Annotated in this window: 56 protein-coding genes and 1 tRNA gene (1 of these 57 running past the window's edge); 27 read left to right on the top strand and 30 right to left on the bottom strand. The window is 62.9% G+C overall.

The features are described 5' to 3' along the window. The 3 genes in view from NKJ09_RS12930 to NKJ09_RS12920 are tightly spaced (at most 1 nt apart) and all read left to right on the top strand, a layout consistent with a single transcriptional unit that may run on beyond the window. A protein-coding gene (locus NKJ09_RS12930) for an ABC transporter permease subunit (protein WP_352762835.1) crosses the window boundary here: on the top strand, positions 1-591 show its 3' portion. Its footprint begins 333 nt before the window's first position; 591 of the gene's 924 nt are visible here — the last part of the coding sequence; its start codon lies off the left edge, out of view; its stop codon occupies positions 589-591. Further along, the gene (locus NKJ09_RS12925; RefSeq protein ID WP_023718439.1) at positions 584-1,702 is read left to right on the top strand and encodes an ABC transporter permease; all 1,119 of its coding nucleotides are present in this window, start codon (positions 584-586) and stop codon (positions 1,700-1,702) included. The genes NKJ09_RS12930 and NKJ09_RS12925 overlap by 8 nt, the downstream gene beginning before the upstream one ends. A 1-nt stretch (position 1,703) precedes the next feature. After that, positions 1,704-3,323 (top strand): ABC transporter ATP-binding protein, encoded by a 1,620-nt coding sequence (locus tag NKJ09_RS12920; RefSeq protein WP_023718438.1) that lies wholly within the window; start codon positions 1,704-1,706, stop codon positions 3,321-3,323. 70 nt (positions 3,324-3,393) lie between these two features. Here NKJ09_RS12920 and NKJ09_RS12915 read toward each other — a convergent pair. Next, positions 3,394-3,470 (bottom strand) — tRNA-Pro (locus tag NKJ09_RS12915). 205 nt (positions 3,471-3,675) lie between these two features. On the opposite strand from NKJ09_RS12915, the gene NKJ09_RS12910 reads away from it, so the two are divergent. Together NKJ09_RS12910 and NKJ09_RS12905 are read left to right on the top strand one after the other, a co-directional pair. Next, complete coding sequence (locus NKJ09_RS12910) at positions 3,676-5,190, top strand: phosphomannomutase/phosphoglucomutase (protein WP_502895881.1); 1,515 nt, start codon at positions 3,676-3,678, stop codon at positions 5,188-5,190. A gap of 15 nt (positions 5,191-5,205) precedes the next feature. Continuing rightward, positions 5,206-7,476 carry an AGE family epimerase/isomerase gene (locus NKJ09_RS12905; RefSeq protein ID WP_023718436.1) on the top strand — a complete coding sequence of 757 codons (2,271 nt, stop codon included), beginning with the start codon at positions 5,206-5,208 and terminating at the stop codon, positions 7,474-7,476. Here the strand turns inward: NKJ09_RS12905 and betB are convergent. From betB to NKJ09_RS12875, 6 genes are read right to left on the bottom strand one after another with little or no spacing between them, the layout of a single operon-like run. Then, the gene (betB, locus tag NKJ09_RS12900; RefSeq protein WP_023718435.1) at positions 7,440-8,903 is read right to left on the bottom strand and encodes a betaine-aldehyde dehydrogenase; all 1,464 of its coding nucleotides are present in this window, start codon (positions 8,901-8,903) and stop codon (positions 7,440-7,442) included. The genes NKJ09_RS12905 and betB overlap by 37 nt on opposite strands. 57 nt (positions 8,904-8,960) lie before the next feature. Beyond that, positions 8,961-10,613: a choline dehydrogenase gene (gene betA / locus NKJ09_RS12895; RefSeq protein WP_023718434.1), complete on the bottom strand. Its 1,653-nt coding sequence runs from the start codon at positions 10,611-10,613 to the stop codon at positions 8,961-8,963. A gap of 3 nt (positions 10,614-10,616) precedes the next feature. After that, positions 10,617-11,624: a threonine/serine dehydratase family protein gene (locus tag NKJ09_RS12890; RefSeq protein ID WP_023718433.1), complete on the bottom strand. Its 1,008-nt coding sequence runs from the start codon at positions 11,622-11,624 to the stop codon at positions 10,617-10,619. Then, positions 11,624-13,153 (bottom strand): choline-sulfatase, encoded by a 1,530-nt coding sequence (gene betC, locus NKJ09_RS12885; protein ID WP_352494813.1) that lies wholly within the window; start codon positions 13,151-13,153, stop codon positions 11,624-11,626. Before betC ends, NKJ09_RS12890 begins: the two co-directional genes overlap by 1 nt. Next, a complete protein-coding gene (gene betI, locus NKJ09_RS12880) occupies positions 13,150-13,740 on the bottom strand; it encodes a choline-binding transcriptional repressor BetI (RefSeq protein WP_023718431.1) in 591 nt (196 codons plus the stop codon). Before betI ends, betC begins: the two co-directional genes overlap by 4 nt. Positions 13,741-13,783: 43 nt before the next feature. Continuing rightward, positions 13,784-13,963, bottom strand: coding sequence for a hypothetical protein (locus tag NKJ09_RS12875; protein ID WP_352483650.1), 180 nt, complete (start codon positions 13,961-13,963; stop codon positions 13,784-13,786). Here NKJ09_RS12875 and NKJ09_RS12870 point away from each other — a divergent pair. Next, complete coding sequence (locus NKJ09_RS12870; RefSeq protein WP_352483649.1) at positions 13,962-15,128, top strand: acetyl-CoA acetyltransferase; 1,167 nt, start codon at positions 13,962-13,964, stop codon at positions 15,126-15,128. The two genes, NKJ09_RS12875 and NKJ09_RS12870, sit on opposite strands and share 2 nt — an antisense overlap. A 130-nt stretch (positions 15,129-15,258) precedes the next feature. Next, entirely contained in the window at positions 15,259-16,263 is a 1,005-nt protein-coding gene (locus NKJ09_RS12865) for an asparaginase (protein ID WP_352494814.1), read from the top strand. On the opposite strand, the gene NKJ09_RS12860 is transcribed toward NKJ09_RS12865, so the two are convergent. After that, complete coding sequence (locus NKJ09_RS12860; RefSeq protein WP_352494815.1) at positions 16,256-17,632, bottom strand: TIGR03808 family TAT-translocated repetitive protein; 1,377 nt, start codon at positions 17,630-17,632, stop codon at positions 16,256-16,258. The genes NKJ09_RS12865 and NKJ09_RS12860 overlap by 8 nt on opposite strands. Before the next feature lie 122 nt (positions 17,633-17,754). On the opposite strand from NKJ09_RS12860, the gene NKJ09_RS12855 reads away from it, so the two are divergent. Continuing rightward, positions 17,755-18,228: a GreA/GreB family elongation factor gene (locus NKJ09_RS12855; protein ID WP_352494816.1), complete on the top strand. Its 474-nt coding sequence runs from the start codon at positions 17,755-17,757 to the stop codon at positions 18,226-18,228. Here the strand turns inward: NKJ09_RS12855 and NKJ09_RS12850 are convergent. From NKJ09_RS12850 to NKJ09_RS12835, 4 genes are all read right to left on the bottom strand, one after another. After that, a complete protein-coding gene (locus NKJ09_RS12850; protein WP_023718426.1) occupies positions 18,225-18,614 on the bottom strand; it encodes a type II toxin-antitoxin system death-on-curing family toxin in 390 nt (129 codons plus the stop codon). The two genes, NKJ09_RS12855 and NKJ09_RS12850, sit on opposite strands and share 4 nt — an antisense overlap. Further along, on the bottom strand, positions 18,611-18,832 hold the full coding sequence (locus NKJ09_RS12845) for an AbrB/MazE/SpoVT family DNA-binding domain-containing protein (protein ID WP_023718425.1): 222 nt from the start codon (positions 18,830-18,832) through the stop codon (positions 18,611-18,613). The genes NKJ09_RS12850 and NKJ09_RS12845 overlap by 4 nt, the downstream gene beginning before the upstream one ends. 73 nt (positions 18,833-18,905) lie before the next feature. Further along, the gene (scpA, locus tag NKJ09_RS12840; RefSeq protein WP_352494817.1) at positions 18,906-21,029 is read right to left on the bottom strand and encodes a methylmalonyl-CoA mutase; all 2,124 of its coding nucleotides are present in this window, start codon (positions 21,027-21,029) and stop codon (positions 18,906-18,908) included. Further along, positions 21,026-22,468: a methylmalonyl-CoA mutase subunit beta gene (locus tag NKJ09_RS12835; protein ID WP_352762828.1), complete on the bottom strand. Its 1,443-nt coding sequence runs from the start codon at positions 22,466-22,468 to the stop codon at positions 21,026-21,028. The genes scpA and NKJ09_RS12835 overlap by 4 nt, the downstream gene beginning before the upstream one ends. A 276-nt stretch (positions 22,469-22,744) precedes the next feature. Here NKJ09_RS12835 and NKJ09_RS12830 point away from each other — a divergent pair, with 276 nt between their 5' ends. Beyond that, entirely contained in the window at positions 22,745-24,277 is a 1,533-nt protein-coding gene (locus tag NKJ09_RS12830; RefSeq protein ID WP_352494818.1) for a helicase HerA-like C-terminal domain-containing protein, read from the top strand. A 608-nt stretch (positions 24,278-24,885) separates the two neighbouring features. On the opposite strand, the gene NKJ09_RS12825 is transcribed toward NKJ09_RS12830, so the two are convergent. Continuing rightward, positions 24,886-25,467 carry a dienelactone hydrolase family protein gene (locus tag NKJ09_RS12825; RefSeq protein ID WP_023718420.1) on the bottom strand — a complete coding sequence of 194 codons (582 nt, stop codon included), beginning with the start codon at positions 25,465-25,467 and terminating at the stop codon, positions 24,886-24,888. Positions 25,468-26,021: 554 nt separating this feature from the next. Here NKJ09_RS12825 and NKJ09_RS12820 point away from each other — a divergent pair. Then, entirely contained in the window at positions 26,022-26,828 is an 807-nt protein-coding gene (locus NKJ09_RS12820) for an alpha/beta fold hydrolase (protein WP_023718418.1), read from the top strand. A 432-nt stretch (positions 26,829-27,260) separates the two neighbouring features. Here NKJ09_RS12820 and NKJ09_RS12815 read toward each other — a convergent pair whose 3' ends face one another. Then, positions 27,261-28,085 (bottom strand): L,D-transpeptidase, encoded by an 825-nt coding sequence (locus NKJ09_RS12815; RefSeq protein WP_352494819.1) that lies wholly within the window; start codon positions 28,083-28,085, stop codon positions 27,261-27,263. A gap of 174 nt (positions 28,086-28,259) precedes the next feature. Further along, positions 28,260-28,922, bottom strand: a complete 663-nt coding sequence (locus NKJ09_RS12810; RefSeq protein ID WP_023718415.1) for a haloacid dehalogenase type II — start codon at positions 28,920-28,922, stop codon at positions 28,260-28,262. Between the two features lie 151 nt (positions 28,923-29,073). On the opposite strand from NKJ09_RS12810, the gene NKJ09_RS12805 reads away from it, so the two are divergent. From NKJ09_RS12805 to NKJ09_RS12790, 4 genes are all read left to right on the top strand, one after another. After that, entirely contained in the window at positions 29,074-29,952 is an 879-nt protein-coding gene (locus tag NKJ09_RS12805; protein WP_023718414.1) for a branched-chain amino acid aminotransferase, read from the top strand. A 108-nt stretch (positions 29,953-30,060) separates the two neighbouring features. Next, positions 30,061-30,657, top strand: coding sequence for a superoxide dismutase (locus tag NKJ09_RS12800; RefSeq protein WP_023718413.1), 597 nt, complete (start codon positions 30,061-30,063; stop codon positions 30,655-30,657). A 174-nt stretch (positions 30,658-30,831) separates the two neighbouring features. After that, entirely contained in the window at positions 30,832-31,275 is a 444-nt protein-coding gene (locus tag NKJ09_RS12795) for a c-type cytochrome (RefSeq protein WP_023718412.1), read from the top strand. A 9-nt stretch (positions 31,276-31,284) separates the two neighbouring features. Beyond that, positions 31,285-32,235 (top strand): cytochrome c, encoded by a 951-nt coding sequence (locus tag NKJ09_RS12790; protein WP_352494820.1) that lies wholly within the window; start codon positions 31,285-31,287, stop codon positions 32,233-32,235. Between the two features lie 12 nt (positions 32,236-32,247). On the opposite strand, the gene NKJ09_RS12785 is transcribed toward NKJ09_RS12790, so the two are convergent. The 3 genes from NKJ09_RS12785 to NKJ09_RS12775 all read right to left on the bottom strand — a co-directional run bounded on the left by NKJ09_RS12785 (position 32,248) and on the right by NKJ09_RS12775 (position 35,591). Continuing rightward, on the bottom strand, positions 32,248-32,631 hold the full coding sequence (locus NKJ09_RS12785) for an SET domain-containing protein (RefSeq protein ID WP_023718410.1): 384 nt from the start codon (positions 32,629-32,631) through the stop codon (positions 32,248-32,250). A gap of 142 nt (positions 32,632-32,773) precedes the next feature. After that, a complete protein-coding gene (locus NKJ09_RS12780; protein ID WP_352483644.1) occupies positions 32,774-33,400 on the bottom strand; it encodes a LysE family translocator in 627 nt (208 codons plus the stop codon). A gap of 79 nt (positions 33,401-33,479) precedes the next feature. Further along, positions 33,480-35,591 (bottom strand): S9 family peptidase, encoded by a 2,112-nt coding sequence (locus tag NKJ09_RS12775; protein WP_352483643.1) that lies wholly within the window; start codon positions 35,589-35,591, stop codon positions 33,480-33,482. Positions 35,592-35,706: 115 nt separating this feature from the next. Here NKJ09_RS12775 and NKJ09_RS12770 point away from each other — a divergent pair, with 115 nt between their 5' ends. Both NKJ09_RS12770 and NKJ09_RS12765 read left to right on the top strand, forming a co-directional pair. Next, a complete protein-coding gene (locus tag NKJ09_RS12770; RefSeq protein WP_023718408.1) occupies positions 35,707-36,078 on the top strand; it encodes an SH3 domain-containing protein in 372 nt (123 codons plus the stop codon). 413 nt (positions 36,079-36,491) lie between these two features. Next, the gene (locus tag NKJ09_RS12765) at positions 36,492-36,917 is read left to right on the top strand and encodes a Ros/MucR family transcriptional regulator (RefSeq protein WP_023677844.1); all 426 of its coding nucleotides are present in this window, start codon (positions 36,492-36,494) and stop codon (positions 36,915-36,917) included. Positions 36,918-37,030: 113 nt separating this feature from the next. On the opposite strand, the gene NKJ09_RS12760 is transcribed toward NKJ09_RS12765, so the two are convergent. After that, positions 37,031-37,459 (bottom strand): SufE family protein, encoded by a 429-nt coding sequence (locus NKJ09_RS12760; protein ID WP_023718407.1) that lies wholly within the window; start codon positions 37,457-37,459, stop codon positions 37,031-37,033. A 113-nt stretch (positions 37,460-37,572) separates the two neighbouring features. Continuing rightward, the gene (locus tag NKJ09_RS12755) at positions 37,573-37,941 is read right to left on the bottom strand and encodes a DUF5330 domain-containing protein (RefSeq protein WP_352494881.1); all 369 of its coding nucleotides are present in this window, start codon (positions 37,939-37,941) and stop codon (positions 37,573-37,575) included. A gap of 518 nt (positions 37,942-38,459) precedes the next feature. Between NKJ09_RS12755 and NKJ09_RS12750 the strand changes: the two genes are divergently transcribed. From NKJ09_RS12750 to NKJ09_RS12740, 3 genes are all read left to right on the top strand, one after another. Beyond that, entirely contained in the window at positions 38,460-40,205 is a 1,746-nt protein-coding gene (locus tag NKJ09_RS12750) for an ATP-binding protein (RefSeq protein ID WP_352494882.1), read from the top strand. Next, positions 40,180-40,947 carry a peptidoglycan-binding domain-containing protein gene (locus NKJ09_RS12745; protein ID WP_023718404.1) on the top strand — a complete coding sequence of 256 codons (768 nt, stop codon included), beginning with the start codon at positions 40,180-40,182 and terminating at the stop codon, positions 40,945-40,947. The genes NKJ09_RS12750 and NKJ09_RS12745 overlap by 26 nt, the downstream gene beginning before the upstream one ends. Positions 40,948-41,041: 94 nt before the next feature. After that, positions 41,042-41,389, top strand: coding sequence for a DUF1491 family protein (locus NKJ09_RS12740; RefSeq protein WP_023718403.1), 348 nt, complete (start codon positions 41,042-41,044; stop codon positions 41,387-41,389). A gap of 4 nt (positions 41,390-41,393) precedes the next feature. On the opposite strand, the gene NKJ09_RS12735 is transcribed toward NKJ09_RS12740, so the two are convergent. Further along, the gene (locus tag NKJ09_RS12735; RefSeq protein WP_023718402.1) at positions 41,394-42,404 is read right to left on the bottom strand and encodes a DUF2336 domain-containing protein; all 1,011 of its coding nucleotides are present in this window, start codon (positions 42,402-42,404) and stop codon (positions 41,394-41,396) included. Between the two features lie 187 nt (positions 42,405-42,591). Between NKJ09_RS12735 and NKJ09_RS12730 the strand changes: the two genes are divergently transcribed. Beyond that, the gene (locus NKJ09_RS12730; RefSeq protein ID WP_031193791.1) at positions 42,592-42,783 is read left to right on the top strand and encodes a hypothetical protein; all 192 of its coding nucleotides are present in this window, start codon (positions 42,592-42,594) and stop codon (positions 42,781-42,783) included. A 14-nt stretch (positions 42,784-42,797) separates the two neighbouring features. Here NKJ09_RS12730 and NKJ09_RS12725 read toward each other — a convergent pair whose 3' ends face one another. The 7 genes from NKJ09_RS12725 to NKJ09_RS12695 all read right to left on the bottom strand — a co-directional run bounded on the left by NKJ09_RS12725 (position 42,798) and on the right by NKJ09_RS12695 (position 49,103). After that, entirely contained in the window at positions 42,798-43,346 is a 549-nt protein-coding gene (locus tag NKJ09_RS12725; RefSeq protein ID WP_023718401.1) for a DUF1254 domain-containing protein, read from the bottom strand. Further along, the gene (locus tag NKJ09_RS12720) at positions 43,339-43,923 is read right to left on the bottom strand and encodes a DUF1214 domain-containing protein (protein WP_023718400.1); all 585 of its coding nucleotides are present in this window, start codon (positions 43,921-43,923) and stop codon (positions 43,339-43,341) included. Before NKJ09_RS12720 ends, NKJ09_RS12725 begins: the two co-directional genes overlap by 8 nt. A 97-nt stretch (positions 43,924-44,020) precedes the next feature. Further along, on the bottom strand, positions 44,021-46,180 hold the full coding sequence (locus NKJ09_RS12715) for a transglycosylase domain-containing protein (protein ID WP_023718399.1): 2,160 nt from the start codon (positions 46,178-46,180) through the stop codon (positions 44,021-44,023). Positions 46,181-46,357: 177 nt separating this feature from the next. Beyond that, entirely contained in the window at positions 46,358-46,795 is a 438-nt protein-coding gene (locus NKJ09_RS12710; protein ID WP_023718398.1) for an NAD(P)H-binding protein, read from the bottom strand. Positions 46,796-46,798: 3 nt separating this feature from the next. Next, positions 46,799-46,960 carry a hypothetical protein gene (locus tag NKJ09_RS12705; RefSeq protein ID WP_023718397.1) on the bottom strand — a complete coding sequence of 54 codons (162 nt, stop codon included), beginning with the start codon at positions 46,958-46,960 and terminating at the stop codon, positions 46,799-46,801. Positions 46,961-47,042: 82 nt separating this feature from the next. Next, positions 47,043-48,662, bottom strand: a complete 1,620-nt coding sequence (gene groL / locus NKJ09_RS12700) for a chaperonin GroEL (protein ID WP_352481903.1) — start codon at positions 48,660-48,662, stop codon at positions 47,043-47,045. 102 nt (positions 48,663-48,764) lie between these two features. Further along, the gene (locus tag NKJ09_RS12695) at positions 48,765-49,103 is read right to left on the bottom strand and encodes a co-chaperone GroES (protein ID WP_023718396.1); all 339 of its coding nucleotides are present in this window, start codon (positions 49,101-49,103) and stop codon (positions 48,765-48,767) included. A gap of 243 nt (positions 49,104-49,346) precedes the next feature. On the opposite strand from NKJ09_RS12695, the gene NKJ09_RS12690 reads away from it, so the two are divergent. Together NKJ09_RS12690 and NKJ09_RS12685 are read left to right on the top strand one after the other, a co-directional pair. Next, entirely contained in the window at positions 49,347-49,619 is a 273-nt protein-coding gene (locus NKJ09_RS12690) for a hypothetical protein (RefSeq protein ID WP_023718395.1), read from the top strand. Continuing rightward, positions 49,616-49,882, top strand: coding sequence for a DUF1488 family protein (locus NKJ09_RS12685; RefSeq protein ID WP_023718394.1), 267 nt, complete (start codon positions 49,616-49,618; stop codon positions 49,880-49,882). Before NKJ09_RS12690 ends, NKJ09_RS12685 begins: the two co-directional genes overlap by 4 nt. Here the strand turns inward: NKJ09_RS12685 and NKJ09_RS12680 are convergent. Both NKJ09_RS12680 and NKJ09_RS12675 read right to left on the bottom strand, forming a co-directional pair. Continuing rightward, on the bottom strand, positions 49,879-50,103 hold the full coding sequence (locus tag NKJ09_RS12680) for a hypothetical protein (protein WP_031193831.1): 225 nt from the start codon (positions 50,101-50,103) through the stop codon (positions 49,879-49,881). The two genes, NKJ09_RS12685 and NKJ09_RS12680, sit on opposite strands and share 4 nt — an antisense overlap. A gap of 44 nt (positions 50,104-50,147) precedes the next feature. Next, a complete protein-coding gene (locus NKJ09_RS12675; protein ID WP_352494821.1) occupies positions 50,148-50,363 on the bottom strand; it encodes a hypothetical protein in 216 nt (71 codons plus the stop codon). A gap of 266 nt (positions 50,364-50,629) precedes the next feature. Between NKJ09_RS12675 and NKJ09_RS12670 the strand changes: the two genes are divergently transcribed. From NKJ09_RS12670 to NKJ09_RS12650, 5 genes are all read left to right on the top strand, one after another. Further along, entirely contained in the window at positions 50,630-51,040 is a 411-nt protein-coding gene (locus NKJ09_RS12670; protein ID WP_023718393.1) for a DUF3168 domain-containing protein, read from the top strand. A gap of 425 nt (positions 51,041-51,465) precedes the next feature. Beyond that, entirely contained in the window at positions 51,466-51,765 is a 300-nt protein-coding gene (locus tag NKJ09_RS12665) for a hypothetical protein (RefSeq protein WP_023718391.1), read from the top strand. 64 nt (positions 51,766-51,829) lie between these two features. Then, entirely contained in the window at positions 51,830-52,495 is a 666-nt protein-coding gene (locus NKJ09_RS12660; RefSeq protein ID WP_352494822.1) for a response regulator transcription factor, read from the top strand. Positions 52,496-52,505: 10 nt separating this feature from the next. Beyond that, positions 52,506-53,918 (top strand): ATP-binding protein, encoded by a 1,413-nt coding sequence (locus NKJ09_RS12655; protein ID WP_352494883.1) that lies wholly within the window; start codon positions 52,506-52,508, stop codon positions 53,916-53,918. Between the two features lie 109 nt (positions 53,919-54,027). Beyond that, positions 54,028-54,462, top strand: coding sequence for an RT0821/Lpp0805 family surface protein (locus NKJ09_RS12650; RefSeq protein ID WP_023718388.1), 435 nt, complete (start codon positions 54,028-54,030; stop codon positions 54,460-54,462). The last annotated feature ends 9 nt before the right edge of the window (positions 54,463-54,471 follow it).

Raw genomic sequence — 54,471 nt, 5'->3', positions numbered from 1 at the left:
GGCAGCGTGCTCGGCACTGTTGCCGCGCTCAACCAGAACAAGCTTGCCGACTATTCGGTGATCGCGTTGGCGACCGCCGGCAGCACCATTCCGACCTTCGTCATCGCTCCGGTGATCCAGCTTGTATTCGGATTGACCTGGAAGCTGCTGCCGATCGGCGGCTGGGGCGATGGAGCCGTCATCAATAAGGTCGGCCCGGTGCTGACGCTCGCTCTGCCGCAGATCGCCGTCGTCGCTCGATTGATGCGCGGCTCGATGATCGAATCGCTGCACTCGCATCACATCCGCACCGCCCGCGCGCTTGGGTTGTCGAACTGGTCGGTCGTCGTCAAGCATGCGCTGCGCGGCGCCATCCTGCCGATCGTCTCCTTCACCGGTCCGGCGGCCGCAGCCCTTCTCACCGGCTCGATCATCGTCGAGACCATCTTCTCTATCCCGGGCATCGGCCGCCATTTTGTCGTTGCCGCACTCAATCGCGACTACACACTGGTGATGGGGACGGTGGTGGTCATCGCGCTCTTCACCATTGTCTTCAACCTGATCGTCGACGTCCTCTATGGTGTCGTTGATCCGAGGGTGCGCTATGACTGATATCGCAGTTGCAGCACCGGTCGTCGGCCGATCCCTGTGGGGGGATGCGTGGGCGCGCCTCAAGGCCAACCGCGCGGCCATGTTCAGCCTCTATTATCTTGCCTTCATCGCCGTCATCAGCGTGTTTGGACCCTCTTTCGTGCCGCACCAATACACCACCATCTATGGCGACTACGTCCGCACGCCGCCGAGCTTCTCCGCCTATCCAAAGGCCGACATGATCGAAGGCGCTCTCGACGAGGCGATCAGGCGTATGCGCGTCGACATCAAGGAGTGGCGGCAGGAGGGCAGCCGTGTGTTCGTTACCGTCAGATCGTCCAAGCCGATCGACGACCGCAACATTCGCTACCTTGATCGTTCCGATACCTTCGATGACACAAAGATCGAGAGCAAATCGCCGGACGGTCTCGAAATGGTGATGAGTGCATCGATCAAGCAGCAATATTTCCTGTTCGGCACCGACAATACCGGCCGCGATCTCCTGTCGCGAACGCTGATGGCCGGGCGCATATCGCTGGCCATCGGCCTGCTTGCCGGCATTGTGGCGGTGGTGATCGGCGTGCTCTATGGCGCCACCGCCGGCTTTGCCGGCGGCAGGGTCGACGAGGTGATGATGCGTATCGTCGACGTGCTTTATTCTTTGCCGTTCATCTTCTTCGTCATCATGCTGGTGGTGTTCTTCGGCAGGAACTTCGTGCTGATGTTCCTGGCCGTCGGCGCCGTGCTGTGGCTCGACATGGCGCGCATCGTGCGCGGACAGGCGCTATCGATCCGCCGGCAGGAATATGTCCAGGCGGCGGAGGCGATGGGCGTCGGGCAGCGCGGCATTCTGCTGCGCCATGTGATCCCCAATTTGCTCGGGCCGGTGGTGATCTACATGACGCTGCTGGTGCCGCAGGTCATCATCCTGGAGAGTTTTTTGTCGTTCCTCGGGCTCGGCGTCCAGGAGCCGATGACCAGCTGGGGCGTGCTGATTTCGGTCGGCGCCCAGAATATCGGCTCGGCCAACTGGCTGCTTTTGTTCCCGGCCTTCTTTCTCGTCTCGACATTGTTCGCGCTGAATTTCGTCGGCGATGGGCTGCGCGACGCGCTCGACCCGAGGGATCGTTGAGATGGCTGCTTCCGAAACCATTCTCAGCGTCAAGGATCTTCGCGTCCGCTTCCGCACGCTCGACGGCGTGGTGGAGGCGGTGAAGGGCATCAATATCCATGTTAAATCAGGCGAGACGGTAGCCGTCGTCGGCGAATCCGGCTCCGGCAAGAGCCAGACGATGATGGCGGCGATGAGCCTGCTGGCCTCGAACGGCGAAGCCACCGGGAGCGTCGACTACCGCGGCCGCAATCTTTTGACCCTGAGCAAGCCCGAGCTCAACAAGATCCGCGGCCGCAAGATCAGCATGATCTTCCAGGAGCCGATGACTTCGCTCGACCCGCTCTATTCGATCGGTAGCCAGTTGATCGAACCGATCCGCAAGCATCGCGGGCTTGGCGCCGCCGAGGCGCGCGAAGAGGCGCTCAAGCTGCTGCGGCTGGTCCATATTCCAGATCCGGAGCGGCGGATGAAATCCTATCCGCACGAGATGTCGGGCGGTCAGCGCCAGCGCGTCATGATTGCCATGGCGCTGGCCAATGACCCCGACATATTGATCGCCGACGAGCCGACGACGGCGCTCGACGTGACCATCCAGGCGCAGATCCTCATGCTGCTCGCCGAACTGCAGCGCAAGCTCGGCATGGCGATCGTCTTCATCACCCACGATCTCGGAATCGTCAGGCGCTTTGCCGACCGGGTCTATGTGATGCGCTATGGCGAGGTCGTCGAGGAGGGCGAGGCGGAAGCAATCTTCGTCAACCCGCAGCACGCCTACACCAAGATGTTGCTTGCCGCCGAGCCGACCGGCACCAAGGCCCCGCCGCCTCCGAATGCCCCCGTCCTGCTCGAAGGCAGGAACGTCGAAGTGACCTTCAAGATCGGCGGCGGCTTTCTTGGTGGAGAACCGCTGATATTGCGCGCTGTCGATAGCATTTCGATCCGGCTGAAGCGCAACCAGACCATCGGCATCGTCGGCGAATCCGGTTCGGGAAAGTCGACGCTCGGCCGCGCCTTGCTGCGGCTCCTGCCCAGCGACGGCATCATCCGGCTTGGCGACCGCGACATCTCCCACGCCGACCGCCAGGCGATGCGGCCGCTGCGGCGCGAATTGCAGCTGGTCTTCCAGGACCCGTTCGGCTCGCTGTCGCCGCGCATGACCGTCGGCCAGATCATCACCGAAGGGCTCCTGGTCCACGAGCCCAATCTGTCGGGCAGGCAGCGCGATCTCCGCGCCGTCGATGCCTTGCTCGAAGTCGGGCTCGACCCGAACACGCGCAACCGCTATCCGCACGAATTCTCCGGTGGTCAGCGGCAGCGCATCGCCATTGCGCGCGCCATGATACTGAAGCCGAAAGTGGTGGTGCTGGACGAGCCGACCTCGGCGCTGGACCGCTCCGTGCAGAAGCAGATCGTCGAATTGCTGCGCAAGCTGCAGGCCGACCACGAACTGTCCTATCTGTTCATCAGCCACGATCTCGCGGTCGTGCGCGCCATGGCCGACTACATCATCGTCATGAAGCAGGGCAAGATCGTCGAGGAGGGGCCGTCCGAGGCGATCTTCAGCAATCCGCAGGCAACCTATACGCAGACACTGATGGCCGCGGCCATCGATGTGACGCGATTTCGCCTGAGCGCATAGCGCGATTGGTCAGAACTGCGGCGGAAGGTGGTTGTTTCGGGAACAAGAACAGCTAAGCCGCTGTTTTTTCTGGTCGGAGTGGCAGGATTTGAACCTGCGACCCCATCGTCCCGAACGATGTGCGCTACCAGGCTGCGCTACACTCCGTGACCAGACCGCGGGCTTATAGCCGCCGCATTTGGTTACTGCAAGCGCCAATGGCAGCGCTTCCGTCGCATTTCTTTCGCTTTAGCCGCTACGTCATACAGGTTTCAGTTTCCTGTCGCACAAACACGGCTTAAAGGGGCTTCTAGGTAACCGTCCACTTGCCTCGAAGCATCTGATTCAGCCGCCTGGAGTTGCAGCCTTGTCGATGAAGATCGTTAGCGATGTCAAACCAAACACTTTTGAGTTCGAAACCTCGGCGTTGATCAAGCCATCCGGGTTTCGCGAATATGATGCGCGCTGGTGGTTTGGCCATCCCGGTTCGAACGAGCCGCCGGAGCTCAATCTGATCGGCGTCCAGGCGCTCGGCATGGGGCTCGGCACGCTGATCCGCCGTCTGGGTGCCGGACCCGACATCGTCACCGGTCACGATTTCCGCTCTTATTCGCTTGCCATCAAGCTGGCGCTGGTTTCCGGGCTGATGGCCGCCGGCGCGCGGGTCAAGGATGTCGGGCTGGCCTTGTCGCCGATGGCCTATTTCGCCCAATTCGCGCTCGACACGCCGTCCGTCGCCATGGTCACCGCCTCGCATAACGAGAATGGCTGGACCGGCGTCAAGATGGGCGCGGCGCGCCCGCTGACTTTTGGTACGGAGGAGATGAGCGCGCTGAAGGCGATCGTGCTCTCAGGCGATTTCGACCTTGTCGGTGGCGGCTCCTATGACTTCGTTGCGGATTTCCGCAAAACCTACCTCGACGATCTGACAGCGGGAAAGCGTATCTCGAGGAAGCTCAAGGTGGTGGCCGCCTGCGGCAACGGCACCGCCGGGGCTTTCGCTCCCGAGGCACTGAAAAGGATCGGCTGCGAGGTGATTCCGCTCGACGTCGCGCTCGATCATACGTTTCCGAATTACAATCCCAACCCCGAAGACATGAAGATGCTGCACGCCATTCGCGACAAGGTGCTGGAAACTGGCGCCGATGTTGGGCTCGGCTTCGACGGCGACGGCGACCGCTGCGGCGTGGTCGACAATGAAGGCAACGAGATCTTCGCCGACAAGGTCGGCGTCATGCTTGCGCGCGACATCTCACACCTCTATCCCGGCTCGACTTTCGTCGTCGACGTCAAGTCGACCGGATTGTTCATGACCGACAAGGTGTTGCGGGAAAATGGCGCGGTCACCGACTATTGGAAAACCGGTCATTCCTACATCAAACGGCGCGTCGCCGAGCTCGGCGCTGTCGCCGGTTTTGAGAAATCGGGCCACTTCTTCTTCAATCCGCCGATTGGCCGCGGTTATGACGATGGCCTGGTCACGGCCATTGCTATATGCCAGATGCTGGATCGCAGCCCGCAAAGCAGCATGGCCGACCTCTACCGCGATCTGCCGCTGACGTTCGGCACGCCGACCATGTCGCCACACTGCGCCGACGAGCTCAAATACGGCGTCGTCGAGCGGGTCGTAGGCGATGTTCGCAAGATGAAGGACGAGGGCGCAGTCTTCGCCGGCCAGAAGATCGCCGAGCTGATCACCGTCAACGGCGTCAGGGTCGTGGCGGAGGATGGTACTTGGGGGCTGGTGCGGGCATCATCGAACAAGCCGGAGCTTGTGGTGGTGGTCGAAAGCCCGGTATCGTCCGAGCGGCGTCGCCAGATGTTCGAAGCCGTCGACGCGGTGCTGCGCCGCAGCCCGGAAGTCGGCGCCTACAATCAGACCTTTTGAGCGGGACTTATTTTCATGACCGAACGGATCGTCAGTTTTGTGATGAGCGGCGGCATCGGCTCGCGGCTGTGGCCGCTGTCGCGCGAGGACAATCCCAAGCAGTTCCATGATTTCTCCGGCGACGGCTCGATGCTGGCCAAGACGCTACGCCGGCTGACTGCGCGGCCGGAAGGCGAAACGCCGGTTTTCCTGATTGCCTCGGAAAGGCACGCCGACCGCGTTCATGCCGACATTGCCGGCCACGAGCTTTCCGGCGGCGGCCCGCTGTTCGAGCCGACCGGACGCAACACTGCCGCGGCCGTCGCTTTGGCAAGCCTGCGCACTTTGTCCGAATTCGGCGACAGCCTGGTGCTGGTGGTGCCGTCCGACCATGAGATCGCGACCGCGCAGCAATTCTGGCGGAGCGTCGAGGCCGGCACGGCGGCGGCGCGCGAAGGCAGGCTGGTGGTGTTCGGCATCAAGCCCACCCAACCGGAGACCGGGTATGGCTACATCGAGGTGGCCGGCGAGCGCGATGGCATCTGCGATGTCTCGCGTTTCGTCGAAAAACCCGATCTCGCCACCGCGCAGAGCTATCTTGAGGCCGGCAATTTCTACTGGAACACCGGCATCTTCCTGTTTCGCGCCAGTGCCATGCGCGACGCGTTCATGGCTTTCCAGCCAGACATCTGGAGCGCCACAGAGGCTGCCTACCAGGCTGCGACATCGGATCTTTCCGGCCTCTACATGCCTCTGGAGCTCTATGCCGCCATCCCTTCGACATCGATCGACTATGCGATCATGGAGCGCGCCAGCGGCATCGCCATGGTGCCGGCCGGCTTTCGCTGGAACGATCTCGGTTCCTGGCAATCGCTGCTCGATGTCGGGCCGTCCGACAAGCAGGGCAACGTCATTGTCGGCGACGTCGTCGCCATCGATTGCGAGAACTCCTATATCCGCAGCGACGGCCGCCTGCTGTCGGCCATTGGCCTGAAGGACGTCGCCATCGTCTCGACCGCCGACGCCACTTTCGTCGCGCCGGTCAGCCACAGCCAGAACGTCAAGAAGATCGTCGAGCAGCTCGAAAAGAGCGGCCGCCTGGAGACCAGGTTCACGCCCGCCGACGATCGCGTCATCGAAAGCGGCGCCTGGCAACGCCGCGTGCACCATTGGCTGTTCGAGGAGACGGTGCCGCTGTGGTCGACGATCGGCGTCGATGAGCGCCATGGCGGGTTCCATGAGGCGCTCGGTTTCGACGCCACCCCGCTGATGAAACCCAAGCGCATGCGCACGCAGGCCAGGCAGATCTATGCCTTCGCCGTCGCCAAGGCGCGCGGCTGGAACGGCCCGGCCGATCGGCTGATTAGCCACGGCCTCGAATTCATGGCCAGGAACGGCCGCACCGATAATGGCGGCTGGGTGCGCACGCTCAACGTCGACGGCACCGTCGCCGATGCCGCCGAGGATGCCTATGACCATTCCTGCGTGCTTCTGGCGCTGGCGCATGCCCATATGTGCGGCAATCCGGATGCATTGCGGCTTGGCGAGGAGACCTTTGCGTTCATCGACGCGCATCTCGAGGACGAACGCCTGACCGGCTTCCGCGAGACCTCGAGCGGCGAGGGCGAACGCCGCTCCAACCCGCACATGCATCTGCTCGAGGCGTTTTTGGCCTGGCATCAGGCGACCGGCGAGCGCGCCTATCTTCGCCGCGCCGCGCGCATCGTCGATCTGTTCCGCAGCCATTTCTTCGACCCGGAAAGCTGGACGCTGGGTGAGTATTTCGACAATGAATGGCGGCCAGCCCCTGGCGAGAAAGGCACGTGGACCGAACCGGGCCATCATTTCGAATGGGCCTCGCTGCTGGTCGACTTCGCGGGCCGCAGCGGCCAAAGCGGCTTGACCGGCCTCGCCAGGAAACTCTACGCGTCGGCGATTGCCAATGGCCTGAACCGCGCCACAGGCCTCGCCTACGGCGCCGTCTCGCGGCAAGGGCTGCCGCTCGACCGCGTCTCGCGCAGTTGGCCGCAGGCCGAAGCAATCAAGGCAGCGATCGCGCTGGACGGCTCGGGCGGTCCCGACCTGAAGCCGGAAATCGAGGCGCGTGTCGGCCGGCTGTTCCGCTGGCACATCAATCCGGCACCGCTCGGCCTGTGGATCGACCGCATCGACGAGCGTGGCCGCTCGCTGGCAAGCGAGGTGCCGGCCAGCATCTTCTACCATCTGGTCTGTGCGCTGACGCAGTATCTGGACGGTACGGCCCGCAAGGATCAGTACGGGCTGGCGACATCACCGGTCTCGACGTAGACCGACTTTAGCTGCGAATAGAGTGCCAATGCCGCGAGCGAATTCTCGCGGCCGATGCCGGACTGCTTGAAGCCGCCGAACGGGATTTCGACCGGCGTCAGATTGTAGGCGTTGATCCAGCAGGTGCCGGCCTGCAATTCGGCGATGACACGGTGGGCGCGCGCCAGGTCGCGCGTGAACACGCCTGCAGCGAGGCCGAATTCGGTGTCGTTGGCGCGCTCGATCACCTCGTCCTCGCTGTCGAACTTCAGCACGCTCATGACAGGCCCGAAAATCTCCTCGCGGGCGATGCGCATCGTGTCGGTGACACCGGTGAACACCGTCGGCTCGACGAAGAAGCCGCCCTGAAAACCCTGCAGCGAAGGCACATTGCCGCCGCAGGCGAGCACCGCACCATCCTGCTTGCCGGCCTCGATGTATGAGACGACCTTGTCGTGCTGCGCCTTCGAGACCAGCGGCCCCATCTGCGTGTCCTGGTCGAGCGGGTCACCGATGCGGATTTTCTTGGTCCGCTCGGTCAGCCTTTCGACGAAACGGTCATGGATGCTGCGCTGCACGAAGACCCGTGTGCCGTTGGAGCAGATCTGACCGGTCGAATAGAAATTGCCGAGCATCGCGCCGCCGATGGCGTTTTCGAGGTTGGCGTCTTCGAAGACGATCAGCGGCGACTTGCCGCCGAGCTCCATCGTCGCGTGCTTCATCTTCGAGCCGGCGAGCGACAGCACCTTGCGGCCGGTCGGCACTGAGCCGGTCACCGAGACTTTGGCGACGACCTCATGGCCGACAAGGCCGGCGCCGACATCGCCAAAACCTTGCACGACATTGAACAGCCCGTCGGGCAGCCCGGCCTCGGTGTAGATTTCGGCGAGCGCCAGCGCTGAAAGCGGCGTGTTTTCCGACGGTTTGAACACCATCGCATTGCCCATGGCGAGGGCGGGTGCGGATTTCCAGCCGGCGATCTGGATCGGGTAGTTCCACGCGCCGATGCCGACGCAGACGCCGAGCGCCTCGCGCCTGGTATAGGCAAAGGGACCGCCGAGATCGACGGCCTCGCCATTAAAGGCGGCGACCGCGCCGCCGAAATATTCGAGGCAATCCGCCGCCGAAGGGGCGTCCGCAACCAGCGTCTCCTGGATCGGCTTGCCGGTGTCGAGCGTCTCGATACGCGCCAAATCGGCATTGCGGGCGCGCAAAATGTCGGCGGCACGGCGCAGTATGCGGCCGCGCTCGACCGGCTTCAGCCGTGCCCAGGCCGGCTGTGCCGCACGCGCGGCTTCGATCGCGAGTTCAAGCACGTTCGGCGTCGCCGAGCGCAGCATGGCAATGGTCTCGCCGGTCGCCGGATAGATGACCGGCAGCGGCGCGCCGCGCTCGTCGTCGATATAGCGGCCGTTGACATAATGCGATGCCGTTGGCTGGGCGCGCATGACTGTTCTCCAATCGTCTTTCGCGGCAGGCGGAATGTGCGTCCGCCGGATCATGGCCTATCTGTCCGACGCCTGCCAGCGCGGATTGATCCATGGTTCCTGGTTGGACGGCGCCAGCGGCGAGCGCCCGAGAACGTGGTCGGCGGCCTTCTCGCCAGTCATGATCGACGGCGCGTTGAGATTGCCATTGGTGACGCGCGGGAAGATCGAGGAATCGGCGACCCGCAGCCCTTCGACGCCGATGACGCGGCATTCCGGATCGACGACGCTCATCGCATCGTCGGCACGGCCCATCTTGCAGGTGCCGCAAGGGTGATAGGCGCTTTCGGCGTGGTCGCGGATGAAGGCGTCGAGCTCGTCGTCCGATTGTACGTGCGAACCCGGCGACAGTTCCTTGCCGCGGTAAGGATCGAAGGCCGCTTGCCCGAAGATCTCACGGGTCAGCCGGATGCAGTGGCGGAACTCCGTCCAGTCGTCCGGATGCGACATGTAGTTGAAGCGGATCACCGGCTTCGATTTGGGATCGGGCGAGCGCAGCGTGACCGAACCGCGCGACTTCGACCGCATCGGCCCGACATGCGCCTGGAAGCCATGCGCCTTCGCCGCCGCCTTGCCGTCATAGCGGACTGCTGCCGGTATGAAGTGATACTGGATATCGGGATAATCGACGCCGGCGCGCGAGCGCACAAAGGCGGCCGCCTCGAAATGATTGGTGGCGCCGAGGCCGGACTTGAAGAACAGCCACTGCGCGCCGATCAATGCCTTCGAGAACGGGTTCAAGATGGAGTTCAGCGTGATCGGCTTTGTCGATTCCTGCTGGATGTAGAGTTCCATGTGGTCCTGCAGATTGCGGCCGACGCCGGGCCGGTCGACAATCACCGGAATGCCGTTTTCTTTGAGGTGCTGGCCGGGGCCGATGCCGGACAGCATCAGGATCTTGGGCGAGTTGATCGAGGACGCGGCAACGATCACCTCACGCCGCGCTCTGATCACCTGAATCCGCTTGCGCGCTTCGATCTCGACTCCGGTGGCGCGTTGATTCTCGATGATTACCCGTCGGGCGAACCCCTTGACCAAGCTGACATTTTTCCGCCTGAGTGCCGGCCTGAGATAGGCGCTCGCCGCCGACCAGCGGCGACCGCCACGAATGGTCTGCTCCATCGGCCCAAAACCTTCCTGCTTCGCGCCATTGTAATCATCGGTTAGCTCGAAACCGGCCTGACGGCCTGCCTCGACAAAGGCGCCGTAGAGTGGATTGGTCCGCGAGCCGCGCTGCACAGTCAGCGGGCCGCCATGGCCGCGCCAGCCATTCTCGCCGCCATTGCTGTCCTCCATTCGCTTGAAGTACGGGAGCACGTCTGCGAAGCCCCAGCCGGCCGCGCCCTGTTCGGCCCAATGGTCGAAGTCGCGGGCATGGCCGCGCACATAGACCATGCCGTTGATCGAGGATGAGCCGCCGATGACCTTGCCGCGAGGCGTTGCCAGCACGCGGCCGCCGAGATGCGGCTCCGGCTCGCTGGCAAAGCCCCAGTCGTAGAGGCTCATGTTGAGCGGGATCGACAGCGCCGACGGCATCTGGATCAGCGGCCCGATATCGCTGCCGCCATATTCGATGACGATCACCGAATGCTTGCCGTCCTCCGACAGCCGGTAGGCCATGGCCGAGCCGGCCGAGCCGGAGCCGATGATGACGAAATCCGCTTCAAGCATGGTTCATGCGCGCCCATGGTTCATATGCGCAATGAAATCGGCCAGCGAGACGTTGCCGCCGGTTGCCACTACGAGAACGGTCTTGCCGGTCACGTCGACCTTGCCGCCGAGCAACGCCGCGAGTGAAGCAGCGCCCGAAGGCTCGAGCACCAGCTTCAGCCGCTCGAAGGCGATCCGCATAGCGCGCCGCACCGAAGCATCGTCGACGGTGACGCCGCGAACGCCGGCGGTCTTCACCGCTGCGAACGGCGCGTCGCCAGGCCGCCGCGACATCAGCCCGTCGCAGATCGATTTCGGCCCGATCGGCATGGTTTCGATGGCGCCATGTGCCAGCGACGAGCCCATGCCGTCAAAACCTTCCGGCTCGACGCCGATGATCTTCGTGGCTGGCGACAGGTAGTGGAAGGCCAGCGAAACACCGCCGATCAGGCCGCCGCCGCCGACCGAGCAGAACAAGAGATCGGCCTCGGTTTGCCTGGCGGCGAGCTGGTCGAGTGCCTCCAGCCCGGCACCGGCCTGGCCGGCGACGATCTCCGGATCGTCGAACGGGTGCAGCAGCGCCAGGCCTTCGCTCGCGGCGATCTCGCGCGCCCTGGCGGCAGCGACTTCCTCACGCGCGCGCTCGCCATGGTCGGTCAGCACGACGTGCGCGCCGTAGCCCGATGTGGCGTCGCGCTTGGCGGCCGGCGCGTCGATCGGCATGACGATGGTGACAGGAATGCCGAGCGCCTGGCCCGCCGCCGCCAGCCCTTGCGCGAAATTGCCGGAGGAATAGGCGACGACGCCCTTTTTGGCTTCGTCAGGCGACAGCCGCTTCAGCCGCCAGTAGGCGCCGCGCACCTTGAACGATCCTGCCCATTGCAGCGACTCGGCCTTGACGAAGAAGCGGGCGGCGCCGGTCTCGCGGGCGAGTGCCGCCGATTCCAGCAGCGGCGTGATCTGCGTCGCCTTGGAGGTGGCGGCATAGGCCTGCCTGAGATGGTCGAGCGAGGGGACGAGACTGTCTGCCATCATTTGCCTCGCGGAAAGCGCTTCTGCTCTTCGAGCAGGTCGAGGTTCATGTGATTGCGCATGTAGCGCTCCGATGCTTTCTGCAGCGGCTGGAATTCCCAAGGGTAGTGGGTGCCGTTGCGCAGCGCCGGGTAGACCACCCAGCGGCGTGCCTGGCTGGCACGCACCGCGGCATCGAACGCCGCCATGTCCCAGCGCTCCCGCACCTTGCCGGTGAAAGCCGCCACCAAAGCCGCATTGGCCGGATCGGCGGCGAGGTTGGTCAATTCCAGCGGATCCGATTCAAGATCAAACAGTTGCGGCGGATCGATCTCGCAATGGATGAATTTGTAGCGGCCCTCGCGCATCGCCACCATCGGCGCGTTCGAGCCTTCGGCTGCATATTCCATCAGCACCGGCGCGGAGCGTTTCCTTCCGTTCAGCAGCGGCAGTAGCGACTGGCCGTCGGTCCACGGCGCAATCGCGCTGATGTCGATGCCGGCGAGATCGCAAAGCGTCGGCGTCACGTCGAGGTTGGAGACCGGCGTGTCGATCAGCCCGGTGCGTATGCTCTTGCCGGCGATCATCAGCGGCACCCGCGCCGAACCTTCGAAGAAGCACATCTTGAACCACAGGCCGCGCTCGCCGAGCATGTCGCCGTGGTCCGAGCAGAACAGGATGACCGTGTCGTCGAGCATGTGCGTGCGCTCGAGCACCGACAGCAACTCGCCGAGCTTGTCGTCGAGATAGGAGATATTGGCGAAATAGCCGCGCCGCGCGCGGCGGATCTGCTCCGCGGTGATGTCAAAGCTATCATAGTCGCTGGCGCGGTAGAGCCGCTGCGAATGCGGGTCCTGCCTGTCGTAGGGAATGAAGCCGATCTCGGGCTCGAGCGCCGGGCAATCCTCGTAGAGGTCCCAGTAGCGCCGCCGTGCGACGTAGGGATCGTGCGGATGGGTGAAGGAAACCGTCAAGCACCAGGGCCGATGTGCGATGTCGTCGGAGACGCGGGCAAGATCGTAGAGCTTCTGCACCGCATGGAAGGCGACCTCGTCGTCATACTCCAGCTGGTTGGTGATTTCGGCAGTTCCGGCACCGCTCACTGAGCCCAGATTGTGATACCACCAGTCGATCCGCTCGCCGGGCTTGCGATAGTCCGGCGTCCAGCCGAAATCGGCCGGATAGATGTCGGTGGTCAGCCGTTCCTCGAAGCCGTGCAACTGGTCCGGCCCGACGAAATGCATCTTGCCAGAGAGGCAGGTGTGATAGCCGGCGGCGCGCAGATGATGGGCAAAGGTCGGGATCGACGAGGTGAATTCGGCGGCGTTGTCATAGACCCCGGTGCGTGACGGCAATTGGCCGCTCATGAATGCGGCGCGGCCCGGCGCGCAGAGCGGCGAGGCGGTGTAGTTGTTGCAAAAACGCGCCGAACGCGCGGCGAGCGCCTTCAGATGTGGCGCGTGCAGGAAGTCTGCCGGCCCGTCTGGAAACAGCGTTCCGTTGAGCTGATCGACCATGACGATCAGGATGTTGGGTCGCTTGGATGTCACTGCTTCTGCCGTCCGCTAAGCTTCATTTCGAGATAGTCCTCAACCAGTGCGATCGCGGTCGCGGCATCGGGCACGCCGTCCTTCAGCGCGCGCCTGATATAGAGCCCGTCGATCAGCGCCGCCGTCGCTTCGGCAACCCGGTCGGCCTCGCTTCTCGGCAGGATACCGGTCAGCCCGCTAAGCAGATTGGAATGCAGCCGCCGTGCATAGACCTTGAGCAGCCGGCGAAGTGCTGCCGATTTCTGCGCCTCGACATAGAAGGCGAGCCAGGCGGCGATCGTTTCCGGCTGGAACTGGACGTCGGAGAAATTGACCGCGACCACTGCCGAGACGCGCTGGCGCGCCGTGCCGGCCGTGCGAAGCGCGCGCCGCGTATCGGCGGTGAGCCCGCTCAGGATGTGCCGCATCGTCGCCAACAGCAATTCGTCCTTGGCGCCGAAATAATGGTGGGCAAGCGCCGAGGACACGCCGGCGCGCCCGGCGATTTCCGACATCGTGACATCAAGTGAACCGCGCTCGCCGATCGCCGAGATCGTTGCGTCGATGAGCGCCTTGCGGCGCAACGGCTCCATTCCGAGTTTCGGCATTCTTGCTCCGGCCTGTTGGGTAAGTTTATTTTTTATTGACGCATCAATCAACAAAAAATTCAGCCTGATTTGCTGGCAAATGCCAGGCGTTATGACCAGATATCAAGATCAAGCGATTGTGCGGTTCTGGCCCCTTCACGAAACCGGCGGAACGGTTCATCCTTGAACAATGCCGAGCGGCCGCGACATCGCGCAGCCGGGCCTGCAGGATGGAGATCGCCATGACAGCATGCATCGTCGGTTGGGCGCATTCGCGCTTCGGCAAGCTCGAAGGCGAGACGCTGGAGGGCCTGATCACCAAGGTGGCGGTCGAGGCGCTCGATCATGCCGGCATCGGTCCAGATGACGTCGACGAGATCGTGCTCGGCCACTTCAACGCCGGGTTTTCCGCCCAGGATTTCACCGCGAGCCTGGTCCTCCAGGCAGACGACCGGCTGCGCTTCAAGCCGGCGACCCGCGTCGAGAACGCCTGCGCCACCGGCTCGGCGGCGGTCAGGCAAGGCATCCGCGCCATCGACGCAAATGCCGCCCGTATCGTGCTGGTGGTCGGCGCCGAGCAGATGACGACGACGCCCGGTCCTGAGATCGGCAAGAACCTGCTCAAGGCCTCGTATCTGCCGGAGGATGGTGACACGCCGGCAGGCTTCGCTGGCGTCTTCGGCAAGATCGCTCAAGCCTATTTCCAGCGCTACGGCGACCAGTCGGATGCGCTGGCGATGATCGCCGCCAAGAACCATAAGAACGGCGTCGACAATCCCTACGCGCAGATGCGCAAGGATTTCGGCTACGAGTTCTGCCGGCAGGAAAGCGAAAAAAACCCCTTCGTCGCCGGTCCGCTGAAGCGCACAGACTGCTCGCTGGTTTCGGACGGCGCCGCCGCCCTTGTCCTCGCCGACACGGCGACGGCGCTGAAGATGCGCCGCGCCGTCGCCTTCCGCGCCAATGAGCATGTGCAGGATTTCCTGCCGATGTCGAAGCGCGACATCCTCGCGTTCGAAGGTTGCGAGCAGGCCTGGAATCAGGCGCTGAAGCAGGCCGGCGTGACGCTCGGCGACCTGTCCTTCGTCGAGACGCATGACTGTTTCACCATCGCCGAGCTGATCGAGTATGAGGCGATGGGCCTGGCCAAGCCGGGCGAGGGCGCCAAGCTGGCCTTGGATGGCGATACGGCGAAAGACGGAAGGCTGCCGGTCAATCCGTCCGGCGGGCTGAAGGCCAAGGGCCACCCGATCGGTGCCACCGGCGTATCGATGCATGTGCTTACCGCCATGCAACTCGTCGGCGAGGCGGGCGGCATCCAGGTGCCGGGAGCAAAGCTCGGCGGCATCTTCAACATGGGCGGCGCGGCGGTCGCCAACTACGTTTCCATTCTCGACCGGATCAGATAAAAGCGGCCCCGCATTACAGCGCGCGCGCCGCTTCGCGCGCGCAAAAGGGCGCTATATCGCTTTGATTTTGCGCATGATCCTTTTCGAAAATTGATTCCGAGTTTCGAGATCATGCGCTAGCGGGGAATTCATGACAAATCCGGTTCTGGTCGAAGTTTTGCGCGGCGCTATCGTCGAGAGCGCGCATCGCGGCGCTGTTGCCGTCTTCGACGCCGACGGCAAGCCTGTTTGGGAGATCGGCGACACGGCACAACCGGTGTTCCCGCGTTCGGCGGTCAAGGCGATCCAGGCGTTGCCGCTGGTCGAGAGCGGCGCTGCCGATGCCTACGGCTTCGGTGACCGGGAGCTGGCACTGGCCTGCGCCTCGCATTCCGGCGAGCCGCCACATGTCGAGTTCGCGAGGGCTATGCTGGCGAAGGCCGGCCTGGACGAGACGGCACTCGAATGCGGCGCGCATTGGCCGTCGAGCCATGGGGCGACGCTGGCGCTTGCCCGCGCCGGCAGCGTGCCGAACGCGCTGTACAACAATTGTTCCGGCAAGCACTCAGGCTTCCTATGCACCTGCGTTCACAGCGGCATCGCCCATCGCGGTTACGTCAAGGCTGGCCATGCTTCGCAGGAGATGGTGCGCGAAGCGATGCAGGCGGTGACCGGTGCTGCCCATGACGCCGATCACCGTGGCACTGACGGCTGCTCGATTCCGACCTATGCCGTGCCGCTGCGCAGCTTTGCGCTTGGCTTTGCCCGCATGGCGACAGGCGCCAGCTTCGAGCCGGTGCGCGCCCGGGCGGCGAAGCGGCTGCTTTCCGCCTGCATGGCTGAGCCGTTTTTCGTCGCCGGCACTGGCAGGTCCGACGTCGCGATGATGGAGGCCGCGCCCGGCCGGATCTTTGCCAAGGGGGGCGCCGAGGGCGTCCATTGTGCCGCCCTTCCAGAGCTTGGCCTTGGCATCGCGCTGAAATGCGACGACGGCGCCGGCCGCGCAACTGAAGTCATGCTCGCGGTCGTGCTGTCAAAGCTTTTGCACGCAGACCAGCCGCTGGCGGGAAAGCTGATCGAACAGGCAAATCCGCCTATCGAAAGCCGGATCGGCGCCAAAGTCGGCGCGCTCCGGCCCACCGCCGCCCTCAACTGACGTGATTGCGCTCGACGGTCAAATGCGCATAGCCGGCATTGCCTGACGCGGCGAGGTCGCCGGTCACCGGCTCGGCCCAGCGCTGGCCGACGATCGCGCCCTTCTGGACCCCGTCGATGACATTGTCGGAAATGATTGCCGTTCCGGCACCTTCGACCACGGTGACGACGATGCCGGTTCCGGCCTTGCGGATGACGTTTCCCGTGGCGACCACATTGCGCATGAACGGTCCCCAGCCGATCTGCATGCCGTAGAGCGGCGCATTCTCAACGACATTGCCGGAAACGGTGGTGTCTGCCTCGACGCTGATGCCGACGCCGAAGCCGGGCGCATCGGCAGGGTAGGGGCCGCTGGTCGACAGGTTGCGGACGATGTTGCCGGAGCAGACCCCCATGCGGCCGCCTTCGTTGAAATTGACGATCGAAATACCGTTCGCAGCACTATCGACGATGTTGTTGCTGATGATGGCGCCTTCGAATGAGAATTCGGAATACACGGCTGTTTCGCCCGAGCGCGAGCAGGTGTTGCCGGTGATCTGCAAATTGCTGGCACTGTTGGCGCGGATAGCCGAAAACGCGCAATCCGAAACAATATTGCCGGAGATGATGACATTGCCGGCGCGGAAGGCATTGATGCCGTTGCCGTTCTGGCCGGTTCCGCCGCTGCGCGCCTGGATGCGTTCGACGCGGTTGCCGCTGACGATGGTACCATCTTCCGCCGCCTGCCAGCGGTGCACCAGAATGCCGCCATTGGCGCAGTCGGAGACGCTATTGCCTGATATTTCCAGGCCATCGGCCTCGACCGAATAGATGCCGGCATCGGCCGCATCGGATATCTCCGAGCGTTCGATACGGCCCGAGGCGTGTTCGAGCGCCAGACCGTTCTTGCCGCTGCCGGTAAGCTGGCAATTGTCGACGACGAGATGGGCGATGCGGCGCAGATCGAGCAGGCCTTGCGTATAATCGCCCATCCAGTGGTTGCTGCCGTCGAACACCAGTCCACTGAGTACGATATGCTCGGCCTGTTCCGCCATGATGAGATGGCCGTTGCCGCCATAGACGATCCGCGATGCGCCCGCCACGCCGGACAGGCGCACGCGGCCGGGCAGCGACAGGTTGGAAACGATATAGGTCCCCGGCGGCAGGAACACCGGCATGTCGCGAACGTGCGCTTCGCGCAGCAGCTTGGTGAAAGCCTTGCTCTGGTCCTCAAGCGCGCCGGGCCGGACGCCGAGATCGGTCGCATTGATCGCCCCGCGCATCGCGGCTTTGTCGATGCCGTGCAGGTTTTCCGCCGCTGCCTTGCCGAGCGAAAGCCCCATGACGGCAAAGCCGGCGGTCTGCGTAAGCAGCGTTCTTCTGTTCAACATCGGCACAGATCCCTTGCGTCCAACGCTCACGCGGCAGGATTCGTGCCAGACGGGATCGGCCCCGAGGTCGGGTTTGCCGGCTATGGCTTGTGGAGTCGTCGCGCCGGGCCTAAGTTCATCGGATGAGCAGGGCCTTCACCCGCGAGGAAGACAGCGAAAACGCCATTGCCGGCATCGGCGAGCGGCCGATCAGCCATCACCGCAATCTGGTGACGGAACACGGCCTGGCGCTGATCGATGCGGAGGTGGCCGCTCTGCGCGACGAACTGGGCAGAGCCGAAAAGAGGGCCGACCGCGAGCGCATCGCGCTGGTGTCGCGTGATCTCCGCTATTGGACGGCGCGGCGTGAAAGCGCCGAGCTTTCGGTGCCGGAACCGGGCAGCGACATGGTTCGCTTCGGTATGGGCGTCACACTGGAGAGCGACGACGGCAAGAAGGTGCACTGGAAGATCGTCGGCGAGGATGAGGCCAACCCGGCCAAAGGGTCAATTTCCCATATGTCGCCGATGGCGATGGCGCTGTTCGGCAAGACGGTCGGCGAAATTGCCGTGGTTAACGGCAAGGAATGGGAGATCGTCAAGCTCTCCGATAGTTAGTCTTCGAGCTTGACGACATGGTCGCGGAAGAACGCCGCGGCACCGGCCTCGTCGATTTCGCCGGCGGCGACGCCCATGACGAATTCGTAAAGCATGCCGTCATTGGCCGACAGGGCATAACCATTCACAATCAGAAATGCGCCGGCAGCGACAATGGCGGTGCGTTTGTTGCCGTCGACAAAGGCATGATTTCGGGCGATGCCGAAGACATAGACGGCGGCGAGTTCTTCAACCGACGGGTCTCCGTAGTTGGCTTTGTTCTCCGCACGGGCGAGCGCCGATTCAATGGCATTTTCATCCCTCAAGCCTTGTGCTCCGCCGTGTCGGCGCAACTGCTCGGCGTGCATCGCTTCGACTGCACGCCGCGTCAGAAACTCCCAGCTCATTCGGCGAGCTTCTGAAGCGCGACCTTGTATTTGTCCATGACCTCGCGGGCAGCTTTCATTTGCCGCTCGAAGCTGTCGTCCACCGGCTTCAGCGCAAGACCGTCACCTGTTTCAACGATTTGAAGCTGGTCGCCGGCCTTCAGGTTCAGACGATCGAGAATCTCCCTCGGCAGGATCACGCCTTCGGAATTGCCGATCTTGCGAATGGTCGTGTTCATGGTGAGACATCCTGTTGCAACGCTGATTATAACTCAGCGTGTCGGTCGTTGCAACGGGCATTATAACAAAGCGTCAGCCCGCCTGCAGCAGCCGGTCCATCAGCCGCTCTGCCGCTTCCGGGATGACCGTGCCGGGCGGGAAGATCTCCGCTGCGCCTGCCTGCCGGACTGCATCGTAATCCTTCGGTGGAATGACGCCGCCGGCGACGATCAGCATGTCGTCGCGGCCGAGCTTCTTCAGCGCCTGTTTGAGTTCGGGAATGAGCGTCAAATGGCCTGCCGCCAACGACGAGACGCCGACGATGTGCACGTCATGCTCGACCGCCAGCTTGGCGATCTCGTCCGGCGTCTGGAACATCGGCCCAACGGTGACGTCGAAGCCGAGATCGGCAAAGGCGGTGGCGATCACTTTCTGGCCGCGATCATGGCCGTCTTGCCCCATCTTGGCGACCAGAATACGCGGCTTGCCGCCGGACTTCTCCTCGAACGCTACGACCTTGTCCTGCAACCGGTCGACCACCGGATTGTCGCCAAGCGCGTTGCGATAGACGCCGGAGATCGTCTGCACCGAGGCGACATGGCGGCCGAAGACCTTTTCCAGCGCCAGCGAAATCTCGCCGACCGTGGCATTGGCGCGCGCCGCCCGGATGGCGAATTCCAGCAGGTTTTCGTTACTCCCGGCAGCACGGGTCAGCGCATCGAGCGCGCTCTCGACGGCGGCGACGTCACGCGTGCCTTTCAGCCGCTGCAGCTTCGACAATTGCCGCGCCCTGACTTCCGCGTTGTCGATCCTCAGCACGTCGACTTCGATGTCCGTGCCGGGACGGTGGGCATTGACGCCGACCACGATCTGTTCGCCGGAATCGATGCGCGCCTGGGTGCGCGCGGCAGCCTCTTCGATGCGCAGCTTCGGTAGGCCCTTTTCGATCGCCGCGGCCATGCCCCCGAGGCTCTCGACCTCCTCGATATGGGCAAGCGCGCGCGCCGCCAGATCATGCGTCAGCCGCTCGACATAGGCAGAGCCGCCCCACGGGTCGATGCTCCGGGTCGTGCCGGATTCCTTCTGCAGGATGAGCTGTGTGTTGCGGGCGATGCGGGCCGAATGATCGGTCGGCAGCGCCATTGCCTCGTCGAAGGAATTGGTGTGCAGCGACTGCGTGTGGCCTTGAGTCGCCGCCATCGCCTCTATCATGGTGCGGATGATGTTGTTGTAGGGGTCCTGCGCCGTCAGCGACCAGCCCGAAGTCTGGCAATGGGTGCGCAGCGACAGCGAGCGCTCGTCCTTCGGCGAAAAGTTCTTCAGCATCAGGCTGGCCCACAAAAGGCGCGCTGCTCTCAGCTTCGCGACTTCCATGAAGAAATTCATGCCGATCGCCCAGAAAAACGAGAGGCGCGGCGCGAAACGGTCGATGTCGAGGCCGGCCGCGACGCCGGCGCGGGCATATTCGATACCGTCGGCAATCGTGTAGGCGAGCTCGAGGTCCGCCGTCGCTCCCGCCTCCTGCATGTGGTAGCCGGAGATCGAGATCGAATTGAACTTCGGCATATGCGTCGACGTGTAGGAAAAAATGTCCGACACGATCCGCATCGAAGGTTTGGGCGGATAGATGTAGGTGTTGCGCACCATGAACTCTTTCAGGATGTCGTTCTGAATGGTTCCAGTGAGGTCCTTCTGCGCGACGCCCTGTTCCTCCGCCGCCACGATATAGAGCGCCATGATCGGCAGCACCGCGCCGTTCATCGTCATCGATACCGTCATCTCGTTAAGCGGGATGCCCTCGAACAGCTGGCGCATGTCGAGAATGGAATCGATGGCGACGCCGGCCATTCCGACATCGCCGGCGACGCGCGGATGGTCGCTGTCGTAGCCGCGATGCGTGGCGAGATCGAAGGCGACCGACAGGCCTTTCTGGCCGGCGGCAAGGTTGCGCCGGTAGAAGGCGTTGGACTCTTCGGCCGTCGAGAAGCCGGCATATTGCCGGATCGTCCAGGGTTGCTGGACATACATCGTCGGATAGGGGCCGCGCATGAAGGGCGGCAGGCCCGGATAGGTATCGAGATGCGGCAAGCCCTTGAGATCGCCCTGGTTGTAGAGATGCTTGACGGCGATGCCTTCCGGCGTCATCCGCTGGCCTTTGACGTCGACCGGCGCCCGCCGTGGCGGCGACCAGCCGATCTGGCTGAAATCGGGGATCATGGTACGGCTCCGATCGACTGATCGATGCGGATCGGAAACAGCGGCTCGCACACCGCAACGCCTTCGGTGAAGGCTGGCCGCCGCTCCGCCGCCAGCGTCTCGACCGGACGCTCGGTTTTCGACGGGTGCAGCGTCGTGCCGACGATCGCCCGTTCGCCCGCCTGGTAGGCAGCTTTGCGGCGGGCGGAAGCTGCCTGCACGCGTCTCTGGACGTGGCCTTGTTCGAGGCTGGTCAGCACGCCGCCTTCCGCCTCGATCTGCTGGAACTCCTGCCAGGCCGCCGCGCAGAGCTCCGCAGTCAGGGTTTCGACGGCGCCCGAACCGCAAGCCGGATCGGCGACGTGGTCGATGTGGCTTTCATTGGCCATGATCAGTTGCGCGTTGCGGGCAACGCGGCGTGCAAAACCCGCGGGCAGGCCGTGCGCGATGGTATGCGGCAGGATGGCGATCGAATCCGCCCCGCCGGCGGCAGCGGCAAAAGCGGCGATGGTGGTGCGCAGGATGTTGGTTTCCGGGTCGGCCGCCGTCATCATCCTGAAGGAGGTTTCGGCATGGATGCTGGCGGTGGAGGGCGGTATCGAGCAGGCCTCCTGGACACGCGCCCACAGTCTCCGCAACGCCCTGACCTTGGCCGTCGACACGAACTGGTCCTGGTCGACGCTGAGCGCAAAACCGATATGCGGCGCCGCATAGACAAGCGGCTGGCGCGCCTTCTCGAACAGCCTCAAATAGGAGACTGCCGAGGCGAGCATCGTGCCAAGCTCCTGCGCCTCGGTTGCGCCGGCATTGTGGAACACCCGCCCGTCGGCTTCCAGCAGCACGCCGGGCACCCCCATCGAAAAGAAATGTGCGAGCGACTGCGGCATCGATGCCTGCAAAGCTTCGATCGACATGCGCAGCCTGCCGGTCCCGGCAAATATCGCCGCCGGATCGATGCCGAAGGAGAGGTTGAGCTTTGCCGGGTCGGAGCGGCGCTTGGTCAAGAACGCCACCAGCCAGTCGGCCACGGCGCGGCTCCAGGGATGGGCATCGATGCGGATCTGGATGCGGTTGAGCGGCACGCCGTCGAGCACGCTCTCCAGCGCCTCGGCCGTCCTCGGCAAGCCATAGCCGAAGGCGTTCGGCGCGCCTTCGAAGACAAGCGACAGTCCGGTAGCACCCTGCGCGACGTCTTCCAGCGCCTGCGCCCTGGCGCGGCCTATGTCCGGATCGTCGATACGCTGGCTGACGATCCACGGTGATCCCGGGTTGGCGCGCACGACAGGCTCGACGGTCACCGAACGCTCGTAGAGCGGCTCGATGCGGATGGCGTCGTCCGTATGCGAGACGAGCTTTTCCTCGAAGGAACCGCCGGCCAGCGCCTTCTCCGCCAGCGCCAGCCATCGTTGCCGGTCGGCGCTCGGAAGGTCGGCATCATGGGTCAAGGCACCGGCGCCCATCCGTTCTCCTCGTTCTAGTGGCCGTGTCAGCCTACTATGTCAGTCTACGGTCCCCGGTCCCATATCACAATGCAGCACACATGCCGTGCAACTCGCCTTCCGTGACGGTGACCGTCAACCGATTGCCAAACATGGGCAGGTTCCGCAAGCTCCAAAAGCCATTTTCGACGATGCCCATTGTCGCTGCGCAATGGCCTCACTATACCTGCGGCGGGCCTCCCTTTTCTTCAAGGGGATCAGGGCATTCAACCCTATAGGTTTGCGGAGACCGGACACATGGCCGACGACACCAGTATCTTCATGGGAGCCAGCCGCAAGCCGGACGACAGCTATCAGCGGCCGGAACGGCTTTTGCTGCAATATGGCAATCGTCACGGCCTGGTCACCGGCGCGACCGGCACCGGCAAGACGGTGACCCTGCAGATATTGGCCGAGGGTTTCTCCAATGCCGGCGTGCCGGTATTCTGCGCCGACATCAAGGGCGATCTGTCGGGTATCGCCATGATGGGCACAGCGCAGGATTTTCTGGTCAAGCGGGCCGAGCAGGTCAAGCTCGATCCCTATGAGTTCCAGGAATTTCCGGTCATCTTCTGGGATCTGTTCGGCGAGCAGGGTCACCCGATCCGCGCCACCATCTCGGAGATGGGGCCGCTGCTTCTGTCGCGGCTGATGAACCTCTCCGAGGCGCAGGAAGGCATTATGAACATCGCCTTCCGCATCGCCGACGAGGAAGGCCTTTTGCTGCTCGACTTGAAGGACCTGCAGTCACTGCTTGCCAACATCGCCGACCGCGCCGAAGAGATCGGCGCCCGCTACGGCAATGTGACGAAACCTTCGGTCGGCGCGATCCAGCGCACGCTGCTGGTCCTGGAGCAGCAGGGCGCTGCCAATTTCTTCGGCGAGCCGGCATTGCGGATCGCCGACATCATGCGCACCACGCGCGATGGACGCGGCGCCATCAGCGTGCTCGCCGCCGACAAACTGATGATGAATCCGCGGCTCTATGCGACGTTCCTTCTGTGGCTGATGTCGGAACTGTTCGAGGAACTGCCCGAGGTCGGCGACCCGGACAAGCCGAAGCTGGTCTTCTTCTTCGACGAGGCGCATCTTCTGTTCGACGACGCGCCGAAGGTGCTGATCGACCGCGTCGAACAGGTGGTCCGGCTGATCCGTTCGAAGGGCGTCGGCGTTTATTTCGTCACGCAAAATCCGCTGGATATCCCTGAAACGGTGCTGGCGCAGTTGGGCAACCGCGTGCAGCACGCACTGCGTGCCTATACGCCGCGCGAACAGAAGGCCGTCAAGACGGCGGCCGAGACGTTCAGGCCCAGTCCCGATTTCGACTGTGCAACCGTGATCACGCAACTCGGCACCGGCGAGGCACTCGTCTCCACGCTGGAAGCCAAGGGCGTGCCGTCCATGGTACAGCGCACGCTGATCCGCCCGCCATCCTCGCGGCTTGGCCCCATCACGCCCGAAGAGCGCCGCAAGCTGATCACTGAGAGCCCGGTTTCGGGACAGTACGACCAGACCGTCGATCGCGAATCGGCTTTCGAGATGCTGCAAAAAAAGGCCAAGGACGCCCAGGAGGCACAAGCGCAGCAGCAGGAGAGCGGCCGTTCGCGCTGGACCATTCCCGGCTTCGGCAATGACGATCCCCAGCCAGCTGGCGGCCGCCGCGCGCCGCGGCCTTCCAACCGCCAGACGGTGGCGGAGGCGGCGATCAAATCCGTGGTGCGCTCGGTCGGCTCGTCGGTCGGACGGGCGATCGTGCGGGGTATTCTGGGGAGTTTGGCCAGGGGGCGGTGAGGGAGCATCGGGCCACCGAGTTTGACAAATGCTGTCTTGGCATCAAGCGCCAGTAGCCAGATCTGGAGGACAGCGGGCGGCGGCTATGCTCCCGTCTATTTGGCGGATAAGGTAAAGAGCCTCCGGGATGCGCCCGAGACTTGGGAGTGAACATGCCACCCCGCCTGCTCGCTCTAGTGTCCGCCTCTGGGATGCGGCTACCGCCCCTTCAGCGACCGACATGCGGGCATTGCAGCCTGCGGCCTTTGGGCCGATTGCGGACAGGCCGCCTTAGGCTGGGATACACGAGAGCCGACATTCAGGTCGTCGCGAACATCGTCGTGACCTGACCCTGACCCGCCCTTCATCAGCATATTACGCTGCCTGATAGCTGACATTCACGGCAACCAGCACCGAGACCCCAAAGCAGCCACTTGCTCGAGTAAATGCCTTGGCAGATCTTGTGGAGGATTACAGATGCCGGCCTTCTGTGGGAGGTGCCGTGCGCCGGGGCCGGCGTCCGGAAGCCCTCCAGGGAACGAACCCGCGGGTGGTGATCGCGGTTTCGACCCTATGGGAGATTTGACGAGAGCTGCCATTGCTCCTCAATAAGGCCCTCGCCGACATGGTTAGACACGGTCCAAGAACTCGAGCACCCGCCGCGTGAGCAGCGCGCTGGCAGCCGCCTCGTACGACGGGAGCGAGCTGTCGGCGAAGTAGTGCTGGTCGCCGGGATAGAGGAACAGCTCCGCGTCCTCGACCTTCTCCACGATCTCGCGAGCGGCGTCGATGTCGCCCTCGCCGACGAAGATCAGGTCGTTATCCATACCGTGGATCTGGACCGGGACGCCGTCCGGCCAGGGTCCGAAGGCCCACTCGCCGCTAATCGGCAGACAGGAGTGGAAGAGCAGGGCTCCGCAGGCACCGGGTCGTGTCTGTGTGAGCTTCTGCGCCGGCAGCACGCCGAACGAGAATCCGGCGTAAACGAGCTCGGGGGTCAGTTCGCCGGCGACGCGGACGCCGCGCTCCCGCATGTCGTCGAACCCGATCTCACCGATGTAGGCGAGACCCTCGTCAATACTCTGGAATGTGCGTCCGTCGAACAGGTCCGGCGTATGCACGGTGTGCCCGGCTGCCCGCAGGTCGTCAGCGAACGCGCGCACGCCGGGAGTCAACCCTTGTGCGTGGTGGAACAGCAGGACCTCGGCCATGGGAGCCTCCAGGTGGGACGTGGATTGCGGCGATAATTGCGAATCGCTTCGCAGAACTGCAAGCGATTTCGCTGTGCATCGAAGAACTTCCAAATGATGACAAGCCTCGGCGCATCGTCTTTCCCGGCGTGACGACGCGGGGGCCGATCTACACCAACAGATAGGCGGCGACGAAAATGCTTCCGGCGCCCACGTCCGCCAGACGGACGCACCGCGGCGGTAGTGTCTTGGTTCGAATTTCCGCCAAGGTCGACTCCGGCCGATGCGCGAAAGGCAGCTTGAAGGAGCGCCATGAAAGTCGCTTTAAGCGCGTCCGTTCGTTCAAGAACCCTAAGCTACCGAACGACCGAAATCGACGGCGAAGGACTGGCTGGGGTGGGAATGCGTCATTCCCAGCAGACACACGAATGACGCAAGCGCGCACAGAAGCGGACATTGATCCAGTTAGTCGCTCGGTGTTATGTCGCTTGGGCAACTGGCTCCTGTCAGCGGTTGGTTTGATCTGCATCAGCGGCAGTTTGCAGGCCTTTCTGTTTACTTGGAGTCACATCAGCATGGAATCACACGACGACGACCTTAAGAATTTCGAGGCCCATGGCGCTGCGCCTCTGCCCGTTACGAGCGATCAGGGCTTCGTGGATCACGACGGCGCTCGAATTTGGTACGCGACATACGGGTCCGGCTCTCCCGTGATCCTGCTGCATGGTGGCCTCGGCCATAGCGGTAATTGGGGCTATCAAGTTTCAACGCTGGTCAGCTCTGGCTATCGCGCCGTGCTCATTGATAGCCGCGGCCACGGCCGCAGCACGCGCGATCAGCGGCCTTTTACATATGAGTTGATGGCATCCGACGTGCTCGCCGTGATGGACGCGCTGCAGTTGGAAAAGACGGCCGTTGTGGGCTGGAGCGACGGCGCGTGCATCGCTTTAATCCTCGCAATGAACGCACCCGAGCGGGTTGCCGGTGTATTCTTCTTTGGCTGCAACATGGACCCCAGCGGCACAAAGGAATTCGAGCCCACTCCGACCGTCGACCGGTGTTTCAGACGGCACGCCAAGGACTATGCCGACCAATCGGCCACGCCGGACCAATTCAATGTATTTGTCGAAGCGGTCGGCAAGATGATGAAGAGCGAACCTAACTATTCTGCAGGCGACTTGACCCATGTCCATGTGCCCGTTGCGATCGTGCAAAGCGAGCACGACGAGTTCATCAAGCCCGAACATGCCGCATATCTCGCGCGGAGCATTCCGGCAGCGGAATTGATCATCCTGTCCGGCGTGAGCCACTTCGCACCCCTGCAAAGACCAGAGCAATTCAACGGCGTGATGCGTGCTTTCCTCGGCAAGGTTCTTTCTTGAAGGAAGATGACGCTCGGCGGCGGCTCGCAAGTCCGCTTTCGGGTCACGGCTTGCCGTAGGACTGCTCCGCAGGAGGGGCAGAGAAGGGCCGACTCAAGCCGTAGCGCGAAGGTCAGTTTTGGAGAAGCGCCGGGAATGGCAGCTCCTGGCGCCACCACGACCTCCAGCGCGGTCGCCTGCGACGTCAGCTTTCAGGAAACGGCAAAGCGAATCTATACGGCCGAGATTAGGCGCAAAGCGGTCATCCGACCGCTTGGCCTTCGGAAGACGTATTTGGATCATGAGCTGTCCACCGGCGGACTGCACAGAGCGCGGCAAAATCCGCTGCTCGGCATAAACACCGCACCTGAAGGCGGGCACCGGCACGGGCAAGCCGACGCTCGGCAAAACCAGCAGGAGCCGTGAGCAATCCCGCCTGTGCTTTCGCCCAATTCAGAAGATAGAGTTTGTGATCGATTTTATCGGGCCGAGCAGGATCGATCCTTCCGGCACGCCGGCGTCGATCGGAATGGCTTTGCGGTTTGCGGTCGCCACCATCGGCTGGCCGATATCGGCCGTCACCACGACCGGGGTCTTGTTTGGCACACGGTCGTAGAGATCGATAATGTCCTGGTTCATCAGGCGAACACAGCCCGACGACACCGACTTGCCGATCGACCGCCATTCCGGCGAACCGTGCAAGCGGTAGAGCGTGTCCTGGTTGCCTTGGAAGAGATAGAGCGCCCGCGCGCCAAGCGGGTTCTTGAGCCCGCCGGGCATGCCGCCATTCTCGGCGCTGTAGGGTTTCAACTCCGGCTGCCGGGAGATCATTTCGTCCGGCGGCGTCCATTTCGGCCATTTCTGCTTCCATTGGACCACGGCATCGCCCGACCATTCGAAACCGGCGCGGCCGAGGCCGACACCGTAGCGGATAGCCTGGCCGCCCGGGCGCACCAAGTAGAGGAAGTGATTGGTGGTGTCGACGACGATGGTGCCCGGCTGCTGCCCGGTCGGATCGTCCACGATCTGGCGCAGGAACTGCGGGTCGATTTTGTCGACCGGTATCGCCGGCAGCTCGAAGCCGCCATCAGACATCGGCCCATACATCGTCATATAGTCGCCGAGCGCCGGCTCGACATAGGTCGGCGGCGGTGGCTCGACCGGCTGTTGCGACAGCGTGGTGCAACTGGAGACCGCGACCGAGGCGGCGCCAAGGGCTGCGGCGTTGAGGAAACCGCGACGGCTAAGGCGCAGAGAGGACGATGGAGGTGTGAACATGATTGCCTTTTTTAAGTCTCAAATCGCAACAAAGCATGAATGCGTCCGGTTGTGCGCAGGTGCTCGAGCAATGCTCGGCGCGATAGGCGGTTCCAATTCTGGCCGCAGGGTGGACAAACAAAGGCAAAGCTGTGACTGGATCGCTACTGTTGCGCCGACGCAACATTTCCGGTGTCAAACCGCGGCAACCAGACCTTCAAGGGACGGCAGGATCAGGGCCGGTGGGAAATCCCGGTATTCCTCTGGGTGATTGGCGCGGTTGATCCACACCGTCCGGAAGCCGAATTTGGTGGCGCCGGCAACGTCCCAGCGGTTGGAGGACTGGAAAGAGACAGCGCCTGGATAGAGGCGCCAGCCCGTGGTGACTATGTCGTAGACCGACGGGTCGGTCTTGAAGCGCCTGACGCTGTCGACGGAAAAGACGTCGTCCAGGACCTGGTCGAGCGCGGCGGACTTGACGGCCGCCTCCAGCATTTCAGGCGAACCGTTGGACAGGATCGCCAGCCTTGCCCCCGATGCCTTGAGCGCCTTGAGCACGGCCGGCACCTCCGGATAGCAGTCCAGCCGCCAATAGGCCTCGAGCAACTTCGCCTTCAGCCCGGCATCGGCGGACGGAACCTTGCGCAGGGCGAAATCGAGTGCCTGCTCGGTGAGCTGCCAGAAATCGGCATAGGCCCCCATCAGCGTCCGCACCCAGGAATATTCCAGCTGCTTTGCGCGCCAGATCTCGGACAGCAACTGGCCGTCCGGCCCGATCTGGTCGGCGTGACGGCGCACGGCCGCGTGCACGTCGAACAGCGTGCCATAGGCGTCGAAAACGTAAGCTGCATGGTGCATGCGACAGTTTTGAGGCTGCGCAAGGCAAGGCGCAAGCGCTGATTGCAGTCCGCCAGCCCGCTGGCCTCAACAAATCTCAGCCAAACCGGTTGACGGCGGCCGCCAAAGCATCTTCCAATGCGCCGCAACAAGCATCGAACGGAACCTGGCAATGACACTGGCGACTGCGGCGCAATCCGCGACATGGACCTTCGTCGACGGCGACTGGTATGAGGGCAACGTCGCCATCCTCGGGCCGCGCAGCCATGCCATGTGGCTCGGCACCAGCGTGTTCGACGGCGCCCGTTGGTTCGAGGGCGTCGCTCCCGACCTCGATCGCCATGCAGCAAGGGTGAACGCCTCGGCGATCGCGCTCGGCCTGAAACCGACGATGAGCACCGACAAGATCGTCGGCCTGACCTGGGACGGGCTGAAGAAGTTCGACGGCAACACAGCGGTCTACATCAGGCCGATGTATTGGGCCGAGCATGGCGGCTATATGGGCGTGCCGGCCGACCCGGCCTCGACGCGTTTCTGCCTTTGCCTCTATGAATCGCCGATGATCTCGCCAGCGGGTTTTTCGGTGACGGTGTCGCCGTTCCGCCGCCCGACAATCGAAACCATGCCGACTAACGCCAAGGCCGGCTGCCTTTATCCCAACAACGGCAGGGCCATCCTCGAAGCCAAGATGCGCGGCTTCGACAATGCGCTCGTGCTCGACATGCTGGGCAATGTCGCCGAGACCGGGACCTCGAATATTTTCCTGGTCAAGGACGGCCATGTCCTGACGCCGGCGCCGAACGGCACCTTCCTGTCCGGCATCACTCGCGCGCGCACCATGGCCCTGCTTGGCGAGTACGGTTTCACGACGACGGAAAAGACGCTGTCGATCCGCGATTTCCTGGAGGCGGACGAAATCTTCTCGACCGGAAACCACTCGAAAGTCGTGCCGGTCACCCGTATCGAGGATCGCAATCTGCAGCCCGGGCCGGTGGCCAAGAAGGCGCGCGAACTCTATTGGGAATGGGCGCATTCGACTTCGCCCGGCTGACCCGCTAAAAAGCGGCCCGGCGCTTCGTTTCCGGAGTTGTTCCAGACCAATCCAGTCCTATGTTAGTCCGGTATCGACACCGGATTTTTCCACGAGGGAGTACGACCGATGGCTTTTGAATTGCCCGCCTTGCCCTATGATTACGAGGCTTTGCAGCCTTATATGTCCAAGGAAACGCTGGAATATCATCACGACAAGCACCACAAGGCCTACGTCGACAACGGCAACAAGCTGGCCGCCGAGGCGGGCCTGGGCGATTTGTCGGTCGAAGAGGCCGTCAAACAGTCCTTCGGCAAGAATGCGGGGCTCTTCAACAATGCCGCCCAGCACTACAATCATATCCATTTCTGGAAATGGATGAAGAAGGGCGGCGGCGGCAACAAGCTGCCGGGCGCCTTGCAAAAAGCGGTCGACAGCGATCTTGGCGGCTACGACAAGTTCAAGGCCGACTTCATCGCCGCCGGCACCACCCAGTTCGGTTCGGGCTGGGCCTGGGTCTCGGTCAAGGACGGCAAGCTGGCGATCTCGAAGACGCCGAATGGCGAGAACCCGCTCGTCCATGGCGCGACGCCGATCCTTGGCGTCGATGTCTGGGAACATTCCTACTACATCGATTATCGCAACGCCCGACCGAAATATCTCGAAGCCTTCGTCGACAGTCTCATCAACTGGGACTATGTGCTCGAACTCTACGAAAAGGCCTGATCCGTTCCAGAAAGCCCCGGCAGAACCGGGGCTTTTCTTTTTCAGCATCAGAACGACAGTTGCAAAAATTTCACGCAAGCGTGAGGCGAAGCGTCGGAATTTTTAAGCCATCCTTGCCGTTTGTCATCGGGGTGGGACCGCACCCTGAATTGCCTTCAACATGGAGCCAAGTGAATGAGAAAGCTTATCCTCGCCATCTCGATGCTCGCCTTCGCCGGTTCGGCGGCATTTGCCGACCCGGTCGCTGACCGGCAGGCCCTGATGAAGGAACGTGGCAAGATCGCCGCCGGCTTGTCGAAAGTGGTCAAGGGCGAGACGCCCTACGACGCAGCTTCGGTGCTGACGGCGTTGCAGGCACTGCAGGCCAATGCCGAGAAATTCCATGCCGGCGTCGACGCGCTGTTCCCGGCGGGCAGCGACATCGGCGACACCACGGCGTCTCCCAAGATCTGGCAGGACATGGCCGGCTTCAAGACGGCTGAAGGCAAGTACCTCGCCGACGTCAAGGCGGCGGTCGCCGCGGCACCTGCGGATGCCGACGCGTTGAAGGCACAGTTCAACACCATCGGCGGCGGCTGCGGCAACTGTCATCAAAGCTACAGGGTGAAAAAAGGCTGATAGCGGGCAATGCCCTTGCTGAAGAAACTCGTCGGCGCCGCCCTCGTTCTGGGCGGCGTCGCCGCGATTGCCGGCTGGTTCCTGTCGGCTCCGGTCAGGCTCGGTGCCGCCACGCTGGCGCAGCTTGGCCCCGGTGACGCTGACAGGGGCAAGCGCATCTTCTACGCTGGCGGCTGCACATCCTGTCATGCCAAGCCTGGCTCGCAAGGCGACGCTCGCCTTCAGCTGGTCGGCGGCCTCGAGCTCAAGACGCCATTCGGCACCTTCGTGCCGCCGAATATCTCGCAGGATACCAAGGACGGCATCGGCGCCTGGTCGGTCGAAGACTTTGCCAACGCCATGCTGAAGGGCGTGTCGCCGTCGGGCGAGCATCTTTATCCAGCATTTCCCTATATTTCATACGCGCGCATGAAGCCGGCCGACATTGCCGATCTCTATGCGTTCCTGAAGACCTTGCCCGCGGTCGCCGGCAAGGCACCCGCCAATTCGCTGGGGTTTCCCTTCAACGTCCGACGCGGCCTTGGTCTGTGGAAATTGCTCTATCTGAGCGACAAGCCGGTCGTTTCCTTTCCCGAAGGCACGCCACAGCCGGTGCAGGCCGGCCGCTATTTGGTCGAAGGCCCCGGCCATTGCGGCGAATGCCACACGCCGCGGGACCTTACCGGCGGTACCAGGAAGAGCCAGTGGCTGGCAGGCGCCGCGGCCGCGGAAGGCAGCGGCATCGTGCCCAACATCACGTCGGGCGAGGGCGGCATCGCCGACTGGTCGGAAGCCGACATCGCCAACTATCTCGAAACCGGCTTCACGCCGGACTTCGATACGGTCGGCGGCGCGATGGTCGACGTGCAACGGAACATGGCCGTGCTGACCCGGGAGGACCGCGCGGCGATCGCCGCCTATCTGAATGCCGTGCCGCCGCATCCCAACGGCTATCCGGCGCGCAAGAAGCCGGCGAGCTGACGGGCCGTTGGGTCAGCGGTCGCCGAGGAAGTCGAAGCCGGTTTCGAAGAAGTGATTGTAGTCGCAGGTCATTTCCTCGCCGGGCGCAATGTCGCGCAAGGCATAGGTCTCCTCCGGCTGCGAGACGTCGCAATTCGGGCTGTCGGCATGGTTCATGTAGCGCGCATCGTCGGCTTCGAAGACGATGTAATTCGGGTCGCGCCGGTCCGGATAGGCGTAGCGGTCGAGATAGGTTTTGACCGGCCCGGTTTCCCGCTCGTAGGTCTCCACCTCGATGCGCCGGTCGTATTTCGGGTCGAGCTTCCAGACCAGCGTGCCGCGGGCAATGTGGTTTTTGGCAAAGACGCCGATGCCCTGGATGGGCGATTTGTCGAGATAGACATCGACGAGCAACATGGCAGATCCCTGGGTGATTGTGTGTTGGCGCGGCTGTGAAAAGCCGCGCACTGGGTAGCGCGCGGCCTTTGCAATTGCGAGCGGAAAATCAGCTGTGCCTGCCCATTATCCGAAGCCTCATACGGCGTCGCCTGTCGAGGTCCTAGCGCTGTTGCAGCGCCGGCCGGATGCCCAAGGCGCAATAGATGCCGCCGACAGCCTTGCCTTGCCATCTCAGCACCGTCGGGTTTCGGCGCAGGAATGCACCGAGGCCGCCCGCACCCACGGCGAAAACCAGCGTGCTGATGAGGCCCAACAGAACAAAGATCACGCCCAATGTCGCCAGTTGAAGCATCACCGATCCGTTTTCAGGCCGCACGAACTGCGGAAGAAATGCAAGGAAGAAAAGCGCGGTCTTGGGGTTGAGAACCTCGGTCAAAACAGCCTGCCGAAATGCTTTGGTAGCGGGGATCGCAAGTGCGCCGGCGGCCGGATAGGCAGGCGTTTTCTCGATGATCGCGCGAATGCCGAGATAAATGAGGTAGGCTGCGCCGATGTACTTCACGATGCTGAAAAGCGCCGCCGACGTGGCAATGATCGCCGAAATGCCGACGATCGCCATGAAGGTGTGAACCACGTCGCCGGCCGCGATCCCCGCGCCGGTCGCGATGCCAACCCTGGTTCCGGAACTGGTGGCCCGCGCCACGGTCAGAAGGGTGGCCGGACCGGGGATGAAGACAAAGCCAAGCACAACCGCGACATACGCAATCAATGTGGCGAGATCGATCATTGGTGGGCGTCTCCGCAACTCTTACCGCGAATGAAAGCCACGTCTCGGAACGGAAGGCAATGACCGCTCTCCCCCGACTTCACGCGGCTGGTTCGGCCTTGCCTGTTACCTTGAGCGCGAAGGCATAGGTGAACGCGATTTCCTCCAGCCTGGAAAACCGGCCGGAGGCGCCGGCGTGGCCTGAATCCATGTTGATCTTGAACAGAACCGGATTCCCCCCTGTCTTGCGGTCGCGCAACCGCGCCACCCATTTGGCCGGCTCCCAATAGGTGACGCGCGGGTCGGTCAGGCCGGCCAGCGCCAGGATCGGTGGATAGTCGAGTGCGGCGACATTGTCGTAGGGCGAGTAGGCGGCGATGGTCCGGTAATCCTCCGCCGAAGCGATCGGGTTGCCCCATTCCGGCCATTCCGGCGGCGTCAGCGGCAAGCTTGCGTCGAGCATGGTGGTGAGCACGTCGACGAAGGGAACCTCGGCGACGATGCCGCCGAAGCATTGCGGCGCCATGTTGGCGACCGCGCCCATCAGCATGCCGCCGGCCGAGCCGCCTTGCGCGACGATGCGGTCATGCTGCGTATAGCGTTCGGCGACGAGGTGGTGGGCGGCAGCGACAAAATCGGTGAACGTATTCATCTTGTTCGCCCGCTTGCCGTCGTCGTACCAGCCATAGCCCTTGTCCTTGCCGCCGCGGACATGGGCAATCGCGTAGACAAAGCCGCGGTCGACCAGCGAAAACAAATTGGTGTTGAACGCGGCGGGTACGGCTATGCCGTAAGATCCGTAGCCGTAAAGCAGGCAAGGCGCCGATCCGTCGAGCGGCGTGTCGCGGTGGTGGAGGAGCGAGATCGGCACCAGTTCGCCGTCGGCGGCAGGCGCCATCAGCCGGCGCGTGACATAGTGCTCCGGGTCATGGCCGGACGGCACTTCCTGGGTCTTGAGCAGCACGCGCTCGCGGGTGCGCATGTTGTAATCGAAGACCTGCGCCGGCGTCGTCATCGACGAATAGGAAAAGCGCATGATTTCGGTGTCGTATTCGTAGGAGCCGGACAGGCCGAGCGAGAAGGCTTCCTCGTCGAAGGAGATCAGGTGCTCTTCGCCGCTCTTGCGATCGCGCACGACGATGCGTGGCAGGCCTTCCTTGCGCTCCAGCCGGACCATGTGGTCCTTGAAGCCGATTACCGAAAGGATCAGCCGGCCCGCTTCGTGCGGCACCAGTTCCTGCCAGTTGGCGCGCACCGGATCATGGGCCGGCGCCGTCATGATCTTGAAGTCCTTGGCGCCGTCGGCATTTGTGAGGATGAAGAAGATGTCGCCGCCTTCCTCAAGGTCGTACTGCAAGCCGGTCTGGCGTGCCGCAACCAGCTTCGGCTCTGCGGACGGTTCGTTGGCGTTCATGATGCGATATTCCGAGGTCTCATGGTCGTTGATGCCGATCATGATCCACTCGTTGGAGCGTGTGCCGCCGACATCCATGAAGAAGCCCGGATCGGTTTCCTCGTAGATCAGCCGGTCGTTTTCAGGACTATCGCCAAGCGCATGGAACAGCACTTTGGAAGGACGGTGGTTGGGGTCGAGGCGGGTGTAGAAAAAACCGTCATTGCCGGCATCCCACACACCGCCGCCGCCGGTGTCGGGGACCCTGTCCGTCAGATCGTTGCCGCCGGCGAAATCGCGGACGCGCAGCGTGTAGAATTCGGAACCCTTGTCGTCGAAGGCCCAGAGCAGCTTGCGGTGGTCGTCCGAATGATCGACGCCGCCCAGGCGGAAATAGGGCTTGCCCTCGGCCTCGGCATCGCCGTCGAGCAAGATCTGCTTGTCGCCGCCGTCGCGCGCCGTGCGGAAATAACGCGGCTGCTGGCCGCCAAGCTTGAAGGAGGAGCCGTAGGCGTAAGGCCCGTCCTTCATCGGCACGGAAGAATCGTCTTCCTTGATGCGTCCCTTCATTTCCGCGAAAAGCTGTTTCTGCAGTTGGACCGTATCGGCCATCAGCGCCGCCTGGTAAGCATTCTCGGCTTCGAGGTGGGCGCGGATCTGGCCGTCGAGCAGCGACGGGTCCCTGAACATCTCTTGCCAATTCACGGCCCTCAGCCAGGCATAGTCGTCCGTCCGCGTCATGCCGTGATGCGTGTCGAAGATCGGCCGCTTCTCCGGCTGCGGCGGGGTGGCGGTCGGAAACACTGGAGTTCTGGTCATTGCGTCTCGCTGTGGAAGTTACTTGAATGGCGAATGAACACGCCGATCAGCGCGGGTTCAAGGGCTACGATCTATTGTCGTGGTGGCTCAAGAGGACGGGCTGGAGGAGAGGACAATGAATATTTTTTCTCGGACTGCCGCGGCCCTCGCCGTCGCTGCGATGACCCTGGCCAATGCCGGTCAATCTCATGCAACTGCCTTTGCGGCTTGGCAAGTGGCCAATGTGCCGTTCGGCGACACGCTCAATGTGCGCAAATATCCTTCAGGAACTTCGCAGAAGCAGGCCGCCTATCCCAACGGGACGGTTCTGCAGATGACCGGCAAATGCACCGGTGGGATAAACCTGCTCGACATGACCAGCCAAACCTACTGGCAGCAGAAACAGAAGATCCGCCATCGCTGGTGCGAAGTCTGGCACGATCCGGCACAGAGCGGCCAGTTCGTCACCGGCTGGGTCTACGGAAAATACATCACCCCGTTTCAGTGACGCAGCACGCCGCTCCGGCCGACGGCTCACGAGCAACAGTAACGCTTCGCAACCTATGATTTTACTGAATCCGCCGATCGGCCAGGCTGTAATGCTGCGGGCAGGATCAAGCATTGAGCTCTATTTACCTGCTGCCATCTGTGTAATGGCTGCTTGCCGCGGCGTCAGTCGATGCTGGTCTGACCAGAAAAAACGGCAAAGTTACACTCTGCACGAAAGAGTGAAGCTGAATATGAAAGATTTGACTTGTATCGCTGAATAGAGCGCAAGAAGCGAATTGACTTACTTGACGCTCAGGCCCATTAAGATGGCGCGACGCGAATCGCGGAGGCTTTTTCCTGCACAAGTTCGCGCGATGCCCAACTATCGAAACGGGCGCAAACAGAAACAATTCTCGTTGGGGCCTGAACGCCATGGATATTACCGAAACACCTTCCAGAAACAGTGACGCGCTGATCGAGCTCACCGCCGATGTGGTGGCCGCCTATGTCAGCAACAATCCCGTGCCGGTCGGCGAATTGCCGAACCTCATCGCCGATGTCCATGCCGCTCTCGGGCGCGTCGGCGGGGCCGCCGAGCAGCCGCCTGCCGACAAGCAGAAGCCGGCGGTAAATCCGAAGCGTTCGGTGCATGACGACTACATCATCTGTCTCGAAGACGGCAAGAAGTTCAAGTCGCTCAAGCGTCACTTGATGACCCACTATGATCTGACGCCCGACCAGTATCGCGAAAAGTGGAACCTGGACCCGAGCTATCCGATGGTTGCGCCCAATTATGCGGCCGCCCGTTCGCAGCTCGCCAAGAAGATGGGTCTCGGTCGCAAGCGCAAGGGACGCTGACAAGCGGCTCTTCCGGTTTGACACTCAAGCGGCGCCTTCGGGCGCCGTTTTGTATTGGGGGGAGACCAAGCTCGGGCCGCCAGTTCTTCATACTGCTGGTAATTGCCGTCCGGTCAGGCGGTCTGCTTCAGCGCTGCCTCGGCGTCACGCTTGATACGCTTGACCATCGAGCGAAGACCATTGGCGCGCTGCGGCGACAGGTGCTCGTCAAGTCCGAGTGCCTTTAGCGTTGCCTCTGCGTCGGTCCTCTGGATTTCGCTGGCGGGCCGTCCCGAAAACAGCGCCAGCATGATGGCAACCAGGCCGCGCACGATATGGGCGTCGGAATCGCCCTTGAAGGTAATAACGGGATTGGCACCCTCGCCTTGCTCGGTGGTCAGCCAGACCTGGCTGACGCAGCCGGGCACCTTGTTGGCTTGTATGCGTTGCTCGTCGGGAAATGGCGGCAGCGCTTCACCCAGTTCAATCACATACCGATAGCGGTCTTCCCACTCGTCGAGCAGGGAAAAGTCGTCGCGGATGGTCTGGATCGTCGTGGTCATTTCCCCGGATATAGTCATCCGGCGCGGCCGCGTCACGGAAAAAGAGGAGAAACGCCGCAGGCGCCGAGAGCGGGGCGCCCTGCGGTTTAGCGATGGATTCGGCCGAAACAGTCTCAGTTCTTTGCCGGCAAGTGCACTTTCGCCGGCAAATCGACTTTCGCCGGCAAGACGATTTCCTCGGGCACGCTGCCGGTGGTCGTCACCGTATCGGGTTCAGCGGCCTTGTCGTCCAGCATGGCGGCCGCGATCTTGGCGGTCTCCTTTGCCCGGGCGGTGATGGTGTGCATTGCCGATTTGCCGGTCTCGCAGACGTCCGGCTTGCGCTCGCAGATGCCGGCGATGTCGCCGACGGCTTCGCGCGCGGCAAACAGCGCCTGGAGCGGCCCGACGCTTCCGCGGCCCGCATCATCGGAGCCGACACCCAGCGGCAGCGCCAGAAGCACCAGCGAAAACCAGAAAGCAGCTCTTATCAGAAAGCCCATCTGTCTGTCCTTTATGACGGTCATGCATCCGAACCGCACAACCCTTGTACCGCGATATTGGCACAGACGCGCAAAGGACGGCTTGTCCCGAAAGCAACAGTTTTCCTCAAATTTTAGGCAGATTCGAAACGAAGTGTTTTGAAATTCATTTGCCTCGAAAGGCACAGATTTTATTCAGCAAAGGGTAACCATCCAACCTGTTGTTTTTCCTGCTCGTTTTTTGACCCGGCGACAGTTTGATGCCCTCGGCCCAAGTCCAGACGCGGGCGGTCCGGATAACGCTCCGTTTACTATGGCGGCAATTGCCCCGGTTTTTCGCCGCCGGTATCCCGATATTTGCAGCCGGCCGGGGGACGATCGGCCCAGCCTTATCCATTCCTTAAATGCTGGATGCGAGTTTCGGATCGACAAAAGCCACCTGCAAAGCAGGGCCGTTCACGACCGGGTGCGTTGAGTTGAGTGCGATCAAGGCCAGATACGCCGAGTTGCCGGGCGCGATAGCCGCCGGTTGCGAACGGATGGTTCATCCGTCCGTCCTCGGCCAGGACGACCGACGCCGCCACAGCCGGTTCATTGGCGTCATGCTGGCGGCTCCTCTCTTCAGCGCAGGTGCGGCGGTGACGCTGGTCACGTCGGGCATGGGCGCGGCCGTGACTGTGGCTGCGATCTTTGCCGCGTTCGGCCTTTGCTGGTTCGCCGCCCTGCTGGTGGCTGCATCGGGTAAGATCACTCTGGCCGGCCAACTAGCCTTGGTCGTGAGCAGTGTTGCCCTGGGTTCCCTTGTCGCTGCCGCCGGCGGTGTGGCCTCGCCGGTTGCCGTGCTTGCGGTGGCGCTGCCGTTTGAAGCCTGGTGGATCGGCCAGTCGCGCCGTGCCGTGATCTGGGGCGCCATATCGGCCCTTGTCGCAGTCTTGCTGCAGCCTTTCGCCGGTTCCGTCTTGCCGCTCGGCCAGACCGAAATCGCCGCATGGCACTGGCTGGTACCACTGGCCTGGGCGCTCACGCTCTTTCCGCGTGTCGCTCCACTTCGTGGCGCCGCCAACGCACAGCTCGATCCTGCCGGCAGCGACCGGCTCGAAGACCTGATCGACGCTGTCGTGCTGCGAATAGCGGCGCATGGCGAGGTTCTGGACGCCTCGACCAAGGCGCGCACCATGCTGAGGCTGCCGCCGGAGTTGCTTTTCGGCGCCGGGCTTTTCGATCGCATCCATCTGTCCGACCGCGTCCCGTATCTCAGCGCGCTGGCCGATATGCGCGATGGCGCTCTGTCGCGCCGGCTCGACCTTCGCGTCCGGCTGCCGCAGAACAGCGGCGTGACGGCCGACAATTACCGGCCGTTCTCGCTCGAGATGATGCGCGCGCCGGGGCAGGAGACTGTCTTCACGCTCGTTCTGCGCGAGAATGATGAACTGGCCGGACTGCGCCAGGAGCTTGCCGCCGCCAATGAAGCGGCTGCCTCGGCCGAGGTGGCGAAAGGACGCTTCCTTGCCGTCGTCAGCCACGAGCTGCGCACCCCGCTCAATGCCATCATCGGTTTTTCGGACATGCTGCTGCACGAGATGTTCGGCACCTTCAAGGATCCGCGCCAGAAGGAATATGTCGGCTTGGTACGGGATTCGGGCCAGCACCTGCTTGCCGTCGTCACCTCGATACTCGACGTATCGCGGATCGAATCGGGCGCCTATGCGACCGAACCGGAACCGTTCCGCTTCCGCGAAGCGGTCGAGATGTGCCAGTCGATGATGCGCCTGCAAGCCGAGGCAAAAGCCATTGATCTGCAGGCCCAGATCGCGCCGGACGCAGGTGAAATAAATGCCGACCGTCGCGCCGTGCAGCAGATCCTGATCAATCTCGTCTCCAACGCGATCAAGTTCACGCCCGAAGGCGGCAACGTCGTCATCGGCGCCAAGCGGATCGGCTCGCGGCTGCATTTCTGGGTCCGGGACACCGGCATTGGCATCGCCGAGGAAGATTTTGCCAATCTCGGCAAGCCGTTCATGCAGATACAGAACGACTATACCCGCCGGTTCGAAGGCACCGGGCTCGGGCTTTCGCTGGTGAAGGGGCTGGTGGCGCTGCACGACGGCACCATGTCGATCGAAAGCATGCCGGGCGAGGGCACCACGGTAACGATCAGCCTTCCCGTGAACGGCCCGACGGGCCACTCGGCGGAGAAGACCGGCGTGGTGCCGATGTCCGCGGCCAAAGCCAGAGCGGACGGTGGCAAAGGGGAGAGCAATGGGTCGCTCCGCAAAACAGCCTAAGGCGGTCAAACGCCGCGGCAATGCCTTCGAGCACGGAGCGATGGCTCTGGGCAGCCTGATCTCGCGCAATCCAGTTGTGGTCGGCGGCTCCACCGCATTCCTGGTGACGCTGTTCTACGTCTCGGCGAACGCTCTTTGGTACCAGCCCTTTCCGCACGCCGGCGCGTTTTTCGTCACCAGGAGCATCGAGCGCTTTCCCCGGGCGGACAGCGACGAGCCCGAAACCACCATCAACATCGTGCGTCCGGCGGCTGCGCCGATCAAGAGCGACCCGGTCGTCGAGCAGGTCCAGGGCATATTGAAGGATCTCGATTTCTATTCCGGCACCGTCGACGGCATTCCCGGACCGAATACGCGCAAGGCCATCCAGGCCTATCAGCAGAAGGTCGGATTGAATGCCTCCGGCGAGATCGACAGCATTCTGCTGGATCAACTGGGTGCCACGCCGACGACCGCGGCCGTGGTGCCGCATCCCGTGCCGCGGCCGGTCGAAACGGCCGCTGTTCCAGCCGCCATTCCAGCGTCCGCACCGGCAAATGCGGCGGCACCTGATCCCCGCATCGTCAAGATCCAGGCCGGACTGAAAGCTTTCGGCAATGACGACATGCAATTGGACGGCGTCGTCGGCGCACGCACCAAGGCCGCGATCAAGGAATTCCAGGCGCTTTTCGGCCTGCCCGAGACCGGCGAGCCCGACGAGATCGTCTACGTCAAGATGCGCGAGATCGGCCTGACCAACTGAGGGTCGTGACGGCCGCACGCCGGTCGCTCGGCAAAGACCGGTTACAGTCTTCCGGCCAATGCTGTAAGGACCGCCGCATGGCCAGGAATTCTCCATGCGGGTAACCACCGACCTGTGGGTATCGGCGCTGTTGCGTCGGGTTTTCAGCGCCGGCGGCTTTGCCGCCGTGGTCAAGCGCGGCGCGACGGAAGCCGGCGCGGTTTTCGTGCTGGCGCGGGGCAGGCTGGGGGAGATGGCGCTGTTCGGGCCGGCGCCGCAGACGAGCTACGATTCGGCCAGGCCGGACGACCGTTTCTTCAGCCTTCTCGGCGAGGGCGACGATGCCGCCATCTTCGACGCGCGGCTGGAGCGCGAGAAGAAATTCGATCCCGATATCTGGGTGGTCGAGGTCGAGGCGGGCGCCATTCCCGTTGAGGAGCTTATCTCGGTCAAGTTGCCGTAACTTTTCAGACGCGACGCGCCTTTGGGACAGCGGCAACATCGGCGCTGTTCGGCTTGCGCAGGTCGGCGTTTGCGGCGACGCGCCCGGGCTTGCGAACGATTTTCGACACGGTGTCGGCCTTCCAGCCGCGGAGCCTGTCCAACGCCGCGTCGCGGTGCAGCAGGCGGTAGCGGTCGAGGAAGATGCGGATCGCCTGCGGGTGCGGAAACTCGGTCGGATAGATGGTGGCCGTGATCAGGAACGCCTTGTCTTCGCTGAGGTCGAGCGCGCGCAAGGCGGCCAGCAGCGGTGTGTAATTTTGGCTCGTGGTGAGCGTCCGCGCCGTTGAAAAATCGACTTCGAGCGCATCGGCGAGCGCTGTCTGGAAGAATGCCGCATTGCCGGTCAGCGCGGTCTCGCGCAGCTTGACATAGGTTTGCGGCTCGACGAACGGACCGATAGCGGTGCCGCTCTCGGCGCGCATCATGGATCGCAACCGGCGGCGTACTGTTTCGGCGGCATCGGAAGCCTCTTGCCTGTTGGCATCGCTCGCAACCACTTCGGCGTTTTCGGACGCGGCTTTGGCGGTTGTTTCCGGCTGCTGTTGCGACCGCACCAGCGTCGGCCTTTCGAGCACTTTGATGAGATCCGCGATCGTTTGATTGAGATCCTTGCGGCGGGCAATGGCACGGGCATGCGGCAGCCCGTGGCGCCCGATCAGCGCGATGAGGTCGACGTCGCTGAGGGCACGCGAGCGGATGAGCAGCGGAGCGGCGATATCGACCCGCTCCTGGCAAAGCCGCCGCACCAGCGCGGCGGGTGCATATTCGCATTCGGAAAGGGCTGCCGCGACGTAGCGGCGCGATTCGACCGAGACATTGTCGAAAAGCGGCAGCGTCAGGTCTTCGAGCTGCGCGATCTCGCGGCGTGAAGGTCGGGTGAGCGAACAGAACGCCGACACCGCGGCGCGGAACAGCCTCTCGGCCTTTCCCGATTCAGCTCCTGCTGCGATTTGCCTGAAATCCGAAGCTGACACGAAGGATACGCCCGACACTCGACACGATCTGGACTGCGCTCTGCCGGGCTGTACCGGTTTCGCGTTTCCCAAGAACAAAGATCAATTTAGCGGCGATCCGTTAGCGCTCCGTTAACCTACTGCCTCCTTAATCGACTATGGAGGCGTTGCGTTGTGCTCCGGGGCAACCGAGAGGAATACGCGAACCATGGGCATGGTACTGTCTTTCGTGCCGCGAACGGCGGCAACCAATCGAGCACAACAAACCGCGGGAACGCCGGCGGCGGTGATCATCTTTCCCGGGGTCCGCTACGAGCAGCGGCCGCTGACCGGCGAGACGCGGCCGGTCGGCCCCGATAAGCCGGGACCTTCGGGGACATTGCCGGTACCGCATCACTGAGCATCGGAAGTGGGTTAAAAATCCTGCAGTTCGCAGGAACTCTGTTCGAGAAACCGCGAGACGATCGGCTTCCAGCTGTCGTCGGGCACGAACGAGCGGATGACGAACATGCCTTCCGCTATCGGCGCTTCGACGAAGATCGCCCCTTGCAGTTCCGCGGGAAGATTCTTGCGGACCTCGATCATCTGCGCCGGCGTCAGCACCACGGTGTCGAGCACGCCTGCGGTCGCGCTGCGGTCGTTGAACGAGTAGATGTTGTGGCCGCCGCGGTCATAGACCGATATCGACCAGAACGGCACCTTTCCCGGCGCCTTGACCCGCACCATCCCCTCGGCAAGGTCGAAGCGGCAAGCCGCCGCATAAAACAGCGGATCGACCGATTTCACCACCGGCGCGCCGCCGGCTTCCGCGTCGAGCCTGGTCATCTTGTAGAGATCCGAAGCCATGGCCAATCGCGACCAGGCGTCGCGTTCGGAAAACTCGGGGACGAGCAGCAGCACGATGATGTGCACGATGCCGCCGCCAAGCAGGCCGAGCAGCACGGCATGCAGCAGGCTACGCATTGCAGCCGACCTTCTGGATCTGCGGCAGCGTGACGTCCGAGAGGCCGGTGCTGCTGGCGATCGGCGTGTCATAGAACGTGAGCACGAAGTACATCCCGCCGGCGCCGCTGGTCAGCAGCCAGTTGTCGGGCGCCGGGCGGCTGCCGACGGAAATGATCACCGAATTGTCGGCCTCGCGCAGCACTTGATAGGACTGCAGCGCAGCCAGCCTCGGCTTGCCGGTCTCGATCACGCCAAGCGACCGATCTGCGGCATAGAGGGTCCAGAACCGGGCGGTGGGAAAGCCGCCCGCAATCTTGTAGGCACATTGCCGCTTGAGTTGCTCGCCGCCGGAATCGCGCTCGGCGATGAAGGACAGTCCTTCCGCCTGTCCGAGCGCCAGCACGCCTTCGCGCGCCACGCGGGCCTTCGAATAAGGATCCGCCGTCGGCGTGCCGATATCGGGGAAGGCGGTCCATTGGCCGATCCTGATGGCGCCGACGCCGTCCTGCAGCTTCAGTGCATACCAGACGCTGCCGCCACCGCCGACGACGGCGATGGCAAGCGAAAGCAGTGTCAGGAAGGCATTCTTGAGCATGAGGAGCCGGGGAACCGAAGGCCGGGGACTGAAAGACTGTCGCTCGGGATATCGCGGTGCGGGGGCTTGTGGCAAGCGGCCCTGTGGAATTGACCGCTCAGAGCGCCGAGAGGGTCTCCGGTGCAGCGGGCGCGTCGAGCACGGGTGCCGCCTGGAACAGCTTGGTGAGTTCCTTCAGGGTCTGGGTGGTCCGGCTGGACAGCACCGGCGGACGCTCGGCGGCGGCATCGGCTGCTGCCTGTTCGGCGCTCTTCTTTTCCGCTTCCTCGGCCTTGGCAGCGATTTCGGCATCGACGAAGGGGTGATCGAGGCCAGGGATCGGTCTGAGGTCGATATTCTGGTGCGCATAGAGCATCAGGCGCTGCCACACCATGGCCGGCAGGGTGCCGCCGGTCATCTTGTTGGTCGCGGTGAAGTCGTCATTGCCAAGCCAGACGGCGGCCGTGTAGTTGCCGGTAAAGCCGACAAACCAGGCATCGCGGTAGGACTGGGTCGTGCCGGTCTTGCCGGCGACGACGATGTTTGGAAGGGCCGCGCGCCGGGCCGTACCGATCACCGGAACGGCGGCCAGCATGGTGTTCATGTATTTGAGCGCCTGCTCCGACAGCACCCGGTGCGGCGGCGGCGCATCCTTGGCGAAGTCGTAGACCACCTCGCCGGTGCGGGTGAAGAGTTGGCTGACGCCGTGCCGGGTTCCGGCAAAGCCGTTCTGGGCGAACACGCTGTAGCCCGTCGCCTGGTCCATCACGGTCATGCCCGACGTGCCGAGCACCATGGTCTTGTGTGATTCCAGCGGCGACTCGACGCCCATCGCCTCGGCCATCGCCTTGATCGGCTTGATGCCGAGATAATCCTTGGCCAGCCGCACCGGCACGGTGTTGATCGATTTGGCCATCGCCGTGATCAGCGTCACCTTGCCGGCCGACCCGCCATTGTAATTGTGGGGCGACCAACTGCCCCAGGAGATGGGTCCGCCGGAAACCACCGAATCCGGCGTGAAGCCATGCTCCATCGCCGTCGCATAGACATAGGGCTTGAACGAGGAGCCGGTCTGGCGAAGTGCCTTGGTGGCGCGGTTGAACTGGCTGGCGCCGTAGTCGCGGCCGCCGACGATCGCCCGGACCGCGCCGTTGGTCTCGATGACGACGATGGCGCCCTCGGTGACGTTGTATTCCTTGCCGAACTGGCGGAGGTGGAACTCCATCGATTCTTCGGCCGCCTTCTGGATGTTGGCGTCGAAGGTGGTGTGGGCGACAAGCGAGTGCGGGCCGCCTTTGGCGGCGATCTTCTTGACCTCTTCGAAGGCCCAATCGAGATAGTAGTCGGGGCTTTTCTGCTCGCCGCGATCAACGATTTCGGCCGGGTGTAATCTTGCCTGCAGCACCTGGCCTTCGGTCATGAAGCCGGAATCGACCAGGTTGGACAGCACGACATTGGCGCGCGCCCGGGCGGCGGGCAGGTTTATGTGCGGCGCATATTTGGTCGGTGCCTTGAACAGGCCGGCCAGCATCGCCGCCTCGGCAAGGTTCAGGTCCTTGACGCTCTTGCCGAAATAGAAATCTGCCGCCGCCTCGATGCCGAAGGTGCCGCCGCCCATATAGGCGCGGTCGAGGTAAAGCTGCAGGATTTCCTTCTTCGACAGATTGGCTTCGAGCCATAGCGACAGGAAGGCTTCCTTGATCTTGCGCTCGAATGTCCGCTCATTGGTCAGGAACAGGTTCTTGGCCAGCTGCTGGGTGATGCTCGAGCCGCCCTGGACGACAGAATTCGCCCGTACGTTCTCGAATATCGCCCGCGACAGGCCGAGCACGTCGATGCCGTAATGGTCGAAGAAGCGCCGGTCCTCGGTGGCCAGCACCGCCTTGATGACATGGTCGGGCATCTCGTCGACCGGCACCGAATCGCGCTGGATAATGCCGCGCTGGCCGATCTCGTTGCCGTAGCGGTCGAGGAAGGTGACGGCGAAGTCGCCCTGCGTGCGCCAGTCGCCGGCGGTTATCTGAAAGGCCGGCAAGGCCAGCGCCAAAAGCACAACGATGCCGCCCGCACCGAGCGTAAATCCTTCACTCAACAGTTCAATCATGCCGCGGCGCCAGCCGCCGACGCGGAAACGCCGCGAGAAGATGGTCGCCGCTTCCCAGAACTGACGCGCCCTGAAGCCGATTTCGTAGACCGAGGAATCGATCCACGCATCCACCGCCAGCAGCCTTGCGGCGATCGGACCTCTTCTCTTGCGTGGTTCCAAAGGACTAGCCATTCCAGGATCCGGCTGCGGCGATGCCGCCAACTGAGAAACCGCATGCCGGCAATTTCACGGCGGCGCACCTTGCAAGACTATTCGTCCATTTTGGTGCTGCCGACAAGGGCGATGAAGGTAAGGACGATGAAGATATAGCGGGCGGTTCGTCGAGGGGAAGACGGCTCCTGCGAGGCGTCAGCGCAGGATGTTGGCTACCCTGCGCGAGTAGGTGGTGCCGTCGAGTTGGGCGAGCATGAAGGCCGCCACGTCGGCACGCGCCAGCGTCGGCAGCAGCGACGCCGACCGGATGCCGTTGCCGTGGCGGAATTCGCCCGTTGCCGCTCCATTGCTCAACCTGGGCGGCTCCACGATGGTCCAGTCGAGCCTGGATTGAACGATCAGGCTTTCCTTCACCTCGTGGTCCGCCACCTCATGGCGCAGAACCAACGGTACGATGACGCCGCCAAGTAGCGGCCCCAGTTGCCGCCGCTCGGAGATAAGCTTGACCGCACCATGCAGGCACTGACGGCGCTTGTGCGTTCGGGCAAGAATCGCATTCAGCTGGCGCTGATCAGCGACGAGACGCGATAAGGGTCTGGTGCCGCGCTTGCGCGGGGTGCCGAGGATTGGCAATCGTCACATGGGACGCTTGTCCGCGATCTTTTTCGGGTCGCGGCCTATCGTGCCGGCGTCGGCTTTCCTGTGCTTGTCGGCAAGCCTGCGAATGCGATCGAAGCGGCTTTCCTCTGCCACTTTGGTCTTCGTGGCTGCATTTGGCTTCGGGACGAATGCGATCATGGATCGATCTCCTTGCCGATGGCGCGCGCCGGGGAATATCCCCCGGCGGCTGTCTTTCAGGCTTGTTTCCGGCAGCGGCTGGTCAATAGCCCATGCCGCCGGGCGAAGCAGCGGCTTCCTTGGCTGAAACGTCTGTGATCATGGCCTCAGCAGTGATCAGTAGCGCCGCAATCGAGCCCGCGTCCTGCAGCGCCGTCCGCACCACCTTCGCGGGGTCGACGATGCCGGCCTTGATCATGTCGACATAGACCTCGTTCTGGGCATCGAAGCCCTGATTGTGGTCCTTGCTGTCGGCGAGTTTGCCGACGACAATCGAACCTTCGACGCCGGAATTCTCGGCGATCTGCCGGATCGGCGCTTCGAGCGCTCTCGACACGATCGAAATGCCCGCCGTTACATCGGCATTGGCTCCGGTCAGCCCGTTCAGCACAGCCTTGGCGCGCAGCAACGCGACGCCGCCGCCGGGAACGATGCCTTCCTCGACGGCCGCGCGGGTGGCGTTCAGCGCATCGTCGATGCGGTCCTTCTTTTCCTTGACCTCGGATTCGGTGGCGCCGCCGACGCGGATGACGGCAACGCCGCCCGCCAGCTTGGCGAGACGTTCCTGCAGCTTCTCCTTGTCGTAGTCGGAAGTGGTTTCCTCGATCTGCCCCTTGATCTGCTGGACGCGCGCCTGGATGGTGGCCTTCTCGCCGGCGCCGTCGATGATCGTGGTGGTGTCCTTCTCGATCAGCACGCGCTTGGCGCGGCCGAGCATCTCTATGGTGATGTTCTCCAGCTTGATGCCGAGATCCTCGGAAATCATCTGTCCGGCGGTGAGCACGGCGATGTCTTCCAGCATCGCCTTGCGGCGGTCACCGAAGCCAGGCGCCTTGACGGCCGCGACCTTGAGGCCGCCGCGCAGCTTGTTGACGACCAGCGTCGCCAGCGCTTCGCCCTCGACGTCCTCGGAGATGATCAACAGCGGCCTGCCGCTTTGCACCACGGCTTCGAGGATGGGCAGCAGCGCCTGCAGATTGCCGAGCTTCTTTTCGTGGATGAGCACGTAAGGCTCCTCCAGCTCGGCGCGCATCTTCTCGGCATTGGTGACGAAATAGGGCGAGAGATAGCCGCGATCGAACTGCATGCCTTCGACGACGTCGAGTTCGGTTTCGGCGGTCTTGGCCTCCTCAACGGTGATGACGCCGTCATTGCCGACCTTGTCCATCGCCTTGGCGATCATGGCACCGACGCTGGTGTCGCCATTGGCGGCAATGGTGCCGACCTGCGCGATCTCGCCTGAGGACTTGACCTTCTTGGCTCGAGCCTGGATTTCCTTGACGACGGCGGTGACGGCAAGGTCGATGCCGCGCTTGAGGTCCATCGGGTTCATGCCGGCGGCAACGAATTTGGCGCCCTCGCGCAGGATGGAAGCGGCAAGCACCGTGGCGGTGGTGGTGCCGTCGCCGGCGAGGTCGTTGGTCTTCGAGGCCACTTCGCGCACCATCTGTGCGCCCATGTTCTCGAACTTGTCGGAAAGTTCGATTTCCTTGGCCACCGTCACCCCGTCCTTGGTGATGCGCGGCGCGCCATAGGCCTTGTCGATGATGACGTTGCGGCCCTTAGGGCCGAGCGTCACCTTGACGGCGTTGTTGAGGATTTCGACACCGCGCAGCATGCGGTCACGCGCGTCGGTGGAAAATTTGATTTCCTTGGCAGACATGATTTTTTCCAGTTCGGTTGGTTGTGGCAAGACGCTTGCAGCGCGCCTGAATCAAAGCTTGGAGCATCCTTTGCGCGCCCGGCAGGGCGCGCGGCATTCCAATCAGGCGGCCTTCTTGGTAGCCACGCTCTTGTCGATGATACCCATCTCGCTCTTGTCGATGATGCCCATGATGTCGGCCTCCTTCATGATCACAAGGTCCTCGCCGTCTATCTTGACCTCGGTGCCGGACCATTTGCCGAACAGGATGAGGTCGCCGGCCTTGACGTCGAGCGCCATCAGCACGCCGCTTTCGTCCCGCGCGCCCGGCCCGACGGCGATCACTTCGCCTTCCTGCGGTTTTTCCTTGGCATTGTCGGGGATGATGATGCCGCCCTTGGATTTGGTGTCGCTTTCGGCGCGCCGAATGACGACGCGATCGTGGAGTGGCCGGAATTTCATGGGGACTCTTTCTGGGGCCGGCTTAGGCGGCCGCCCCTCTCTATAGGCGCCTTGGCACTCGATTGATAGGAGTGCCAAAAAATATTCATGGGGTATGTCAAATATTGAATGAATTATTTTGCCTGGCTATCCCTTGGTGTTCGGGCATTGCCGAATATTAATGAAATTGAATTTCTGTCTTTGAACACCTATTTTATGGTGAAGTTCACACTCACGACTTTCGCTGCAAGGGAGATTTTACCGATGGCCGAAGGCAATCAGAACATCATGGAAAAAGCTCAGGCTCGCTTCATGGAAAATCAAAAGAAAACGGCGGAGCGGAACAAGGCAACTGCCGAATATCTCTCGGAGGCCAAGGCCAGGGCGATCAAAACGGCAAGACTGAGGGAATTGCGACTGGCCAAGGAAGAGGCGGATCGCGCGGCGGCAGCTCTGAATCCGGTCGCCCCAAAGAAGAAGCGGGCGGCGCGGACAGTCAAGCAGGCCGTATCCGCATCGACGGAGGCCAAATCATGAGCCTGACATTTCCCAATCCCAGCCGCAGCTACGACGAGGCAAGCAAACGCATCCGCTTCGTCGGCCATGACGGCATGTTCCAGATTTCCTTCTCTGTCGCAACCGATGCCATCTCCAAAGTGCAGCCGGGAACGGCGGCCTCGGAAGCTACCTATCTGGCGGCCTTCGACACGGCTTCCAGCTCGATCCACGATGTCGCCAGGAATGCCTATGCCCGCACCCGCAGGAGCATATATGTGCTGACTGCGGCCGATTTTCGCTAGATCCGTCGCGATCCGTCCACAAGACGCTTTCTCGGGGCTTCCGGTCCGCCTGCATCCGCCGCGATGTCACGACTGTTCAGCCGATCGACCATCGCGTGCGCATCGCACGTGTTCATGCCGACCATGGATTGCTGCTTGAGCTCGACAGGCTGGCCGGTGAAGACGTAGAAGACGGTCCAGCTGTGAGGACGTTCCATACGCAGCGCGTAGCGGTTTGCCATCTTGGCATCCTTTAGTTTCCGCCCGATCGATGAATGTCGCTCGGTCAGGCTTGGGCGACGAAGAATATTGCCGCCAGGACAAGCACCGTCCACAAAACGACGAACAGCTTCAGGGCCAGGCTACCGTGCGCCGAGAGCAGCTCCCGAGTGCGGTTGACCAAATTCTTGATAGTCATCGACATGGTCGGCGCCGCAATCGCGACCGGCCGCGCCCTGACCCCAAGCTTTCCGAAAACAGGCAGCAGCGATGGCTCGCGCACGAAAACGACCTCGAATGTTTGGAAACCAGAATCTTCATAGCATCGTTCTTCGAACGCCCTGCACGCCAAATGAATTCGCGTCACCCTCAAGGGCGTCCGTGACGCGAAAGGCCGCGGCGTCGCGGGTTCCAGTAGCAGGGCTTATTCCCGAGATCATGAAGGTTCATAATCCGTATGAGACGCGCTGATTCGCGCTTTGCCGGGATGCCGCCATGCAACGCAGCTACGCAGCAGGGAGGTCGACGCGACGGGCGAGGGGAAAGACAATGACCGCGCCACCCGTCGAATTGCAGAAGGCCATATTCGAGGCAGTGAATGGCGATCCCGATTTATCGGCGGCACTGGGCGACGCAAGATTGTTCGACCGTGCGCCGGAAAATGTTGCGTTTCCCCACATGACCTTCGGCCGCACCAGCGTTTACGACTGGGCTACGGGCACGGAGAACAACGCCGAGCAGTTGCTGACGCTGCATGTCTGGTCGAAGTCCGAGGCCAGCAAGGAAACGCTCGACATCATGGACCTGGTCAGCGCCCGCTTGCGAGATGCGGCACTCTCGCTTGGCGAACATCGCCGCGCCTATCTCAAGCTCGAATTCGCCGAAGCCCGCTACGACGAGGACCTTTCGGCCCATCACGGGCTGCTGCGTTTCCGCGCCATGATCGAGGATGAGGGCTGACCGCCGGGCACTTTCCGTAAGAATCGGGCAATTTTGTTCTTGCTTTGTGCCGGCAGCTATGCTACTAATTTCACTATGGTGCTGATTGGCGCCAACGACCCGCCGCCGAGCGGGTTTTTTTGTTTCAGGTCGGTTTTTTTGTTTCAGGCGAGCGGGTCGGTTCGCCTGAACCTGCCTTCGGTTGCCGGATCGATTGTCCCGGATCGATTGTCGAAGTCGGCGCACACCTGAAGCGATTGCCTTCTCCGCCAAATGATGCCGGTTGTCGGCGAAGGATCGGAGGGCTAGGTTAAACTTTGGCGATTTCGCGAGACGGGCGGCGAGATGGCAATCCGGTAATCTCGCGCTTCAGGGGTGTGGCGGGCATGCATTCGAGCGTTCACCGTTCATATCACGTTCAGCACCAGCGCGTTAGAACGCTGACCATGAACATCCTTTGCTCCCACTTCCGGACCGCGGCACTGGCGCTCTCAGCCGCCGGTCTGCTTGCGTCGCAGGCGATGGCGATCCCCGTTGTCGTGCCCGAGCAGCCCCAACCGGTCGTCCTCGCCGCCTCGGACTGCTATGCGATCGGCCAGCAGGTGGCCGAGCAGAATGGCGGCACCCTGGCCAAGGCCTCGCAGTCGACACGCGGCGGCCAGCCGGTCTGCGTCATCGTCGTGCTGGTTCCGGGCAAAGAAGGGCAGCGTCCGCGTCGCTCGGAGATCGTCGTTCCGCTGAACTGAACCGTGCCGTTTCCCAGTCTGCCGGAATCGGCCTATATCTGAACAGCTTCAACAGGCCTCCCGCATGCGCGTACTCGTCGTCGAAGATGACAAGGATCTCAACCGGCAGATCGGCGACGCGCTGGTCGATGCCGGCTATGTCGTCGATCGCGCTTTCGACGGCGAGGAAGGGCACTTTCTCGGCGACACCGAGCCCTACGATGCCGTCGTGCTCGACATCGGCCTGCCGCAGATGGACGGCATCAGCGTGGTCGAGCGCTGGCGCCGTGGCGGCCGCAAGATGCCGGTGCTGATCCTGACGGCACGCGACCGCTGGAGCGACAAAGTTGCCGGTATCGACGCCGGCGCCGACGACTACGTCACCAAACCCTTCCACATCGAGGAAATCCTGGCCAGGGTGCGGGCCTTGATCCGGCGTGCCGCCGGGCATGCCTCGTCGGAGCTGACCTGCGGACCGCTGCGCCTCGACACCAAGGCCTCCAAGGCCGACGTCGATGGTGTACCGCTGAAGCTGACATCGCATGAATTCCGCCTGCTTGCCTATTTGATGCACCATATGGGCGAGGTCGTGTCCCGGACCGAACTGGTCGAGCATCTCTACGATCAGGATTTCGACCGCGATTCCAATACGATCGAGGTCTTCGTCGGACGGCTTCGCAAGAAGATGGGCATCGACATGATCGAAACCGTTCGCGGCATGGGCTACCGCATGCGTAAGCCGGAGACGTAACGCGGAACCGCTGCCTACAAAACCCGCCGTCTCGAACACGCCGTCGCTGCGGTCATGGCCGCGTTCGCTGGCGTTTCGCGTCATCGCCTTTTCCACGGTCTGGGCGATCCTCACTCTGGTCGTCATCTTCACCTTGATCACCACGCTCTATCGCCAGGCCAGCGAGCGCGGTTTCGACAGCCTGCTCTCGGCGCATCTGTTCAACCTGATCGGCTCGGTCGGCGTTTCCGAAAGCGGCCAATTGACCGGCGCTCCCGACCTTGGCGATTTGAGGTTCTCGGAGCCGAATTCCGGCTGGTACTGGTCGGTCGAGCCCGCCTCGGAAGGCGTGCACGGCGATCTCCATTCGTCGTCGATGAGCAAGGCGATCCCGTCGCCAAGCGTTGCCGAGGTGCCATTCAATGCCAGCTTCCAGCGCAGTTATTCGGCGGACGGCATCGAAGGCGAGCAACTGGAGGTGTTCGAGAGCGAGTTCGTCCTCGATGCGAAAAACCGCGCCGCGCGCTTCCGTGTCATGGGCAACCAGACCGAGCTCGAGCAGGAAATCGCCACCTTCCAGCGGCGCCTTTTGACCTATCTGTCGCTGTTCGGCGTCGGCATGATCGCCATCAATGCAATCGCCATCCTGCTCGGCCTGCAGCCGCTGCGCCGGGTCAGGAATGCCCTTGCCATGGTGCGCGAAGGAACTGCGCAACGGCTCGACGGCCGCTTCCCGGCTGAGATCGAGCCGCTTGCAAACGAGACCAATGCGCTGATCGAGAACAACAGGCGTATCGTCGAGCGGTCGCGCACGCAGGTCGGCAACCTCGCGCACTCGCTGAAGACGCCGCTGGCCGTGCTGCTCAACGAGGGGCGGGCGCTGGGTGGCGCCAAGGGCCAGCTCATCGCCGAGCAGGCCGCTTCCATGCAGAAGCAGGTCGACCACTATCTGCAACGTGCCCGCGTTGCCGCGCAGCGCGACAGCGTCGTTTACCGCACGCCGGTGGCGCCGCTGGTCCAGCGCATGGTGCGCGTGCTGCAGAAGCTCAACCCGCGGACCGCGCTCTCGCTCTCGCTGCCGGCCACCGACATCGTCTTTGCCGGCGAACGTGAGGACCTTGAGGAGCTGCTCGGCAATCTGCTCGACAATGCGATGAAATGGGCAAGGAGCGCGGTCGCCGTTTCCGTCAAGCCCATCGCCGGCAGGGAAGGGGCGGCCAATCTGTTCGAGATAGCCATCGAGGATGACGGCCCCGGCATTCCCGAAGACAAGGCGCGCGAGGCATTGCAGCGCGGACGGCGTCTCGACGAGACAAAACCCGGCAGCGGGCTCGGACTTGCCATTGTCGCCGACCTTATCAACGAGTATGGAGGCGTTCTGGCGCTGGAACGATCCGTCATGGGTGGATTGAAGGCGGTGGTTCGATTGCGGAGCCTTCAGTAATGCTTTTCCGGGCGGCTGGCTGCGGCCAAATTTCCGATAAACATCGACATTATGGCCGCGCCAGCCTGCTGACAGCGCGGCGGTCCAGCTCAAGAAAGCCGGTATTGGCATGAAGATTCGCGTCGCGCTCGTTTCCGCCCTGCTCGCCGTCTCCGGCTGTACGACGCTCGGCAAGGGCCCAGCCGTTACGGTGACACCGGCCGCCACGCCTCCCAGTGGCGCCAAGGTCGCGACGACGATCATCGCCGCCATGGGCGGCGGCCTCGTCGGTGGCTCGATCGGCACCGGCTTGAGCGAGACCGAGAAGCGCAGCGCGCTCGAGGCGGAATACAAGGCGCTTGAATATACGGCGAGCGGCCAGAAGGTGGCGTGGAAGAGCGACAGTTCGGCCCATCGCGGCGAAGTTGTCGCCGCCCAGCCCTATCGCGTCGGCTCGCAGGACTGCCGGCAATACACCCATACGGTGTTTACCGGCGCTGCCGGCGCCACCGCGCGCGGAACCGCCTGTCGCAATGCCGACGGCAGCTGGACCCCGCTGACGTAGCTCGCCGGC

Origin of the sequence: Mesorhizobium sp. M0189, from assembly GCF_040322135.1 — a bacterium.
In the GTDB taxonomy this organism is placed as follows: domain Bacteria; phylum Pseudomonadota; class Alphaproteobacteria; order Rhizobiales; family Rhizobiaceae; genus Mesorhizobium.
The sequence above is the reverse complement of the archived record's forward strand: the minus strand, read 5'-3'. Positions and strand labels throughout refer to the sequence as shown.

Bases quoted from the DNA above. Each gene is read 5' to 3' on its own strand.
- NKJ09_RS12730 (WP_031193791.1), top strand. From the start codon at position 42,592: ATGGGCATGGTACTGTCTTTCGTGCCGCGAACGGCGGCAACCAATCGA.
- NKJ09_RS12920 (WP_023718438.1), top strand. From the start codon at position 1,704: ATGGCTGCTTCCGAAACCATTCTCAGCGTCAAGGATCTTCGCGTCCGC.
- NKJ09_RS12725 (WP_023718401.1), bottom strand. From the start codon at position 43,346: ATGCGTAGCCTGCTGCATGCCGTGCTGCTCGGCCTGCTTGGCGGCGGC.
- NKJ09_RS12825 (WP_023718420.1), bottom strand. From the start codon at position 25,467: ATGGCCGAGGTCCTGCTGTTCCACCACGCACAAGGGTTGACTCCCGGC.
- NKJ09_RS12770 (WP_023718408.1), top strand. From the start codon at position 35,707: ATGAATATTTTTTCTCGGACTGCCGCGGCCCTCGCCGTCGCTGCGATG.
- betB (WP_023718435.1), bottom strand. From the start codon at position 8,903: ATGCGCGCCCAGCCAACGGCATCGCATTATGTCAACGGCCGCTATATC.
- NKJ09_RS12780 (WP_352483644.1), bottom strand. From the start codon at position 33,400: ATGATCGATCTCGCCACATTGATTGCGTATGTCGCGGTTGTGCTTGGC.
- NKJ09_RS12875 (WP_352483650.1), bottom strand. From the start codon at position 13,963: ATGGCGATCTCCATCCTGCAGGCCCGGCTGCGCGATGTCGCGGCCGCT.
- NKJ09_RS12860 (WP_352494815.1), bottom strand. From the start codon at position 17,632: ATGTTGAACAGAAGAACGCTGCTTACGCAGACCGCCGGCTTTGCCGTC.
- NKJ09_RS12775 (WP_352483643.1), bottom strand. From the start codon at position 35,591: ATGACCAGAACTCCAGTGTTTCCGACCGCCACCCCGCCGCAGCCGGAG.
- NKJ09_RS12850 (WP_023718426.1), bottom strand. From the start codon at position 18,614: ATGAGCTGGGAGTTTCTGACGCGGCGTGCAGTCGAAGCGATGCACGCC.
- NKJ09_RS12855 (WP_352494816.1), top strand. From the start codon at position 17,755: ATGAGCAGGGCCTTCACCCGCGAGGAAGACAGCGAAAACGCCATTGCC.
- NKJ09_RS12790 (WP_352494820.1), top strand. From the start codon at position 31,285: ATGCCCTTGCTGAAGAAACTCGTCGGCGCCGCCCTCGTTCTGGGCGGC.
- NKJ09_RS12845 (WP_023718425.1), bottom strand. From the start codon at position 18,832: ATGAACACGACCATTCGCAAGATCGGCAATTCCGAAGGCGTGATCCTG.
- NKJ09_RS12695 (WP_023718396.1), bottom strand. From the start codon at position 49,103: ATGAAATTCCGGCCACTCCACGATCGCGTCGTCATTCGGCGCGCCGAA.
- betI (WP_023718431.1), bottom strand. From the start codon at position 13,740: ATGCCGAAACTCGGAATGGAGCCGTTGCGCCGCAAGGCGCTCATCGAC.
- NKJ09_RS12890 (WP_023718433.1), bottom strand. From the start codon at position 11,624: ATGGCAGACAGTCTCGTCCCCTCGCTCGACCATCTCAGGCAGGCCTAT.
- NKJ09_RS12685 (WP_023718394.1), top strand. From the start codon at position 49,616: ATGAGCCTGACATTTCCCAATCCCAGCCGCAGCTACGACGAGGCAAGC.
- NKJ09_RS12760 (WP_023718407.1), bottom strand. From the start codon at position 37,459: ATGACCACGACGATCCAGACCATCCGCGACGACTTTTCCCTGCTCGAC.
- NKJ09_RS12910 (WP_502895881.1), top strand. From the start codon at position 3,676: ATGAAGATCGTTAGCGATGTCAAACCAAACACTTTTGAGTTCGAAACC.
- scpA (WP_352494817.1), bottom strand. From the start codon at position 21,029: ATGATCCCCGATTTCAGCCAGATCGGCTGGTCGCCGCCACGGCGGGCG.
- NKJ09_RS12925 (WP_023718439.1), top strand. From the start codon at position 584: ATGACTGATATCGCAGTTGCAGCACCGGTCGTCGGCCGATCCCTGTGG.
- NKJ09_RS12835 (WP_352762828.1), bottom strand. From the start codon at position 22,468: ATGGGCGCCGGTGCCTTGACCCATGATGCCGACCTTCCGAGCGCCGAC.
- NKJ09_RS12905 (WP_023718436.1), top strand. From the start codon at position 5,206: ATGACCGAACGGATCGTCAGTTTTGTGATGAGCGGCGGCATCGGCTCG.
- NKJ09_RS12745 (WP_023718404.1), top strand. From the start codon at position 40,180: ATGGGTCGCTCCGCAAAACAGCCTAAGGCGGTCAAACGCCGCGGCAAT.
- NKJ09_RS12670 (WP_023718393.1), top strand. From the start codon at position 50,630: ATGACCGCGCCACCCGTCGAATTGCAGAAGGCCATATTCGAGGCAGTG.
- NKJ09_RS12650 (WP_023718388.1), top strand. From the start codon at position 54,028: ATGAAGATTCGCGTCGCGCTCGTTTCCGCCCTGCTCGCCGTCTCCGGC.
- NKJ09_RS12715 (WP_023718399.1), bottom strand. From the start codon at position 46,180: ATGGCTAGTCCTTTGGAACCACGCAAGAGAAGAGGTCCGATCGCCGCA.
- NKJ09_RS12740 (WP_023718403.1), top strand. From the start codon at position 41,042: ATGCGGGTAACCACCGACCTGTGGGTATCGGCGCTGTTGCGTCGGGTT.
- NKJ09_RS12810 (WP_023718415.1), bottom strand. From the start codon at position 28,922: ATGCACCATGCAGCTTACGTTTTCGACGCCTATGGCACGCTGTTCGAC.
- NKJ09_RS12665 (WP_023718391.1), top strand. From the start codon at position 51,466: ATGAACATCCTTTGCTCCCACTTCCGGACCGCGGCACTGGCGCTCTCA.
- NKJ09_RS12680 (WP_031193831.1), bottom strand. From the start codon at position 50,103: ATGGCAAACCGCTACGCGCTGCGTATGGAACGTCCTCACAGCTGGACC.
- NKJ09_RS12765 (WP_023677844.1), top strand. From the start codon at position 36,492: ATGGATATTACCGAAACACCTTCCAGAAACAGTGACGCGCTGATCGAG.
- NKJ09_RS12720 (WP_023718400.1), bottom strand. From the start codon at position 43,923: ATGCTCAAGAATGCCTTCCTGACACTGCTTTCGCTTGCCATCGCCGTC.
- NKJ09_RS12660 (WP_352494822.1), top strand. From the start codon at position 51,830: ATGCGCGTACTCGTCGTCGAAGATGACAAGGATCTCAACCGGCAGATC.
- NKJ09_RS12800 (WP_023718413.1), top strand. From the start codon at position 30,061: ATGGCTTTTGAATTGCCCGCCTTGCCCTATGATTACGAGGCTTTGCAG.
- NKJ09_RS12820 (WP_023718418.1), top strand. From the start codon at position 26,022: ATGGAATCACACGACGACGACCTTAAGAATTTCGAGGCCCATGGCGCT.
- NKJ09_RS12865 (WP_352494814.1), top strand. From the start codon at position 15,259: ATGACAAATCCGGTTCTGGTCGAAGTTTTGCGCGGCGCTATCGTCGAG.
- NKJ09_RS12750 (WP_352494882.1), top strand. From the start codon at position 38,460: ATGGTTCATCCGTCCGTCCTCGGCCAGGACGACCGACGCCGCCACAGC.
- NKJ09_RS12830 (WP_352494818.1), top strand. From the start codon at position 22,745: ATGGCCGACGACACCAGTATCTTCATGGGAGCCAGCCGCAAGCCGGAC.
- betA (WP_023718434.1), bottom strand. From the start codon at position 10,613: ATGCTTGAAGCGGATTTCGTCATCATCGGCTCCGGCTCGGCCGGCTCG.
- NKJ09_RS12805 (WP_023718414.1), top strand. From the start codon at position 29,074: ATGACACTGGCGACTGCGGCGCAATCCGCGACATGGACCTTCGTCGAC.
- NKJ09_RS12785 (WP_023718410.1), bottom strand. From the start codon at position 32,631: ATGTTGCTCGTCGATGTCTATCTCGACAAATCGCCCATCCAGGGCATC.
- NKJ09_RS12870 (WP_352483649.1), top strand. From the start codon at position 13,962: ATGACAGCATGCATCGTCGGTTGGGCGCATTCGCGCTTCGGCAAGCTC.
- NKJ09_RS12795 (WP_023718412.1), top strand. From the start codon at position 30,832: ATGAGAAAGCTTATCCTCGCCATCTCGATGCTCGCCTTCGCCGGTTCG.
- NKJ09_RS12755 (WP_352494881.1), bottom strand. From the start codon at position 37,941: ATGGGCTTTCTGATAAGAGCTGCTTTCTGGTTTTCGCTGGTGCTTCTG.
- groL (WP_352481903.1), bottom strand. From the start codon at position 48,662: ATGTCTGCCAAGGAAATCAAATTTTCCACCGACGCGCGTGACCGCATG.
- NKJ09_RS12690 (WP_023718395.1), top strand. From the start codon at position 49,347: ATGGCCGAAGGCAATCAGAACATCATGGAAAAAGCTCAGGCTCGCTTC.
- NKJ09_RS12705 (WP_023718397.1), bottom strand. From the start codon at position 46,960: ATGATCGCATTCGTCCCGAAGCCAAATGCAGCCACGAAGACCAAAGTG.
- NKJ09_RS12815 (WP_352494819.1), bottom strand. From the start codon at position 28,085: ATGTTCACACCTCCATCGTCCTCTCTGCGCCTTAGCCGTCGCGGTTTC.